Source organism: Streptomyces sp. NPDC048185 (assembly GCF_043202495.1).
Lineage (GTDB): Bacteria > Actinomycetota > Actinomycetes > Streptomycetales > Streptomycetaceae > Streptomyces.
Genome location: NZ_JBIDAN010000011.1, coordinates 170,493 through 225,603 on the forward strand (window position 1 = coordinate 170,493; position 55,111 = coordinate 225,603).

The following is a 55,111-nucleotide window of genomic DNA, read 5'->3' on the forward strand; positions in this document are numbered from 1 at the left end:
GGTCCTGGAAGTCGCGTCCCGGCCCGAGTACCTGGATGTGCCCGTGCGCGTGCTGCCGGGCGTGACCGCCGCCAACGCGGCCGCCGCGCGGGCCGGTGCCCCGCTCGGACACGACTACGCCGCCCTCTCGCTGTCCGACCGGCTCAAGCCGTGGGAGGTCATCGCCGAGCGGCTGCGGGCAGCAGCCTCGGCGGACCTGGTGCTGGCCCTGTACAACCCTGGCTCGCGCAGCCGTACCTGGCAGGTGAGCAAGGCGCTGGAGCTGCTGCTGGAGTACCGGGCGCCCCAGACGCCGGTGGTGGTCGCGCGGGATGTCGGCGGCCCGGGTGAACGGGTGCGGATCGTGCGGCTGCGCGAGCTGGATCCGGCCGAGGTCGACATGCGCACGATCCTGCTGGTCGGTTCCTCGCAGACCCAGGTGGTACGGCGGGCTGGAGGCGAGGAGATCGTCTGGACGCCGCGCCGGTATCCGCAGGCGTGAGATGGGCGGTGCCGCGCCGCGCGCGGCACCGCATCCTGCTCTACTCGCCGTGCTCCTGAGCCGTGGCCGGCTGGGCGAGTCCCGCCGTCCACTTCTCCTCGATGCGGCCGACCTTCCACACCAGCAGGGCGACGGCCCAGGTGGCGAAGAACAGGCCGACGATGACGTAGCCGATGATGTTGAGGTCGAGTCCGGCGATCCAGTCCCAGAACGCGCCGTGCAGGTCCGCCTTCTCGGCGACCAGACCGAGGAGCTCGACGGTGCCGATGATGAGGGCGACGGCGACGGACAGGCCGGTGATGGTGAGGTTGTAGTAGACCTTGCGGACCGGCTTGGAGAACGCCCAGCCGTAGGCGAAGTTCATGAACGAGCCGTCGATGGTGTCCAGCAGCGACATGCCGGCCGCGAACAGGATCGGCAGGCACAGGATCGCGTACCAGGGCAGGCCGGAGGCGGCGCCCGAGCCGGCGAGGACGAGGAGCGCGATCTCGGTGGCGGTGTCGAAGCCGAGGCCGAAGAGGACGCCCAGGGGGTACATCTGCCAGGGCTTGGTGATCGACTTCATGAGGCGGCCGAGGAGGCGGTTCATGAAGCCGCGGTTGTTGAGCTGTTCCTCCAGCGCGGCCTCGTCGAAGTGACCGGTGCGCATCTGCCGGAACACCTTCCAGATGCCCACCATGATCATCAGGTTGATGATCGCGATGACGTAGAGGAAGGTCCCGGAGACGGTGGTGCCGATCCAGCCGGTGATGCTGTGCAGCTCGGAGTTGTCGTTCTCGACGGGGCCGGCCAGCGCCTTCACGCCCAGGGAGAGCAGGAAGGCGAGGGCGAAGACGATGGTGGAGTGGCCGAGGGAGAACCAGAAGCCGACCGACAGCGGGCGCCGCCCCTCGTTCATCAGCTTGCGGGTGGTGTTGTCGATGGCAGCGATGTGGTCGGCGTCGAAGGCGTGACGCATGCCGAGGGTGTACGCGGTGACTCCGATGCCTATGCCGAAGGTCTTGGTGCCGAGGCTGTAGTGCTCAGGGGCGACGATCGCGACCAGCGTGAACCAGCCGATCACGTGCAGGGCCAGGATGAAGGCGGCCATGCCGCCGGCACTGGCCCATTCCTTCCGGGTCATCGAGGTACGGATGCGGTGCCACGAGATGCCGCGGCCGGTGGCCGGAGCGGTCGGCCCGGCGGACGCGGAATCAGGAGCGGTGGTCATGGGGCGTGACCCTTACTTCTCGGCGAGCGGCTGTTTTCAGCCGCGCCTACCAGGTTTCTGCGAATAAGTTGCAGCTACAAGATAGCCGCAGTAAAGCCCATGCCAGGTTTCAGTCAATGACCGGAAAAGATCCCTGTTCAAGGCGCTCGCGAACCCACTGGGCCGCTTTCTCGGAATCGGGGAGGACAGGCACCCCCTCAGGAACCGGTGGTCTCCGGACCACCACGACGGGCAGCCCCGCCTCGCGGGCAGCCGCCAGTTTCGGCGCCGTGGCCGCCCCGCCGCTGTCCTTCGTGACCACGACGTCGATGCGGTGCTGCCGCAGCAGCTCCCGCTCACCATCGAGGGTAAAGGGGCCGCGGTCGAGCAGTGCCTCCATGCGGGGCGGATGCGGTGGCTGGGGTGCGTCGACGGATCGCACGAGGAACCACAGAGCATCCAGGTCGGCGAAGGCGTCCAGACCCATGCGCCCCGTGGTGAGGAACACCCGCCGGCCGAGCGCGGGCAGCAACCGGGCCGCTTCCCCGAGCGCCCCCACCTCGTGCCACTGGTCGCCCTCTACAGGGACCCAGCCGGGCCGGCGCAGGGCGAGCAGGGGAACATGGCTGGCGGCAGCGGCCTGTGCCGCGTTGAAGCTGATCGTCCCAGCGAAGGGGTGCGTTGCGTCGACGACCGCGTCGACCGCGTGGTCACGCAGCCACGCGGCCAGTCTCTCGGCCCCTCCGAAGCCGCCGACGCGCGTTTCGCCCGGGGGCAGCCGAGGGCTGGCGACCCGCCCCGCGAGGGAGCTGGTCAGCTTCAGGCCGGGGGTGCCGTGAAGCAGTTCCGCAAGGCGGCGGGCCTCCGTGGTGCCGCCGAGGATCAGTACGCGCATGGGAGTCGGGTCCGTTCATGAGGAGTAGTGGGGGTCGAGGCGTGGGTGACAACGCAGGGGGCGGGCCGCGGGGTTCCGGTCAGGTGAAGGGCGGGCGTCGCGCCCAGCTGGAGCACACGGGGCTGCGGCACGGCTGGACCACGGGGGCCTGCGCGACGGCGGCCACGACGGCCGCGTACACCGCCCTGCTGACCGGTGAGTTTCCCGACCCGGTGACGATCACGCTGCCCAAGGGGCAGACGCCGTCCTTCGCCCTGGCCGCCGAGCAGCTGACCGACGGTTCCGCCATGGCGGGGATCGTGAAGGACGCGGGAGACGACCCTGACGTCACGCACGGCGCGTTGGTCCGTGCGACGGTCCGGCGGTTGCCCGCAGGCAGTGGCGTCGTCTTCAAGGCCGGCCCCGGCGTGGGCACGATCACCCGGCCCGGACTTCCGCTGCCCGTCGGTGAGGCGGCCGTCAATCCCGTGCCCCGGCGGATGATGACCGAGCACGTCGCCGAGGTGGCCGCGCGACACGGCGGCAGCGGCGACGTGGAGATCACCGTCTCCGTCGACCACGGCGAGGAGATCGCCCGCTCCACCTGGAACCCACGGCTCGGCATCCTCGGCGGCCTGTCCATCCTCGGCACCACGGGCATCGTCGTGCCGTACTCCTGCTCGGCCTGGATCGACTCCATCCGGCGGGGCGTCGATGTCGCCCGCGCGGCAGGACGAACACATGTCGCCGGGTGCACCGGGTCGACGTCCGAGAAAACGGTCGTCGCCGAGTACGGCCTGCCCGAGGACGCCCTTCTCGACATGGGGGACTTCGCGGGCGCCGTACTCAAGTACATCCGCCGGCACCCGGTGGACCGCCTCACGATCTGCGGCGGTTTCGCCAAGCTCTCCAAGCTCGCGGCGGGCCACCTGGACCTGCACTCCGGCCGCTCCCAGGTCGACAAGGGCTTCCTGGCCGAACTCGCCCGCAGCGGCGGCGCGGACGAGTCGCTGGCCGCCGAAGTGGGTGCCGCGAACACCGGCCTCGCCGCGCTGCAACTGTGCCAGGCAGCCGGAGTTCCACTGGGCGACCTGGTGGCGCAGGCCGCGCGGGACGAGGCCCTTGCCGTGCTGCGCGGAGCGCCGGTCGCCGTGGACGTCATCTGCATCGACCGGGCAGGCACGGTCGTGGGCCGCAGCACGGTCCGCTGAGCGCCCTGCGTCACCGACCGGCCGGGACGGTCCGCAGGCAGGCGCCGAGCCGGGCGATCGCCGACGGGTTGCGGGGGCTTTCGACCATGACGGGACGCCCACGCCTCTCTTTCAGCAGAGATGGCGCTCCCGCTCCGGCGAGTACAGGTGGCTGTCGCGGAACTGCTCCGCCCCCAGCGTCCGCCCCACCATGATCACGGCTGTGCGCAGGACGCCGGCCTCCTTCACCTTCTGGGCGATCTCGTCGAGGGTGCCCCGGATGATCAGCTCGTCGGGACGGGAGGCGTAGGCGACGACAGCGGCAGGGCAGTCGGCGCCGTAGTGCGGGAGGAGCTCCTCGACCACGCGGTCCGCGTACTTGGCGGCCAGGTGCAGCACGATCAGCGCACCGCTGCGGCCCAGGGTGGCCAGGTCCTCGCCTTCCGGCATGGCGGTGGCGCGGTTGGCGACGCGGGTGAGGATGACGGTCTGGCCGACGGTGGGCACGGTCAGCTCCCGCTTGAGGGAGGCGGCAGCGGCGGCGAAGGCGGGCACGCCGGGGACGACCTCGTAGGGCACGCCGGCCGCGTCCAGGCGCCGCATCTGCTCGGCGACCGCGCTGAACACGGAAGGGTCGCCCGAGTGCAGCCGTGCCACGTCGTGCCCCTCCTCGTGGGCGCGGATCAACTCGGCGGTGATCTCGTCCAGGGTGAGCTGGGCGGTGTCCACCAGACGTGACTCCGGCGGGCATTCCGCCAGCAGTTCGCGCGGGACCAGACTGCCCGCGTACAGGCAGACCTGGCAGGCGGCGAGCGTCCGGGCGCCGCGCACCGTGATCAGGTCGGCGGCGCCGGGGCCGGCGCCGATGAAGTACACGGTCATCTGTCAGCTCCTGGTGAGGGGTTGTCGGTCTTCTGTACGACCCACTGGGTGACCGGCATGGCCTGCCGCCAGCCGGTGAAGCCGCCCACGGGCACGGCGTGCGCCACCGCGAGCCGCACCAACTCGCCACCGTGCCGACGGTGGGCGTCGGCCAGCAGTGCCTCGGATTCCAGCGTGACGGTGTTAGCGACCAGCCTCCCGCCGCAGGGCAGAGCCGCCCAGCAGGCGTCGAGGAGGCCGGGGACGGTGAGCCCGCCGCCGATGAACACCGCGTCAGGCGTGGGCAGTTCGGCCAGCGCGGCGGGAGCGGCGCCGGTGACGACCCGCAGGCCGGGCACGCCGAGGCGTTCCGCGTTGCGGAGGATGCGTTCGGCTCGTACGTGGTCGCGTTCGACGGTGACGGCCCGGCACGACGGGTGGGTGCGCATCCACTCGATGGCGATCGAGCCCGACCCGCCGCCGATGTCCCACAGGAGTTCTCCCGGAGCGGGGGCGAGCGCGCCGAGGGTGGCGGCGCGGATGTGCCTCTTGGTGAGCTGCCCGTCGTGCTCGTACGCCTCGTCCGGCAGCCCCGGCACCGCACCCAGCCGCAGGGCGTCCGGTGCCCGGCGGCATTCGACGGCCACGATGTTGAGCGGGTCGCCGGACTGCTGTGTCCGCACCCATTCGTCGGCGATGGTCTCGGCGGTCGTACGCTCCCGGTCGCCGCCGAGCTGTTCCAGGACCCGCATCCGGCTGGGCCCGAAGCCACGGTCGTTCAGAAGCTCGGCGACTTCCCCCGGCGTGGCGGCGTCGGCGCTGAGGACGAGGAGTCGCCGACCGTCGTGGAGGGCGGCGGCGAGCCGGGAAGTGGGGCGGCCCACCAGCGTGACGACCTCGACGTCCTCCAGCGGCCAGCCCAGCCGGGCGGCGGCATGGGACACGGACGACGGGTGGGGAAGGACACGCACCGCGTCGGCCTCTTCGGCGAGCGCGCGACCGATGCCGTAGAACATCGGGTCACCGCTGGCCAGAACGGCGATGCGCCGGCCGGCATGAGCGGCGAGCAGACGGGGGACAGCAGGGCGCAGGGGTGACGGCCAGGCGACGCGTTCGCCGGCGCACTCGGCGGGCAGCAGGTCCAGCTGGCGCGGACCTCCGATGAGGACCTCGGCCCGGCGCAGTTCCACGCGCGAGGGTTCGGCCAGGCCCCGCCAGCCGTCGGCTCCGATCCCGACGACGGTGACGACGGAGGGCGGGCCTTGTCGGGCGGGGGTCACTGCTGGCTACCTCGGAGTTCAGGGGGCGACAGGGGCGCACTCTACTAAGCGATCACCCGTGCGACCGAGTCCGGGTTCACATCCGGAGGGATCCTATTGCACACTGTTCGCAATAACGATGATGTCGCAGGAAGGGGAGGGTATGAGCTCTCCGATCGTGCTCGGGATCGAGTCGTCGTGTGACGAGACCGGTGCGGGGCTCGTCCGGGACGGGCGCCTGCTCGGGCACGCCGTGGCGTCGAGCATGGACGAGCACGCCCGCTTCGGCGGAGTGGTGCCCGAGATCGCGTCCCGCGCCCACCTGCACGCCCTGCGCCCGGTGGTGCGGCAGGCACTGGACCAGGCGGGGCTGCGACTCTCCGACATCGGGGCGGTCGCCGTGACCACGGGCCCGGGCCTGTCCGGCGCGCTGCAAGTGGGCCTTGCCGGAGCGAAGGGTATCGCCTACGCGCTGGGCGTCCCGCTCTACGGCGTGCACCACCTGGCCGGTCATGTCGCCGCCGACACCCTGGAGCACGGCCCGCTGCCCGACCCGTGCATGGTGCTGATCGTCTCCGGCGGCCACACCTCGCTGCTCCTCGTGCGCGACCTGGCCCGCGACCCGATCGCCCACCTCGGCGACACCCTCGACGACGCCGCCGGCGAGTGCTTCGACAAGGTCGCGAGGGTCTTCGGCCTGCCGTATCCCGGCGGCCCGGCCATCGACCGTGCCGCCCGCGACGGCGGTCCACGCGCCGTCGCCTTCCCTCGCCCGCTCCCGGGCTCCTACGACTTCTCCTTCTCCGGGTTGAAGACGGCGGCAGCCCGCTGGGCCGAATCCCACGCCGGCCGCGAACTGCCCGTCCACGACGGGGCCGCGTCGCTGCAGGAGGCGGTCGCCGACGTCCTGACCCGCAAGGCGGTCGCCGCGTGCAGGGAGCACGGGGTCAGCACGCTGGTCATCGTCGGCGGGGTCGCCGCGAACTCGCGGGTGCGGTCACTGGCCGAGGAGCGCTGCCGGGCGGCCGGGATCACCTTGCGGGTGCCGCCGCTGCGGCTGTGCACGGACAACGGCGCGATGATCGCCGCCGTCGGCGACCTCCTCGTGCGGGCCGGGGCCGAGCCGGCGCCGTGGGACGTGTCGATCGACCCGTCGGCACCCTTGGAGTACGCGGCCCTGCACCCGGTGGCGGCCGCAGCGGTGGCGGCGTGATGGACATCCGTGTCGTCGCCTGCGACGCCCTCCTGGAGCACAGCACCGCCCTGCGCACCGTCTACGCCGACGCGTTCTGCGCGCCGCCCTGGAACGAGGACGAGGAGAGGGCGGACGCCTTCGTCGCGCGGCTCGGCTCGGACGTACGGCGTCCCGGGTTCACCGCCGCACTCGCCTTCGACGGACGGAACGTCGTGGGTTTCACCACCGCTTGGGCTACGCCCACCCCTTTCCCCGTCGACCGTTGCTATCCGCAGGCTGCCGCCGGTCTCGGCCCGAGCCGTACCGAGGAGTGGTTGTGCGGCGCCCGCGAGATCGACGAACTCGCCGTCCGCCCCACCGCCCGCGGCACCGGAATCGCAGCCGGCCTCCTGCGAGCGGTGACCGAGGACGCCCCGGACGGCCGCGCCTGGCTGCTCACCTCCCTCCGCTCGACCCGGGCCATGGCCTTCTACCGCCACGAGGGCTGGACCCAGGCCACCCACCCCTCCCCCGACGGCCACGGCATCGCGGTCTTCCTCGGCCCCCGCCACCCGGCCCGAACCCTGGCCGCCGAGCCCCTGTAGGTCCCGGAGCCCGCCGTGTCGAGTTTCCTGGAGTCGTGGTCACCGGAACACCCTGCGACGGCAAGGCGAGCCTGGTGGCGCCGTCACCGCTGCCGCCGATGCCGCGGGACCACCCGCCGCGCGACTGGTCAAGCGGCTCCTGAACGGCAAGGGCGGCGGATCGGCGCAACTGGCCCAAAGAGACGGCCTGTCCGCGACCCGGTATGCGGCACGTCCTGGAGTTGGAACCGACAACTCTCGCCTGATACTGGGGTCTTGCGGTTCGCCTCCGTTCGAGCGAATGCGTGGCCGAAAGCGACAACCCCACAGCAGTAAGGGGAGAAATAACTGCATGACTGTTACCGTTCAGGTCGACACGACCCGCCCTGGGGCCACCCTCATCAACGTGTTCACGGTCTCCCCCGACCGCCAGGAGGAGCTGATCGAGCTGCTCGCCCGCGCGACGGAGGAGACCATGAAGCACCAACCCGGCTTCGTCTGCGCCAACTTCCACGCCTCACTCGACGGCGAGCGGGTAATCAACTACGCCCAGTGGGAGACCGAGGAGCACTACAGGGCGATGCTCGACAACCCCGAGGCCCGCGTCCACATGGACCAGGCCGCCAAGATCGCGTCGGACGTGCAGCCGCGGCTCTTCTCGGTAGTGTCGGTCCACCCGGGATAGCAGCCCGTTCCTACGGCCTTACCAACGCAACGCGTTCAAGACCGCTCCGCGCCGGTTCACGTCGGCCGTGCGGCCAGAGCGCTGCCCGACGGCAGGTGAGATGCGACCGCATCACCGCATCAGAAGGGTGCTTCCGCGGGACCTGCGGATGGCATCGCACCTGGCCGTACACCTACGGGAAGCGGCAGGTTGGTCACCACGAACTGGTTCAGTATGTCGTCGCGATCCATGAACATGATCTGGCTCCGTTTCGCCGCGTCCAACGCGTTGCCCAGCCAGTTGCGTGCAGCCTTGGTGATCTCCCCGCCGGCCACGATGAAGGCATGGTCGACGAGGACGCGCCGGTTGGTCTCGGGGTCGAAGATTTCGTGCGCCAGCATCATCAGAGCCTGATTGTGGATCTCAGCGATGTTGGCATTGCCCGCCCTGGACTTACCGGTGGCGTCCAGTTTTCCGCGCTTCACCTGGATGCCGAAGTACAGGAAGTGCTGAGTCGGCAGGGTGTAACGCATCCAAATGTCCTTGCCGTACTCCAGCGCCTTGTCCCGGTGCCCGGCTGCAGTGATCCGGTGAAAACCCAGCTGCCGGAACAACGGCAGCAGCACTTGTTCAATGAGTGCATCCTCACTGCACGTGTCCAGGAACGCGGCAAGTGCTGTACGCCGCTGCATCTCGGCGGCGCTCAGAGGACGATGCGGGTTCTTGGCCAGCATCGAGACAGTGCTCGTTCCGATGTGCCGCAGGTAGCAGTGCTTGTCCTCCCCGTAGAAGGCTTCGAACCCTTCCCGGGCGAGCGCATTGTTCAGCAAGCGCAGGGCTTTGGGCCGGTCGAGCCCCTCGTTGAGGGCATCCGCCGGATTCATCAGGTGGTCGATCACCCTGCAGAAGGATTCCGGCGGGTGCGCAGGCCCCTCGTGGTGCTCCGCCAACAATTGTTCCAGTACCCCCGCGACCCAGCGGTGCCGCGTCGAACCGTCGTGCTCCCAGTCCATGTCGAGTTCCGCGAAGAACTCGGTGATGTACTTGCTCGAGCGATAGGGGAAGTACGCAGGCTCGGCACCAGCTTCGGGATCTACCGCACCGAGGTTCCCGCAAATGAGGTCGCCAAGCATTTCCAGCGTTCGCTTTCTGAACTTCACGACGCCCTCCCCAGAGCCGCTCCCCCAGCCACCGCGTGCGGACCATTGTGCCCTGTCACCGCAGAACGTCCGGCACGCACGACCAAGTCCGGTTCCGTCACGGGCGCAGTGTCAATGGTGGCCACGACGTCACACATCCGCCGACAGTCGGCATACCGCTGAGCCGGTCCCGAGCAGGCACACCACATCAACCCACAACACGACAAAACCTGCCCGGTTCCCGCGGGGCGCGTCTCCTCACGGATCCCCGTCTTGTTGGCTGCGATCGCAAATTGAGCGTCCCCGAGCGCATCGCAGGAACACGAACTGCATGCGGAGCCGAGGGCGTTACGCACGCGAGCACAGTCGATCTCGTGACGAAGCCCCACCGGACGTGCTCCGGTGGGGCTTCGTCGAGTGGCTCCGGCCAGAGGCCCCGCCAGCATGCTCCTGGGCGGCCTCGCCCTATCACCGGCGCTCTCACAGACGCCCCCATAACGCGGACGCTCTCACAGACGCCCCTATGCCGCGGAGGTGCGGGCAACCGGTCTGACCAGATTGAATCCTCCCGGGCGGCATGTCGCTTGAGGCAACGGATGATCTCACGCCGACTCTTGCCCTCCTGGGTGCAGTGTTCGTAGTACGCCTGGGTGCGCGGTCGTGGCGCAGGCGGGTGAAGACGACGCGGTGCAGGCCGGCGTTGGCCTGGCGGTCGCCGCCGTGGTTGAGCCGGTGCGTGCTCCGCCGGCCGGAGGAGTACTCGATGGGGCTGCTCGGGGTTGTCTCCCATGGTGATCAGGAGCGTGACGCCGCTGTCCGGACCGATCCCCACCAGTACGAGCAGCTGTGGAGCATGGCGTCGACGAGCTGGGTCAGGCGCTGGTTGAGCTCGTCGATCTGCGCGGCGAGCTGTCCGATGCGCTCGGCGAGCATGCGCAACGTGCGGAACAGCTCGGCGTTGCCGAGGCTGGACAGCTGTTCCCGCAGGACGGGGTCGGCTATGACCAGGACGGCCTTGAGCTGGTCTGATCTCCTGGGTACCGTGATTCAGAGACCTGTGGCTCCGCGCGATCGCCCTGGTAGGACTCCGTTAGTCGTGTCTTAGAACTCGCTGACCTGCCTGGTTGGCCGTCCGCGAGGTCGCGGGCGGCCATCGAGATGGTGAGGTCGCCGGCGATGTCGTTGATGCTGGTCGCCGTGGCGACCTCGTGCTCGTTGCGGGAGGTGTCACGGCGGACGATCTCGTAACCGCCTTCGTCCAGGACGGCCACGGAGGCGAACCAGACGGGGCCGTCCTCGTCGGGCTGGACGACCACGAACGTGTCGGAGTCGTTGAGGACGCTGATCCCTGGTCCGCTACGCGGCCGGCAGGTTCCGCAGCCGGGGGGCCGGAGGAGATGGAGGACAACGTCCAGGTCGGCATGATCGGGCTGATCAAGGCGATCGACCGGTTCGAAAGTTGCTGCTCGCTTGCCGCTTTGAACACGGCGGGCGGTTTCGTGGCCGTCGCAGGACGGCCGGGCCGGTGGCAGTCAGGAGAGGACGAAGTAGCGCAGCCACACGTAGGCCAAGGAGATCGCCACCGTCGCGGCCGTCACGATGAGCCCGTACTTGGTGAACTGCCAGAAGGAGATGGGCTGGCGGTTGCGCTCGGCGATGCCGAGGACGACGACATTGGCGGAGGCGCCGATCGCGGTGGCGTTGCCGCCGAGGTCGGCGCCGAGCGCGAGGGCCCACCACATGACCTGGTCGCCGGCGCCGCCTATGTCGTGTACGAGGCCGGCGGTGATGGGGGCCATGGTGGCTACGTAGGGGATGTTGTCGACGATGCCCGACAGGACCGCCGAACCACCGAGCAGAGTGAGTGAGCCGGCCAGTTCGTTTCCGCCGATCAGGTCGGCCAGTTGGTGGGAGATTTGGCCGACGACGCCGGTGTCGATGAGCCCGCCGATCATGATGAAGAGGCCGGCGAAGAAGGCGAGGGTGGGCCACTCGACCTCGGCGAGCACCTCGTGGGTCTCCACCGTGGAAACGGCGACGAGCAGCCCGGCCCCGAGCAGGGCGACGATGCTGGGGGCGTAGTGGAGCACCGGGTGGAGGACGAAGCCGGCGACGACCAGGGCCAGGACGATCAGACCCTGGACCAGCAGGCGGGGGTCCTGGATGGCTTCGCGTTCCTCCAGTGCCATGATCTCGGCGGCGCGGTCGTCGTCGTAGACGAAGGACTTCCGGAACATCACCCGGCACAGGACCAGCAGGACCGCCACCAGTACGACGGCGAGCGGGGCGAGGTGGACGACGAAGTCGTTGAAGGTCAGTCCGGCTCGGCTGGCGATGATGATGTTCGGCGGGTCACCGACCAGGGTCGCGGTGCCCCCGATGTTCGAGGCCATCACCTCCGCGATCAGGAACGGCGCGGCAGGCAGCGCCAGGCGCTCGCACACCAGCAGGGTGACCGGGACGACCAGCAGGACGGTCGTGACGTTGTCGAGCAGCGCCGAGGCCGCCGCTGTGATGACGACGAGCATGGCCATGATCCGGAACGGCTTGGCGCGGGCCCGCTTGACCGCCCAGATCGCCAGGTACTCGAACATGCCGGTCTTCTTCAGCACGCCGACGATCATCATCATGCCCATCAGCAGGAAGATGACGTTCCAGTCGATGCCGGATTCCTCGGAGTAGAACGCCGAGACGTCGTCGGTCGCCCCGATCGCCAGCATCAGGCCCGCACCGCCCAGCGCGACGGCGACACGGTGGATCTTCTCGCTGATGATCAGGGCGTACGCTCCGACGAAGACGACGATCGCCGCCCAGCTGTGCCAGTCCTTCACAGTGCTCCGATTCCTCCGGCGGTCGGCGTGGCTTTCATCAGGGCGGCTTCGGCGTCACCGTCTTCGGCGGGAACGCCCGCCAGGTGCTCGACGTCGAAGGCGCGGGCGATCGGGACGTCCGTGGAGCTGTGGGCGATGATCGAGAAGGCGATGCACACCGCGATCAGGGTGAACGCCTCCTTCGCCTGCGGGATGCCGGACTGCAGCACCAGCAGCCCGTACACGACCGAGGCGAAGCCCTTGGGGCCGAACCAGGCCGCCACCAGCTTTTCCCGCCGCGAGATGCGCGTTCCCAGCAGCGACAGCAGCAACGAGGCCGGGCGGATCAGGACGATCGCGAGGATCACCGCCGCGTACCCGCCGAGGGAGAGATCACCGAACAACCGCGGGGTCAGCAGGGCGCCGAAGACCAGCAGCGCCGCGAACTTCGCGAGCTCCGCCAGGGCCTCACCCAGCGGTTCGAAGAACGCCTTCGCCTCCGGCGACACATGCGCGAGGACCGCACCCGCGGAGAACGCGGCCAGGTACGGGTTGGCGTGCGTGAGGTGGCATGCCGCGTAGATGATGATCCCGGTGGCCAACGGCAGCAGGGGTTGCAGCTTGGGCTCCGCGCCCAGCAGCCGGAAACGCACCAGCCCGCTGACGATCAGCGGCAGGGCGACACCGAGAACCAGTCCCAGCAGCAGCTCGAACGCGATCGGACCCGACGCCGCGTCGACGATGCCGGCGGTCGGTCCGCAGACAGCGATGAGGACCAGGACCACGGGCAGGGCCAAGCCGTCGTTGATACCGCTCTCCACGTTGAGCAGTTGCCTGAGCCTGGCCGGGACTTCACTGCGGCCCACGATCGCCGACGCGAACACCGGGTCCGTGGGCGCAAGCACCGCGCCGACCAGGAAGGACGTCGTCCAGTCCAGGCCGGCCAGGAAGTGCGCGGCCACCCCCGCGAAGAGGAACGCGAGTGGCATGCCCAGACCGAGAGCGCGGGCCGGGTTCTTCCAGTTCGCCCGCAGCTCGGGCAGGGAGACATGCATACCGTCGGTGAAGAGCACCGAGAAGAGGGCCAGGTCGGCCGTCACGGACACGATCTCGCTGTCCGGTGTGACGTGGACCAGCCCGAGGAAGCCGTCACCGACGAGAGCGCCACCGGCGAGGAAGAGCAACGAGGTGGAGAGCACCGTCCGGGCCGCGAGCCCGGACAGCAGCACCGCCACCAGCAACGCGGCACCGAACACCGCAATCAGAACCATGGCCGACGCCCCGATCGGAAGAGAGAACTGTCCCTGCTCGCCGACCAGGCTTCCCGGCACACCAGGGGAACCTTACCTTTCCTTGATGCGTCTTTGACAGTTTGCTCACGTGCAGCCGGGGGCGATGGTCACTGCCGGATCCCGGCAGCGATCCGCCTCACCAGGCCCTGATGCCTCAGGAATCGGCGCTCAGGAGCCGCTCCAGCAAATGGCTGGCGGTGACCACACCCAGAAGTCGTTTTCCCGTCCTGCTCTCTTCCACGATCGCCACCAGCGGGCTGCGGACCTGCGCCATCAACGCCGCGACCTCCAGCGCGGTCGCGTCCGGATCCGCCACCGGAGGAGCGGGAACGCTCCCGGACAGGCAGTCGCGGACCGTGCGGCCCTCGAGCGCCCGGCACAGCCGGTCGGCGTGGCGTTCATCGACCACCGCGGCCAACGCCGGATCATCGATCACGTACGGCGGCACCAGGATTTTGATCATCTGCGACGCGGGCAGCACAGCCTTCGGCGCGCCCTCCTCGTCGACGACCAGCAGCGCCGGCAGCCGGTGCTCGGCCATCAACCGCGCCGCCGTCACGGCGTCCGTGTCGACACTCACGGTCTCGTACCCCACTGCCAGGTCACGTGCGCGCACGATCGGCTCCCCAATTCCGCTGCCTGTCCCGCTGTCCTGATGAGCAGTCGACCGACGGAGCAGTCCCCGCCACCACCGAGGGCTCTGCCGGAACAGCCTCACCATGGCGGATTCCGCCCACCCGGCCTCCATCTTCGTACGGGCACGGCACCGGTGGCCGCAGAGACACAACAGAGAAGCCGACGTTGCGCACCGTCGCCGCTACCGACGCCATGAATCGAGGTGTGGCGGTGGCCATGCGCGACGCCACCGCCGATGGACCAACTGCCCAAGCCGAGGACGTTCACGGCCTCCTCGTGCGGGGCGGAGGCGTCTCCGTCGTCCCGCCGCGCAAAGACGACTCCGCGCCAGCGGAACCGCCACGGGCCAAGCAGGCAGGCAGCGCCGCCCGGACACGCGTTGCTTCACGCGTTCCCGGTCAGTACACAGTGACATGCCGTCACGACCGTCGGGGCGAAGATCCAGCAGGGTGGTTACAGGGCGATTCCTGATGGGCGAGGGTAACGAAGCAGCGATGCTCCGCCGCCCACTGGCCGGTGACATCGAGGCCCAGGTCGGCGGCGATCCGGTGGAGCGCTGGTCGACCGAGCCGCGCCCAGGGAAAGAACGGACCGCCCTGGCCATGGAGGTCCTCGAACCGGGCGGTGCACCGCTCTTCGACGTCGTCGGGGTCGACCTCGACGACGAGAGACCCGGCGGGAGCGACAAGACCGCCGCAACGGCGCAGCAGGCCGTGAGGGTCTCCTCCGATGCCGATGTTGCCGTCGACGAGCAGCACCGTCTGCCAGCCTCGCTCGGCCGGCAGCCGGTCGAAGACCGATCGGCACAGTGCGAGGCCGCCCAGAGCGGTGGTCAGCGCGACCGCACGAGGTGTGATGTCGACCCCGAGAGCGAAGACTCCTCGGCTCAGAAGCGCTCTGCACATGCGACCCGGGCCGCAGCCGACATCGAGGACAGGGCCGGCGCAGCGTTCCAGTACGGTCGTGTCGGCCGCCGTGGGCTGCTCGTGCCAGCGGTGCACCGGCATCCGGATCCGGCGCCCGTCGGCCAGCCGTAGGTGAACCGGTTCACGGCCGGGTCGCAGGGCGAGCGCCCATGGATCTTCGTCGGCGTCGTACAGCGCGCCCTCGTCCGTTGTCACGGTGCTGCACCATGCCCTGCGGCGGGCCGGCTCTCGTCTCCGCGGCCGGCCCGGCGCACGCGGCGCAGTCTCAGCGCGAAGGCCACCGCGGAGGCCGCGAAGAGCACGCCGCTGATCGCCAGCCACCGGCCCAGGTAGACACTGTCGGACAGACCGGTGTCACCGGGGTAGGGGGCCGCCAGACGAAGGACGAGGGGAAACCAGACCAGCAGGAGCAGACCCGACAGGAAGACGGGGACGCGCAGGTAGTTGATCCACGGCACCGTCGGTCCGTCGGCGGCACGGTGACGCAGTACGGAGAGCGCCGACAGGTCTGCCAGCGAGTACAGGGGCAGCAGGATGAGGTCGTGGAGAACCGCCGCACCGACGAACCAGATCGCCACTTCCCAGGGCCGGACGGCGAACAGGCGCAGCATGGCGTAGCCGGTCAGGGCGAACGAGGCGATCAGGACGAGCAGGTGCAGAGGCCCGGAGCCGTACCAGCGGACGAATCGTGCCATGGTCACGCCCTGAAGGTGAGCCGGTGGACCCACTTGGTGTTGTTCACACCGGGGTTGGCCGGGACGATGATGCGGGCCGGGTAGCCGTGGTCGAGCGAGAGGTCCGCGCCGTTGACCCGGAGTGCGAGCAGCGCTCGGGGATCGTGGATCTGGTTGCCCCGCAGGACCACCCGGGTGAAGGGGCCGGGGGGTTGGATGGACTTGACGAGAACGCTTCCCGCGTCGGGCAGTCCGGCCAGCGCGGCGAGGTCGGCCAGCCGTAGACCGCTCCAGTGCTGGTCTTCGGTGGACCATCCCTCCACGCAGGCGATCGGCAGTGCGGCGGCGTGCTGGGGCATCGCCAGAAGCTGCTCGCGGGTCAAGACCCGTGGCGTTCCGCGTCCGTGGACCTCCAGCCGCCAGTCGGGGCCGACGAGCGCGGGGGTGACGCCGACCTTGGCCGCCGTCTTGTTGATCTGGAAGCTGTTCGGGCCGCTGCCCGGATCGCGGTTGTGCGGTGCGAGCAGCGCGGTGGCGCGCAGCCGACCGCCGATGCTCTGCCCGGCGGTCACGACGAGGAGGAGCAGCGATCCCGCTCCCACCATGCCCAGCGCGCCGCGGCGGGTCATGGTGGGTGGGGCGGGGGCAGCGGCCACCAGGCCGTCCGGGTCGGGGGGTTCGGGCTCGGTGCCGGTCAGACCGGTGCGCAGTTCGGCCGTCAAGCTGCGCGAGCGCAGGGCCCGGGTCATCCGGCCGAGTCGGAGGCAGACGTGGACCACGAAGGCGGCGATGAACACCCAGGCGCCGTAGAAGTGCAGGCGGTAGAACGAGCCCGGGAAGACGTAGTAGAGCTGGATGTTGAGGATGCCGGTGACGAATTCGAAGATGACGCCGCCGACGAGCAGGAGCAGGGACAGCCGCTCGAGTCCGTGGGCGACGGAGCGCACCGGCAGCCATGCGAAAAGCTTCGGGATCACCGACCACAACTTGGCCAGCAGAACGGGCACGAGAACGATGCCGAGCGTCACATGCACGCCCTGGAGCAGCCGGTAGAGCCAGTACGGGTGCGTGGGCCAGCTGAAGAGGTAGAAGCCCAGCACCCCCTTGTCGGGAGTCTCGTCGTTGAGCGGGCTCAGATCGGGGTTGTAGGAGGCGTAGGACAGCAGTCCCGTGACGAACAGGAGCGGAATGCCGACCAGCAGCACCAGGCCGAACACCGAGGTGAGCCAGGGCCCGCGGATCGGACTGCGCCAGAACCCGGGGCGGAACGGCCCCGGAGGCGGGGGCAGCTGCCCCATACGCCGCTTCGCCGTACGGGTGCGATCGGCGGCCGTCGACACCGCAGCCGCCCCGCTGGCCCGGAGACGCTCCAGCCGCTCCCGCACCTGCTTTCCGGCCGGTGTGCGACGCCGCGCTCCGCCGGGCGGCTCCGAACCCGACGGCCGACCACGACTTGGCTCCGGCATCCCGCTACCGGTGCTCTGGGTTCTCGGAGTCGCGGCGGCATCCGGCGTCCCAGGCGGTGCGCTGGTTGCCGTAGGCGGGGATGCCGCCGAGATCCTTCAAGGCCCGGGCCAGGTGCAGCAGGTTCCAGGTCATGAAGGTGGTGTTGCGGTTGGTGAAGTCGTTGTCCGGGCCGCCCGAGCCGGGGTCAAGGTAGGAGGGGCCGGGGCCCGCCTCGCCGATCCAGCCGGCGTCGGCCTGGGGCGGGATGGTGTAGCCCAGGTGCTGCAGGCTGTAGAGGACGTTCATGGCGCAGTGCTTGACGCCGTCCTCGTTGCCGGTGATCAGGCAGCCGCCGACGCGGCCGTAGTAGGCGTACTGGCCGGCCTCGTTGAGCAGGCTGGAGCATGCGTAGAGGCGTTCGATCACCTGCTTCGTCACGGAGCTGTTGTCGCCCAGCCAGATGGGGCCGGCCAGGACGAGGATGTCGGCCGCCATGACCTGCCGGTACAGGTCCGGCCAGGCGTCGGTCTCCCAGCCGTGCTCCCGCATGTCGGGCCATACTCCGGTGGCGATGTCGAGGTCCACTGCCCGCACGACATCGACGCGCACGCCCTGCGCGTCCATGATGGCGGTGCTGCGGTCGATCAGCCCCTGGGTGTTGCTCGTCTCCGGCGAGCGCTTGAGCGTGCAGTTGATCACCAGGGCACGCAGATCGTCGTACCGCGCCGGTGGTGTGTCGGTGTCGGGTGACGTAGCGGTCACACGGTCCTCCCAGAACTCTGCCGCCGCGCACCCGAGCACGGCGTCGTGGACACATCGGCCAGCGTGCGGGGCGACCGCGGCGGCCGCCACCACAGCGCCTCCGAACGGCCCCGGCGGCCCGCACCCCCGGTCGGCCCGGACGAGTGCGGCGGAGCAACTGCGTCGGCGCTGAGGAACCGCATCGAGGCCGCCCTGGCCCGGCGCCCGGGGATGCCCAAGCCGTCGGCACCAGCCCACCCGGTGATGACCGAGGAGACCAGGCGGTGCGACGGCTGGTGCCGGCTCGTAGGCTGCCGCTATGAGCGAGATCAAGACCCCTACGCCCCGCGACGCCTTCGAGCTGCTGCTGGCCGGTAACCAGCGCTTCGTCGCCGGCACGCCAGAGCACCCGAACCAGGACGCCACCCGCCGCGCCGAGATCGCACCGTCCCAGCAGCCCTTCGCCGTGCTGTTCGGGTGTTCCGACTCCCGGCTGGCCGCCGAGATCATCTTCGACCGAGGTCTGGGCGACCTGTTCGTGGTGCGCACCGCCGGTCACGTCATGGGCCCGGAGGTGCTGGGCAGCATCGAGTTCGGCGTGGAGGTGCTGGGCTGCCCGCTGGTCGTGGTCCTCGGGCACGACTCATGCGGCGCGGTCGGCGCGGCGTGCGCCGCGCTGGAGCACGGCGTGACGCCGGCCGGGTACGTGCGGGACGTCGTGGAGCGGGTGACCCCGAGCGTGCTGGCCGCCCGGGCCGCCGGCCGGGTGGAGCCGGAGGAGATCCTCGCCGAGCACATAAGCCACACCGCCGACCTGCTGCTGGACCGCTCCCGGGTGCTCGCCGACAAGGTCGCCGCCGGCCAGACCGCCGTGGTGGGCCTGCGCTACCGCCTGGCCGACGGCAGTGCCCAACTCGTCGCCGCACGCGGCCTCGACGCGGCTGTGCCCACAGCGTCCTGACCGCCGCGGCGCGGACCCTCATCTGCCGCGGTCGGCCGTCAGGAGACGGGAGGCACAGCGCGGGTCAGGCGTCCCAGGTCTCCGTACAGGGCGGCGTGAAATGCAGCCGCGAGTTCGCGGGCTCGGTCTTCGCCCCGCACCCCGTGCATGATGACGGAGACCGGTCCGGCGTAGGCGTCCAGGTCGACCTCACGGTTCTCGGCCCGGCAGGTGATCGCGGCCCGGACCGCACCGTTCACGGCATCGCCGACAGCGTGGCCCGAGCCGGCAGGGAGCGTGTCCGCCTGCACGGTCCACCGCTGCGCGTCCTTTGGAATGAGGTGGGCGGGCAAGGAATCGGCAGCACGGGGGCGTTGTGCTCAGGGGAGCAGAGCAATCGCGTCCGGTGACGGGCGAGGTCCATTGTCGGTGCTGTTCACGCGGTGAGCCGGGGCCCCGCTGCGCGGCGCAGCCGGTTGGCGATCGCCAGTCCCAGCCCCTCCTCCACCGGCAGGGAGGCGACGATGAGGTCGCACCCCCGCTGGTCGAGTTCGCGCAGGAACCCGTAAAGCTCGCGCGCGTAGTCGGCCAGGGAAGCGGGGACATCCACCACGGCGTGCGCCTTCACCGGGGTGTCGGCGAGGGACGGGGGAAGAAGGACGCCGACCTGGTGCCCCTGCTCCTGCGCGAGCCGCGCTTCGTCGACGACCTTCTCCGGCTCGACCAGGACGACCCGCGCGGACGGCGCGTAGTGCGACGGGTGCTGACCGGGCACCCGGACATGGCTCGTGGACGGGACCTCGATCGGATGTCCCAGCACCGCTTCGAGGTCCTCGCGGGTCACCCCGCCGGGTCGGAGGATGGCCGGTGTCTCACCCGTGACGTCGACGATGGTCGACTCGACGCCGACCCCGCAGGGACCGCCGTCCAGGACGAAGTCGACGGCGTCGCCGAGCTCCGCCCGCACGTGGGCGGCCGTGGTGGGGCTCACCGAGCCGAAGCGATTGGCGGACGGGGCCGTGACCCCGCCGCCGAAGGCCGACAGCAGCGCGAGGGCAACGGGGTGGTCGGGCACACGCACCGCCACCGTCTCCAGGCCACCCGTGGCTTCAAGGGGCACTCGCCGACCACGTCGCAGGACCAGCGTGAGCGGCCCCGGCCAGAAGTGCTCGGCCAGCAGGCGCGCCGTCGCGGGCACGTCCTGGACCCAGTCGTCCAGGTGCTGGGCGCCGCCGATGTGGACGATCAGTGGGTGGGAGGGCGGGCGCCCCTTGACCTGGAAGATTCGCGAGACGGCAGCGGGGTCCTCGGCGTCGGCGCCCAGACCGTAGACGGTTTCGGTCGGGAGGGCCACCAGGCCGCCGGCGCGCAGCACACCGGCCGCCTTCTCGATGTCACTGGTTCTTGCCATCACCCTCGGCATTCTCTCACCGTTCCTCTCTCCCACGTTCCGCGGTCTCGTCGGCGCACAACGACCAGAGCAGGGCTCTCAGCACGCCATGCGAGAAGCTCAGCAGACCGCTGCGGCCAGGATTGGGGGGCGACCCGCCATCGTGATCAATCTCGGAGCCGACCACGGTTGGCTGTCATTCCCATACGGGAGTCTGGGGCTTCAGCGATCGAACACAACGTCTTGCCAGAGAACGGGAAACGAATGTGGCAGCTGCGAAGCGGCCCTGCTGGTGCGATGGCGGTGTGGCCACGGCACAGTCGGACCGCCGGACGAAGCCTCCACCTTTCGCTCGCCCTGCACTCATGACCCACACGGCACTCACCGGTGCGCCTGGGATCGGGCCCGATGACCGCTCCAGGGCGCCCGGCCCCGCCTGGTCGAGGGCGGCACGGCCGACCATGAAGGCGCCGAGGCCAAGCGGGTACGTGCCCTTGCTGGAGGGTGAGGGCGTTTTCGATAGCAGCCGTGTATGCCTGTGTGCCGTGCACGGCGAGGGACGGCCGCAGCGGGAGCCCGTTGGCGCGCCGGACAGGTGGTAGGCGTGGTCGGCAGGATTGCACTCGGTGTTCGGGTTCCGGCGTCGAGGTGTGCCCGCTCAGGGGCTGCCCGGCGTCGGTCGGTCGGTCTGCGGGGCGGGACGGTCCGGGTGGTGGGGGATGACCTGGCCGACGCCGGTGATGTCGAGCATGCGCCGGACTCTCGCCCCCGGGGCGATCAAGGCGAGGTGACCGCCGGTCTGCCGGGCGGCTCGATAGAGGTGGAGCAGGCGGGTCAGCCCGCTGGAGTCGAGGAACGTCAGACCGGCGAGGTCGAGCCACACGGTGGGGGCCGTCGTCCCCAGGGCGGGTTGTACGGCGTCGGTGAGCCGGTCGACGGTGTGGTGGTCGAGTGCGCCGGTCAGACTGGCCAGGACGGTGCCGTCGGGCAGGGTCTCTACGTGCACCGTGAGGGTGTCCGTGGTGGTGGGCTGGTGTTCTGGACGGCCGGGCACCGCTGCTCCCTTCGACAGTGCACGCCCGGTGGGGCGCTCGGTTCAGGGGATCAGTTCGTCCTGGTCGGGGTCGCGCCATTCAGTGATCAGGACGGTGGCGTCGTCCTCAAGACGCCCCTGGTGGTAGTCGAGGATGGCGTGGACGAGGCGGCGCAGCGTCTCGTGGACGGTGAGGTTGCCGGCGTGGTGGCGGGTGACGAAGTCGATGAAGCGGTCCAGGCCGAACTCGCGCCGCTCCGAGTCGCGGTTCTCCACGACGCCGTCGGTATAGAAGACGACCCGGTCACCGGGTTGCAACTGCTCGCGGCAGACGGTGACCGGCAGGCCCAGCCCGGTTCCCATGGGAGCGGCCGGACGGCAGCGCAGTTCGTGGGACCACCGTCCGCCACGGATGAGGACGGGGAGGGGGTGGCCGCGGTTGATGAAAGTCAGCTGCCCGGTCCTCAGGTCGAGGTCGGCCATGACGCCGGTGACGTACCGGGTGAGACCGAACTGCTCGATCAGAGCGTCTTCGATCGCCTGACTGGCCTGCGCGAGGTCGGCGCCCTGACGGCGGGCGTTGCGACAGGTGGCGACCGCCATGTTCGCCGTCAGGCCGGCTCTGGCGTCGTGACCCATGGCGTCGAAGAGGGACAGGTGCAGCATGTCGCCCGACACGGCGTAGTCGAAGGCGTCCCCGCCCACGTCGTAGGCCGGCTCGGACACCGCGGCGACGGTCGTGGAGCGGCCGGCGAACGCCGAGGGCGGGGTGAGGTGCCACTGCATCTCGGCTGCCACGGTCATGGGCTCGGTCCTGACCAGGCGGGCGTAGGAGTCGCTGAACCCCCGCTTGCTCAGCAGCAGCAACGCCACCATGGACGCCAGAGAGCGCAGGGCGTCCCGGGTGGTCTCGTCATCGTCGTCGGTATCGGCGCGCAGCACACCAAGACGCTCCACACCGTCGGTGACGGGCACCCACCAGCGTAGGAGCCCCCGCTCGCTCGTCCGTCCGGGCTCGCTGACGAGATCCACTCGCTGGAAGGCCAGGCCCCCCACCGTCCCGTCGACGGCCAACGTCAGCCACCCTCGCCGGCGTCGAGACCGCGTCCGGTGACCTGGCGCAGCAGGACGCCCTGGAGATCGACGAGAAAGAACGCCACCTCGTGCAGGCCCACCGCCTCCGCGTGGTCGGCCACCATCTGCGGCAGTTCCTCGAGCGCGGCCACATGGCTGCGCATCATCAGGTCGACCAATGAGGTCGTCGCTTTCGCGGGGTCGGTCACGTCGGCGCGCCCTCCTCACCCTGTTCGGTCAGCCCGTCCCGACCGACCGACTACCCGCAGACGCCGAGCGAACCAGTCCCCAACGGAAAAGGCCGACTTTGTGACCCGGTACGAAGTGACGAGCCTGGTAGACGTACGGCGAGTACGGCGAGGCCGGTAACCGTGACGTCCTCAAGACGAGGGCGAACACGGCCCCTGCTCTGCGTAACACCTGATCATGGCTGGCCGCGCACCGTCGCAGTCAGCACAGGAGGCGACGGAGCGACGGTTCCCCGGACCCCGTGCCCGATGTGCTCATGCCGCGTCGTGCCAGGCGGCGATGCCAGTCATCGCGACGGTGGTCGGCTCCGTTACACCGTGGGTGGCGAGGTGGGCGATGACGGCGGAAGCCATCCCGGGCGTGGACGTTGCGGGCGATGTCCAGCGCCGCCGCCCTCGGTCAGGACGCAGCGCACCTCGATGTGCCGTCCCGAACCGCCCGGCGCCCGGTCGGCGGGAATGCCGGCCTCGGGCAGCGTGCGGTGGGGCTTGATATTCCCCCGAGTGGGCGCTGCGGCTACCGCGAGGCGGGGTTGCAGGCCGGCCACGCCAGGGATTGCGATGGCCGCCTCGGCCCGACGCCGAGGAGCTCGGTGGTGCCGGTGGCGGTCATCACACACCTCTACCGGTCGCGAGACGGGGGCCGAGGGACGGCCGCTTGCTCCAGTACGTCGACCACGCTGATGTCGATGGGCGTCAACCGCGAGCCCCAGGTTTGGCCCGGCCGAGTGGAGGACCGATCCGCGTACCTGGTGGACCCGGTCGGGCAGCGGGCAGTCAAGGGCGTCGGCCAGTGTCATGATCACCCGCACGCCGACGCACCGGTCGCCCACCAACGGGGCTGACACCATGCCGCCGTCGTATGACACTTCGAGTCGAAGTCCAAGGACGCGCTCCACCCCCAGGCACCGACTCGGCACATCGCACGGGGGCCGCGACCGGGGCCCGGCCGACGGCGGCATTGGCGTTCGGGCGTGTGGTCGATTTAGGCTGCGTCGATTCGTGCCGTTCACGGCGGCAGCCCATCGACGGAGAGGAAAGCCGATGATGCAGCATGCATCGGCCACCGACCCGGCTCCCGGGCGCCGCCCCGAGCTGGCGCCTGACCCCGATGTGGAGGCGGCCCGTATCGCGGCGGTGCGCCGCTACGACATCCTCGACACTCCGCCCGACGGGGCGTTCGACCGGGTGGCGGCGATGGCCGCCCGTCTCTTCGACGTGCCGGTGGCGACCGTCACGATCGTGGACACCGACCGCATCTGGTTCAAGGCCGCCCACGGCCTGGAGGGTGTCGCGGAGATCGGCCGTGATCCGGGCCTGTGCGGCTCGGCGATCCTGCGCGATGAGACGATGGTCATCCCCGACACTCTCAAGGACCCCGTCGCGGCGGACAATCCGCTGGTTGCCGGGGACATGGGCGTGCGTTTCTACGCCGCCGCGCCGATCATCACCGACGACGGGCACCGGTTGGGCACGGTCAACGTCCTCGACACCCGGCCGCGCTCGATCACCGAGCAGGACACCGCCACTCTCGCCGATCTCGCCGCGATCGTCCTGGACGAGATGGAGCTGCGGCTCTCGGCGCTGCGCGCCCTGCGCGACGAGCAAGCCCGCCGGGAGGCGGAGAGGCGGCATGCCGAGGCGGAACGGGCGCGGGCCGAGGCGGAGCGTGCGGCGCGGGAGAAGGCGGAGCAGGACAAGGCCGCCATCGCCGCGTTCGCCTCCACGCTCCAGCGCACCCTGCTCCCCCCGGCCCTGCCCGTGGTGCCGGGCCTGGAACTGGCCTGCCACTACCGCACCGCCTCCGCCCACGACGTCGGCGGCGACTTCTACGACGTCTTCCCCCTCGACGGCGGCAGGTGGGCGTTCGTCCTCGGTGACGTGTGCGGCAAAGGACCCGAAGCGGCGACCGTCACCGCCCTGGCCCGCCACACCCTGCGCGCCGCGGCCCAGATCAACGCCGACCCCGTCACCGTGCTGAGCTCGCTCAACACCATGCTGCTCACCGACGTCACCGCCGGCCGCCGCTTCTGCACCGTCGTCTTCGGCCTCCTGGAGCCCCGGGAGGACGGCGGCTTCACCGCCACCGTCGCCACCGGCGGCCACCCGCCGGCCTACCACGTGCGCCCCGACGACAGCGACGCCCTCTGGGTGCGCGCCGTACACCCCAAGGGCGGCATGCTCGTCGGCGCCTTCCCCCAGGCGCCCTTCGCCCAGACCACCTTCTCCCTGACGGCCGGGGAGAGCCTGTTCCTCTACACCGACGGGCTGACCGAAGCCCGCACCACCGAGGGCGCCATGCTCGGTGACGACGGCCTGACCGGCTTCCTCCACCAGCGCACCGGGCCCGTCACCGCCACCTCCCTGGTCGAGGACAGCATCACCCTGCTGGCCTCGCTGCCCGACGGAGCCGGTGACGACGTGGCCCTGCTGGCCCTGTCCGTCCCCCACCCCCACGCCACACCCGACGGCACCGTCACCGCCACCGCCCACACCGCCGCCGCGCCCGAACACTTCGGCCAGGAGTGATGACCGACGTGACCGACACGCTGCACCTGACCGTCCAGCACCCCCGGCCCCGCCTCGCCATCGCCACAGTCGCCGGCGACGTGGACACACGCACCGCGGACACCCTGCGCCACGAAGCCTCGGGAATCATCGAGCAAGGGTGTCCGCACCTGGTTCTGGACCTGTCACAGGTCGGCTTCTGCGACTCCGCCGGTCTGAGCGCGCTCATCGGCCTCTGGCACGCCGCCCAGGCGGCGGGCGGTGCACTCCGACTCGCCGACGTCCCCGACCGCCTGATGCGGATGCTCGTCCTCACCGGCGTCGACGCGGTCCTGCCGATCCATGCCACCGCCGCCGACGCAGTCGCAGCCATGACCGAAAGCCCATCTACCAGCACAGGCAAGCACGGCTGAATCGCCCACGCCTCCACAGGGCGCGGGACCGGTGAACCGACCGGGGTGGAGCCAACGGCCTGCGACAGGGCGCACAACCCCTTAGCCGGCCTGAGCTGATCGCGTCGACCCGCCAGAGGGCTTGTACCAGCGGTCGGGTTCAGCCTCCCGCCGGCGCATCGGGCCCGAGCTGATCCCTTGCCCAGGCGCCGCGGGGGAAGAGAGCCGCTTGCGCATCACTTCGATCTCCCGGGCACCGACAGGCGCAAACTGTCGGCCTCGCGTGCGAGGTCCTGACGGCCGGCGGGATGACCAGCTGACCGTGACCGGGCGGTGGTCAGGCCAACGAGGGGACTCCTCCCGGTTTTTTCCACCCCCAGCGGGCGTTAAGCGTTGGCCCCGGCTGCGGCCAGGCGCTGCCGGCGCGTCGACCGGTCCACCGATCAGTCCAACGCCAGGTGCATGCGAACGATCAGGCCCGACAGCGGGGTGCGCATCTCGACCAGGTCGCACAGCTGGTGCATCATCCAGACGCCCCGGCCGCCGGCCGGGGACAGCGGATCGGGACGGCGTCGGCCGACCAGCGCGTTGGTGAGCTGTCCGCGGTCGCTCACTTCGGCGATGAGGGTGTCGGCCGTGCTCCACAGCCGAAGAATGCCCTGTCCTCCGCCGTGCCGCACGGAATTGCCGGTGGCCTCGTTGACGGCCAGCAACCAGTCGGTGTGACGACGAGGGGACAGGCCGGCCGTCTGTGCCCAGTGCCCTGCGGTGTCACGGACATCGGCGAGGTCCCACTCCGTGAAATGCAGGACGAGTGGATCCGTCGGCTCCTGCAGGGGCGCGTCGCAGTCGCGGCACACTGTCTGCGGGTCCTCGTAGCGCGGGCTGTTCCGGTAGCCGTCCGGGTCTCCGACAACGGGGTGCGTGCGGTGTGCTTCCGCCAGCACTCGCTCCGGCAGGGCGGTGTCGTAGGGGCACAGGATCGTGACGGGCCGGCCGTTGAATGCCAGGTTGATCAGCGCCTCGTGGCGGGTCGCTTCCCGTGCCTCCGCCTCGGTGCGCCCGACCCAGATCGGTTCACCCACGATGGACGGGCGCCATTGCGGGTGCCGGTCGGCGAAGTCCTGGAGCATCGACAGGATGCGCCCGGGGTTGCGTCCGGCCTGCCGCATGTCGACGAAGGTGACGTTCTCGCCTTCGACGCCGACGGCTTCCCTGAGCAGCTGCAGTCGTGGACCGGGAACAGCGACCAGAACGGGGCGTCCGCCGGTCGCCTCCGCCCGGATGAACTCGCCCACGCCTCGCAGGTAATCCTTCTCCGTGGTGTAGAAGAGGGCAGGGTGGTGGAAGAACGGATGGGCCCGGCCCGCCGCCGACGTCGGTGTGTACGTCGTCACCGGCCGACCTCCTGCAGGCCGGCCCCGAGCTCGGAGAAGAGCACCAGCATGCGTCGAAGCGCAGGCGGCGCCCCGACGAGCCGCAGCGGTGTGCCGGAGGGGCGTTGCCGGGCGGCGTGGGCGATGTCGGCCAGTGCGGCGATGTCGAGGTGGTCGAGGCCGGACAGGTCCAGGGTGATGTCCTGCGCCGGCGAGGCCGCGAGAGCGGCTGACGCCGAGGCGGCCACGCGGCGGCTCTCGTAGCCCGCCGATCCGGACAGACGGAAGCCGGGCTCACCGGCCAGAGGCACGACCGAGAGCCCGTGCCGGGCGTGGGAGCGAGGCGCGGCGCCCGCCCGGGTCAGGTGGGCGCCCGTCAGCACGTCGAGGGCCTCGGGTGCCAGCAGGCGGCGGTCGTAGAAGCACCAGGCCGTCAGCGGCAACTGCTCGAAGACCTCGTGGTGGATGCGCAGCTCGTATTCCAGCAGGCGCTCCGCGCCGGTCATGTGCCGGGCGCCCCAGGACATCTCGCCGATCACCCGCAGGTTGCCGTACCCCTGACCGAGGGCGGCCTCGACGGCGCGGCCCCACAGACCGATCATGGCGTCCGGGTCGAAACGGGCCCCGCTCAGGTAGGTCTCGTCGGCGGTGGTCACCACGAGCTGTCCACGCCGGACCGCGGTGTCGGCGTCGACCCCACGCTCGGCGAGCGTACGCATCACGAGGCGGGGGTCGGTGGTGTCGGCGAAATACTGCACCTGCTCGCCCCTGTCGAAGCCCGCGCGGACGAAGGGCACAAGGTGAGCGGCCCACTCGTCGTCGGTGGAGTACTCCACCGCGACATGACGGTCCCCCGCGGCCTCGCCGTCGTAAGATCCGCATACGGCGTGCATCAGATCGCCCGCCCTTCCCGCGTGACCCCGTTACCCACCATGGGCGCCCATCACCCTAACGCAGGGCCCGGAAAACTCGGGAAACCCTCACTCCCACCGATGAACGTTGCATGAGCGTCACGGTGGAGCGGCCATGCCGTCACTCGGAGGTGCCGGCGCTGTCGCCGACCCCGTCCGCGGCAAGAGCGGGCGGCGCGTCGGCGACCGTGTCATGGATATGGCTGGGGATCAGCGAAGGTTCGGACGGGCGGGCGGTACGGCCCTGCGCAACGACCGCTGTCGGCTCTGGGGCACTGGCCCCGCCATGTGTCCTGGCGCATGAGCAGAGTCCGATCCACCGTTCGCTCAGGGAGCAGGCATGGGTGCAGGATGGCGGGGTAGACGGCGTGTCGTCAGCCGTTTCTTCGGCAGGCAGCAGCGGTGAGATCAATCGTGGGAGGGTATCAGCATGGCGCCCAGCACGCTGGCAACGCACATTCGGACGGCCGAGCTGCCGGAGGTCGTCGATCCTTCCCAGGTGGCGCCCAAGGACGCTCGTGAGCTGTCCAAGCTGTTCTTCCGGCAGTTGACGGTGCTTGAAGAGGGCACGCCGGAGTACAGCTATGCCCGTAACACGCTGATCGAGATGAACATGTCCCTGGTCCGCTACGCGGCCGGCCGGTTCCGCAGCCGCGGGCCGGAGGAGATGGAGGACATTGTCCAGGTCGGCATGATCGGCCTGATCAAGGCGATCGACCGGTTCGAACTGTCGCGGGAGGCGGAGTTCACCTCCTTCGCCATCCCCTACATCGTCGGCGAGATCAAGCGCTTCTTCCGCGACACCACCTGGGCCGTGCACGTCCCGCGCCGCCTGCAGGAGGCCCGCGTCCAGCTCGCCAAGGCAACCGAGGAACTGCGCAGCCGTCTCGACCGTGACCCGACGGTCAAGGAGTTGTCGGAGCTGATGAGCCTGTCCGAGGACGAGGTCCGCGAGGCCCGCTTGGCCTCCAACGGTTACAACTCCTCCTCCCTGGACGCCACGCTCAACGGCAGCGAGGACGGCGAGGCGGCCCTCCAGGACTTCATCGGAACCGAAGACACGGCCCTGGAGCTGGTGGAGGACTTCCACGCCCTCGCCCCCATGATCGCCGAACTCGACGAGCGCGACCGGCAGCTCCTTCACATGCGGTTCGTGGAGGAGCTCACCCAGGCCCAGATCGGCGAACGGCTGGGTGTTTCGCAGATGCACGTCTCGCGGCTGCTGTCCCGGTGCCTGGCCCGGCTGCGTGAAGGCATGCTCACGACCGGCTGAGTCTTTTCGCGGTACCCCTTCTTGATGCCCGCCATGGCTGTGGCGGGCATCAGCATGCTCAGTTCGTCCGACTGACGGATTCAGGCGGCAAGTGCGTCGCGCAGGGTCGGGTGGCAGGGGATGACCTCGGTGAGGCCGACGATCCCGAGGGTCTCGGAGACGGCGGGGCTCGGCGCAGCGAGTCGCAGCCGGCCGCCATGGCGCTGCGCGGCATTATTTGCGGCGATGAGAGCGTTGATACCGCTGGAGTCCATGAAGCTGACGCCGCTGAGATCCACCACCGTCACCTGAGCGGCAGCATCGTCGGCGGTCAGGGCATCAAGCAACTGCGGAGCGCTGTCGAGATCGATCTCGCCGCACGCCGTGACCACCCTGGCACCACTGGTACGGCTCAGGTTGATCGACAGACGCGCGCTTCCTGTCCAGTTGTCGTTGTCCGCCACAGTCCCTCAGCAAGTGTCGGCGACGCCGTACCCCGCACTTCCCCAATGTGGACCTGCCCGCGCATGGTACTGGTACTGCACCCGGATGACCCTGCCACCCACAGGTACATGTTGCGCGTGCGCGGTACCCGCCCGGGAGGAACGGCGTACGCGAGCGGGGCGGGAGTGACAGGACGGATGGGCGCGCACCCAGAACGTGAATATTGCCACGGACCGGACTCCACGGCGGTCGAGGAGACCATCGCGCTGTCGGGAGACGGCTCCTGCATCGCCGAGGCCCGTCACCGAACTGCCGCCTTCTTCACCGGGGACGCAGCCGACAACCGTCCAACAAAGGTGACGGGGCACCTCGTGGGCTTGGCTCAGCTCGTGGTCAGCGAACTGGTCACCAACGCCTGCAAGCACGCACCCGGCCCCATCCGGTTGCGGCTGCGTCTGGCGGACGAGGCGGTGGAGGTGGAGGTGTGGGACAGCCATCCAGAGATTCCGACGGCTCGGCAGGCGGACCCTTACAGGGTGGGCCAGCACGGTCTGGAAATCGTGAAGGCCGTTGCGGCCGACCTCACGGTTCTGCCCGAGGGGGCTGGGAAACGGGTCACCGCCCGCCTCCTCCTTGATCCCCACCCCTCGGCCTGATGCCTGCCCGGCAGGAGCGCCGGGCCGCTCCCGGTGCGCGACTCTCGCGAGGGTCAGCCGGCAGATGGCTCCAAGGACAGGTGCGCGACGACTCGTTTGCCGGTGTCCAGGGCGATGGTGCGTACCTGGTCGCAGAGCCGGGTGACCAAGTGCAGGCCGTGCCCGCCGATGCGACCGGCGTCGGGCACCTGGAGACGGGGCGGGAGCGCGGAGCTGTCACGGACGCTGATCCGCAACTGGGCGGCGTCCGGTGAGACTTCGAGTATGAGTTCACCCGGGCCGGGTGCGTGACGGACGGCGTTGGTGACCAGTTCGCTGACGACGAGCTGGGCGTCCTGGCTGGAACGCTCGCGCGGATGGTGTCCCGTCCGTACCAGCAGCGAGCGCACTGCGTGGCGGGCCTCGGCGATGTGCGCACCCCCGGTGCCCCAAGCGGCGCCGTAGCGCCAGGGCGCCCTCGACCGCTGCTCATCCGGTGTCTGTTTACTGAGCGTGGTAGTCATAGAGGATCCCTCGTCGGTTTCCGAGGCTTTTCTTCACGTGCAGTAGCAGTTGCCTGTATTCGCCTACCCGCTGTGACGCCATTACGCCTCTGCCGGCTGGTGACTGAGGTGGCTGTCAGGACGAGAGCGGCTTGGCCGTCGTCCTTGCCCGTGGTACCGGTACGCGCACGACTTGGGTGACAGCGGTGATCGCTTGGGATGGTGTGGCTCTGAGTGGCCAGGGCGTGCGTCAAGCGGTCTTCACCGAACTGCTCCCCATGGTGGTCGGGGCTTCGGTGAGGCCCTCGGTGTAGAGCAGCAGACTCTCGGTTGGCTGGAGGTGAAGCCGGTGCCTGAATCAGTGCTCATCCTCAGGCAGGTGGAAGTCAAAAGCCCCTGATCGCCAGGGACCGTGCTCGGTCAAGTCCGATTCGATCACCACGTCCTGGATCTCGACGAAGCCCAACGCTTCGATGGAAGCGGCCAGCCGCCGCAAGACGGCCGGGACGCTCTCGCAGCCGGGGTCGGCAGGGTTCGCCTGCGAGAAATGGCGCACGGTCCAATGCGCCGGCACGTGAGTCGTCCTTCGCACGGGTGATGCGCCGATGCAGGCGCGTGCCGACAAGCGGGCTGCGGCAAACACCACGCAGGCTCCGGCCCGCTGTCAGCGGTCCAGGCGCCGCCAGCAGGTCAGCCCTGATCCGACTCCCAGCTCCAGCGGCAGGAGTTGCCAGGCGACGTCCTGGTGCAGGACGTACAGGATGTCCTGCAGACAGAGCCGATCATCCACTGGCCTCGGCCCCGGCGACCGCGTCGGCCAGGGCGGCCGCAGCGGTTCGATCAGCGCCCACAAGTCATCGTCCACGACCCACGGCCGAGTCGTCACACCCGCCGAACGATCAGATCGTCACAACAGTCACGCTCGACCGGGATACCTCAGCAAGGTCTCGTTGCGGGCTTGAACAGCCATGCGTCGTGGCCCGATTTCCCACCCAGTCAGCTGGGCCACCGTGAGGCTACTGGCGTGAGGCGCGTGTGTCAGGCGTCCGCCGCATACCGCCAGAACTCCCTGATCACCGGTGCCGGCACGGGACCCATCGCTGCCACCTGAGTCAGCAGGATGGTGACCACACCCGTGGCCGGGATGACGTGCGCCGCTGTGCCCGTGCCGCCGACCCAGCCGTACCGGCCGGGGGCATTCCACGGGTTGGCCCGGTCGATGTCAACCGAGCCGCCGAAGCCCCAGCCCTGGCCCTCCAGGAACAGCCGGCCGATGTCGCGCTGGACCGGATCCGTATGGTCGGTGGTCATCATGCGTACGGAGTCGGCCGACAGCACCCGGCGGCCGTCGGCCGCCATCCCGCCGGCCAGCAGCATCCGGCAGAAGGCCAGCCAGTCGTCGGCGGTCGAGGCCAGCCCGCCATTGCCGAGCGGTAGCGCGGGCAGGCTGCTCCACTCGCCGTCCGGGCCGTCGGCGAGTTCCAGGCTGCCGTCGTCGCCTGGCCTGTAGAAGCTGGTGAACCGGTCCCGCTTGGCGGCCGGCACCTCGAAGCCGGTGTCCACCATGCCCAGCGGCCCGAAGATCCGCTCCGTCAGGAACTCCGGCAGCGGCCGTCCGGTGACCCGCGAGATCAGTACCCCCTGCAGGACGGAGCAGGTGTCGTACAGCCAGGCAGCGCCCGGTTGGTACAGGAGCGGGATGCGGCCGAGCGCCGCCATCCACTCGTCGGCCGGCGGGAAGTCGCTCGGTACCCGGCCGTCCTTTTGCACTGTGAACAACTCTTGCACCGCCGGCAGTGTGAAGTCGGAGGGGAATCCGTACCCGGCCTGGGAGGCCAGCACGTCGAATACGGTGATGGGCCGGTCGGCCGGCACCACGTCGTCCACCGGGCTCGCCGGCGTGCGTACGACCACCGGCTTGTACAGCTCCGGCAGCCACGTCCCGATCGGGTCGTCCAGTGCGAGCGTGCCCTCCTCCACGAGGATGAGCAGTGCGGCGGCGGTGACGGACTTGGTGATCGAGGCGACCCGGAAGATGGAGTCCCTCGCCATCGGGGCACCGCCGTCGGCGTCCTGCGCGCCGACGGCCGCCACCTCGACCTGGTCACCCCGGGCCACGAGGCCAACCGCTCCCGGCAGCGCACCGGCACCGACGTGGGCTGCGAGCAAGTCGTGCAGGGCCGTCATGAGGCCGCCTTCCAGAAGATCGCTGTCGAAAGACAGACTTCCGCACGGGCCGGGAATCATCGGCCTCGGCAGGTCTGGTGGCCGGAGCCTCGCCAGGTGGAGGACGTGGTGGTGCGCACCCTCGAAGAGGTGCCGGAGGGTGCCACGCACTGGTCGAAACGGGAGCTGGCCAATTGGGTGCTAATCTCGCCCACGAGCGTGCTGCGGATCTAGCGGGCGTCCGGGCTGCAGCCATGGCGCACGCAGGACTTCAAGATCTCTCCGGACCCGCTGCCGAACGACAAGATCCGCGACGTGGTCGGGCTGTATCTCGCCCCGCTGGCGAATGCGGTGGTCTTCGCGATGGACGAGAAGCCGCAGATCCAGGCGCTTGAGCGCACCACTCCGGTGCGGCCGATGGTGCCCGGCACCCCTGAGCGCCGCAGCTTCGAGACACCGTCGCCGGGCGTGTCCTCGGCGCGCGAGGCGCCGCCGGTGGCCCCGGTGAAGCCGCGGCCACCGGCGGCGCGGCCGAGTCCGACCCCGTTGCCGCGCGGGGAGTCGCCGTAGCGCTGCGAATCTGACTCAGAAGACGCAGGGCGCCCTGATGAGCCGGCTAATGGCCGCCGCGGCTACCAACGATACGGTCGCGGCCCAGCTCATCCGGGTCTTGGCCCTCCTGGACCAGATTGATGGGCAGCAGTCGATGCAGGCCCAGGCTTCGGGCCCCAGCTGATCTGAGGGCTTGGGCAGGGCCTCGCTCGTACCGAAGCAGTCACGAAAGACCCGCCGAGATCATCGGCGCGCGAGCGAGACGATTCCGGCGGAGACCTGCAAGCGACCTTCTCGGGCCAGCCGCAGACAGCCGGAGCAGGAAACCGACGGTGCCGGATCAACGCGTGGCCCCGCCGAACCGGAAAGAGGCCCCCCACAGGGGGCCTCTTTCCGGTTCGCGGAGGTCAGTGCTTGAAGGCGTCCTTGGCCTTTTCCTTGGCTTCGCGGGCGTCCCCGGTGCTCTTCTCCGCCTGGCCTTCGGCGGCCATACGGTCGTTTCCGACGGCGTCTCCCAGAGCCTCCTTGGCCTTACCCTTGGCCTGCTCGGTCTTCGCCTTCGCCTTCTCGTTGGCAGTCACAGAACAACGCCTCCTCGCAGCTTGGGGACCGCAGTCGCGGTAACCGGCTCGTGCCCCTGCTTCCCCTTGCTAAACAAGGTGCTGATCTCGAATATCGAAGAAAAGGCAGGGAAGGCGGGCGGGCAGGAGGTCGATAACTATGGTTCCCCTGCTTCTGGTCCTGCTTCTCGCGGTCATCCTTTTCGGTGCCGGTTTCGCTGTCAAGATCCTTTGGTGGGTGGCGCTCGCCGTCCTGGTCGTGTGGCTGCTCGGTTTCGTCATGCGCTCCACCAGTGCCGGTGGTGGTCGCGGCCGCTGGTATCGATGGTGACCTGACCACCCATCATCCCGCAGGGCCCGTACCGTCCCGGTACGGGCCCTGCGGGATGATGGGTGAGCGTCGGGCGCGGTTTGCAATATCGGACGAAGGTGCCCCAAAAACCGCGCACCATCACGTTCCAACAGGCGTCTGCGGAGGCCCCTCGCGGAATCGCACACTCCCCCCTCTGGAGCTTGGCGCCCCGTACACGACGTCCGTCGAGGAGGACATCAGCGCCATTCGGCTTCCTCTCTTCACCGACGAACTGACCGGCCGGATCGACTTTCAGGGAGACCGCTACTACGAGCACCACATGCCCCTGGTCGACAAGTTGCCAGACGCGTGAGGCAGCAGGCGGGCGGCAGCGATGCCGGCGGCGGACGCGCCCTCCTAGCAGGAGGTGCACCTTGCAGACGCTTTGCGTACGCGAAGGCTACGCCCGGTCAATCGCGAAGGGCTTTCGGCGGCATTTACCAAGATGTGTGTCATCACAGCACCGTCGCATCGAGTGCTCAGTCGAGGAGAACCCGAGGGGTACGGTGCCGCGGCTGGAGTTGCAGCGCACCCGCTCTGGATCCCCTGCCGACCGCTTCTGCAGGGGCTTGAAATCGAACGCCCCTCTCACGCGTCTGTCACCAACTACGCCGACTCCCCCGGACCACGGTGCCCTGACCTGCTACTACGCACCCGCCCCGGACTGACGTGGACGCCCGAAGACGGTCTCTACAACCTGTGCCATGTGGTACCCAGTGAGGGACCCAGGATCAGGACCGGAGCGTCTTCTGGCCCGTCAAAACGGTATTGCAGGGTGTTCGGCGGTGTCTCACTCACGCCCCGCACCCTCTCACGTCTCACATGCATCCCACGAGTCAGACCCCCGTCCGGGACGGCGCCGCGCAACGGTCCCATCGATCCCGGCACGGCGGCACGTCCCGACCACAGCCGGATGGCTTCGCACGAACCCACCCTCGACGTGGCCGGAGCAGTGCGGGAATGAGTTGACTCCCGCCCACTCGTGACCAGCAAAGGCATACAGCCGTCCGGCCTGCCCCGCGTCCGCGCCGAACGCGACGACCTCCGGGGCCCGACCCGACAACTCATCCGCGTCGTCCACGTCCCCAGAGGTGAGCCCTGCCGGCACAGCCGCTGCGCCCTCAGGCTTGGTAGGCCATCAGCGCTGGGGCAGGTGCGGCCTGTAGGTGCACCGGATGCCACATGGTGGGGCCTGCCGGCGATGGAACACGTCCGGATCCGCACCGCACTGAAAGGGGACCGCTTCCGGCTGACGCACGCGCCCGCGCCGTGCTGCCGGGGCCCGGCCTACGGCGGCATTGGCGTTCGGGCGTGAGGTCGATTTAGGCTGCGTCGGTTCGTGCCGCGCACGGTGGCAGCCCATCAACGGAGAGGAAAGCCGGTAATGCAGCAGGCATCGGCCGCCGACCCGGCTCCCGGGCGCCGCCCCGAGCTGGTCCCCGACCCGGATGCGGAGGCGGCCCGTATCGCGGCGGTGCGCCGCTACGACATCCTCGACACTCCGCCCGACGGGGCGTTCGACCGGGTGGCGGCGATGGCCGCCCGGCTCTTCGACGTGCCGGTGGCGACGGTCACGATCGTGGACACCGATCGCATCTGGTTCAAGGCCGCCCACGGCCTGGAGGGTGTCGCGGAGATCGGCCGGGATCCTGGCCTGTGCGGCTCGGCGATCCTGCGCGACGACACGATGGTCATCCCCGACACCCTCAAGGACCCCGTCGCGGTGGACAATCCGCTGGTCGCCGGCGAGATGGGGGTGCGCTTCTACGCTGCCGCACCGATCATCACCCCCGACGGGCACAAGCTGGGCACGGTCAACGTCCTCGACACCCGGCCGCGCTCGATCACCGAGGAGGACACCGCCACCCTTGCCGATCTCGCCGCGATCGTGCTGGACGAGATGGAGCTGCGGCTGTCGGCGCTGCGCGCCCTGCGTGACGAGCAGGCCCGCCGGGAGGCGGAGGAGCGGCATGCCGAGGCGGAACGGGCCCGGGCCGAGACGGAGCGGGCGGCGCGGGAGAAGGCGGAGCAGGACAGGGCCGCCATCGCCGCGTTCGCCTCCACCCTCCAGCGCACCCTGCTGCCCCCGGCCCTTCCCGTGGTGCCGGGCTTGGAGCTGGCCTGCCACTACCGCACCGCCTCCGCCCACGACGTGGGCGGCGACTTCTACGACGTCTTCCCCCTCGACGGCGACCGGTGGGCGTTCTTCCTCGGCGACGTGTGCGGCAAAGGCCCCGAGGCGGCGACCGTCACCGCTCTGGCCCGCCACACCCTGCGCGCTGCGGCCCAGATCGACGCCGACCCCGTCGCCGTACTGAGCGCGCTGAACACCATGCTGCTCACCGACGTCACCGCAGGCCGCCGCTTCTGCACCGTCGTCTTCGGCCTCTTGGAGCCCCGGGAGGACGGCGGCTTCACCGTCACCGTCGCCACCGGCGGCCACCCGTCGGCCTACCACGTGCGCCCCGACGACAGTGGCGCCGTCTGGGTGCGGGCCGTACGCCCCCATGGCGGCATGCTCGTCGGCGCCTTCCCGCAGGCGCCCTTCGCCCAGACCACGTTCCCGTTGACGGCCGGGGAAAGCCTGTTCCTCTACACCGACGGGCTGATCGAAGCCCGCACCACCGAGGGCGCCATGCTGGGTGACGACGGCCTGACCGGCTTCCTCCACCAGCGCACCGGGCTCGTCACCGCCACCTCCCTGGTCGAGGACAGCATCGCCCTGCTGGCCTCGCTGCCCGACCAAGCCGGCGACGACGTGGCCCTGCTGGCCCTGTCCGTCCCCCACCCTCACAGCACACCCGACGGCAGTGTCGCCGCCACCGCCCACACCGCCGCCGCGCCCGAACACCTCGGCCAGGAGTGATGACCGACGTGACCGACACGCTGCAGCTGATCGTCCAGCACCCCCGTCCCGGCCTCGCGATCGCCACCGTCGCCGGCGACGTGGACACGCGCACCGCGGACACCCTGCGTCACGAAGCCTCGGGAATCATCGAGCAGGGCTCTCCTAATCTGGTTCTGGACCTGTCACAGGTCGGCTTCTGCGACTCCGCCGGTCTGAGCGCGCTCATCGGCCTCTGGCACGCCGCCCGAGCGGCGGGCGGTGCACTCCGGCTCGCCAACGTCCCCGACCGCCTGATGCGAATGCTCGTCCTCACCGGTGTCGACGCAGTCCTGCCGGTCCATGCCACCGCCGCCGAAGCAGTCACCACCATGACTGGCAGCCCGTCCACCAGCGCCGGCGAGCACGGCTCGATCATCCGCGCTTCCGCGGGTGGTGGGACCGGTGAGCCGACCGGGGTGGAGCCCATCGCCTGCGACAGCGCGCACGACCCCTCTGTCGACCTGAGCTGATCGCACCGACCCGCCAGGGGGTTCGTACCAGCTGTCGGGCCCGGCCGTCGCGCCGGAGTATCGGGTCCGAGCTGATCCCTGCCCCGGGCACCGCGGCGCGAGCGAGCTGCTCGCGCATCACTTCGATCTCCCCGCTGCCTGCCTGACCTATTCGGCGTGACAGTGCTCGATGGCCAGGGCGGCCGTGTCGGGCGGGACGAGGCGTCCGGCACGGCGTACCGGTCAGTCCAGCGCCAGGTGCATACGAACGATCAGGCCCGACCGCGGGGTGCGCATCTCGACCAGGTCGCACAGCTGGTGCATCATCCAGACGCCCCGTCCGCCGGCCGGGGACAGCGGATCGGGACGGCGTCGGCCGACGAGCGCGTCGGTGAGCCGTCCGCGGTCCCTCACTTCTGCGACGAGGGTGTCGGCCGTACGCCACAGCCGCAGAACGCCCTGCCCTCCGCCGTGCCGCACCGAATTGCCGGTGGCCTCGTTGACGGCCAGCAACCAGTCGGTGTGTCGACGAGGGGACAGGCCGGCCGTCTGTGCCCAGTGCCCTGCGGTGTCACGGACATCGGCGAGGTCATGCTCCGTGAAATGCAGGACGAGTGGATCCGCCGGCTCCTCCAGGGGCCTGTCGCAGTCGCGGCACACTGTCTGCGGGTCCTCGTAGCGCGGGCTGTTCCGGTAGCCGTCCGGGTCTCCGACGACAGGGTGCGTGCGGTGTGCCTCCGCCAGCACTCCCTCCGGCAGGGCGGTGTCGTACGGGCACAGGATGGTGGCGGGCCGGCCGTCGAACGCCAGGTTGATCAGCGCCTCGTGGCGGGTCGCTTCCCGTGCCTCCGCCTCGGTGCGCCCGACCCAGACAGGTTCGCCCACGATGGACGGGCGCCTCTGCGGGTGCCGGTCGGCGAAGTCCTGGAGCATCGACAGGATGCGCCCGGGGTTGCGTCCGGCCTGCCGCATGTCGACGAAGGTGACGTTCTCGTCTTCTACACCGACGACTTCCCGGAGCAGCTGCAGTCGTGGACCGGGAACAGCGACCAGAACGGGGCGCCCGCTGGTCGTCTCCGCCCGGATGAACTCGCCCACGCCTTGCAGGTAGTCCTTCTCCGTGCTGTAGAAGAGGGCGGGGTGGTGGAAGAACGGATCGACCCGGCTCGCCGCCGACGTGAGGGGGTGCGTCGTCACCGGCCGACCTCCTGCAGGCCGGCGCCGAGCTCGGGGAAGAGCTCCAGAATGCGGCGAAGCGCGGGCGGCGCCCCGACGATCCGCAGCGGTGTCCCGGAGGGACGTCGCCGCGCGGCGTGGGCGAGGTCTGCCAGTGCGGCGACGTCGAGGTGGTCGAAGGAGGACAGGTCCAGGGTGATGTCCTGCGCCGGCGAGGCCGCGAGAGCGGCTGACGCCGAGGCGGCCACGCGGCGGCTCTCGTAGCCCGCCGATCCGGACAGACGGAAGCCGGGCCGACCGGTCAGAGGCACGACCGAGAGCCCGGGCCGGGCGTGGGAGCGAGGCGCGGCGCCCGCCCGCGTCAGGTGGGCGCCCGTCAGCACGTCGAGGGCCTCGGGTGCCAGCAGGCGGCGGTCGTAGAAACACCACGCCGTCAGCGGCAACCGCTCGAAGACCTCGTGGTGGATGCGCAGCTCGTATTCGAGCAGGCGCTCCGCGCCGGCTATGTGCCGGGCTCCCCAGGACATCTCGCCGATCACCCGCAGGTTCCCGTACCCCTGAGCGAGGGCGGCCTCGACGGCGCGGCCCCACAGACCGATCATGGCATCCGGGTCGAAACGGGCTCCGGCCAGGTAGGTCTCGTCGGCGGTGGTCACCACGAGCTGTCCGCGCCGGACCGCGGTGTCGGCGTCGACGCCACCCTCGGCGAGCGTACGCATCACGAGGCGAGGATCGGTGGCGTCCGCGAAGTACTGCACCTGCTCGCCCCGGTCGAAGCCCGCGCGGACGAAGGGCACAAGGTGAGCGGCCCACTCGTCGTCGGTGGAGTACTCCACCGCCACATGACGGTCCGCCGCGCTCTCGCCGTCATGAGATCCGCATACGGCGTGCATCAGATCGCCCGCCCTTCCCGCGTGACCCCGTCATCCACCATGGGCACCCGTCACCCTAACGCAGGACTCGACAGACTCGGGAATCCTCACTCCCACCGATGAACGTTCCATGAGCGTCACGGTGGAGCGGCCATGCCGTCGCCTGCACCTCGGCCGGCAGGATGATCGCGGTGACGGCGCGCTTCGCGTACCGGAGGAGATCCGCCCGCACCTCCGCCAAGCCGCTGCCGCATTCGAACGTGCTACCCGCTCACGCATCCGGGCCGAACACTCGCACGCCCGCGCCCTACGTGGCGCCGTCCGAGCCATGCGCACCGAGTCCGCACCGCCCGACGGCTTGTTGCAGGGTGCTCGGTGGTGTCTCACTCACGCCCCAGGCCTTCCCACGTCTCGGGGACGCCCCTGAAACGAGGGGCGCGGGAGGCGGGTCCGAGCAGGTTGGCCGGGCCACGAGGGCGCGGGCCTCGTCGGGGGCGGCCGGCCGAGCGTGGTCCCCGACCGCGGTGACTCCGCCGAGCCGGGCGCCGGCCGGCACTACGCTGTCGCTCATGCCCACTCACGAGCGGTCGTTCACCGTCGACGACGGTGTCGAGGTGCCGAGCCCCGGTGCGGACGAGGTCTGGACCGTCGGTGCGGTCGTCCTCGACCGGGAGGGTCGTGCCTTCGCCCAGAAGCGGAGCCGGGACCGTCGCCTGTTTCCCGGTGCCTGGGACATCGTGGGCGGTCATGTCGAGGAGGGGGAAACGCTCCTGGAGGCCCTCGCGCGTGAGGTCGAGGAGGAGACCGGCTGGCGCCTGACCCGCGTGCGGCGGTTCCTCGGCACCACGACCTGGACGGGCGACGACGGCCGTGGCCTGCGTCACGAGGCCGACTACCTGGTCGAGGTCGATGGCGACCTGGACAACCCGGAGCTGGAACGGTCCAAGCATTCCGCCTACGACTGGTTCGGTTCCGGCGATCTCGTCCGCCTCAAGGAGAACCGCGGACCGGGGGAGTTCATGATCCACGACCTCATCGCACGGGTCGTCCGAGCCCGCCCGGGCACGTCGCGGTGACCTGAGGCGCAGGTCCTCGGTCAGAGGTCGCCGGCGCCGCCGAGGCCCGTCAGGGCGCCGACCGGATCGAGGTCGGGGGTGCCGCGGGGCCACCAGTCGTCGCGGCCTGGCTCGGACTCGTAGGCGTACCACAGACCGGTGCGGCCGAGGCGGAGCTGGAGGTGCCCGGCCGGGTGGGTGAGGTGGTTCCGCCAGGGGCGGAAGGCGGGGAGGTCGGCCGCGAGCAGCAGGGGGCGAGCGCGGTCGAAGCGGCCGGCCGGCGGGTCCCAGGGTTCCTCCAGGACGGCGAGGCCGTCGAGGCCGCCCTGACGCCAGGCGGCGACCGCGCGCGCCAGCTCGGGCGTGCCGCGGCCGGCGGCCCGGGCGAGGGACGAGTACAGCGCGCGGGTGCCGGCGGTGAGGCCGGAGCCGGGGCGTGCGGCGGCGTGGCGGACCGCGTCCTGCCACAGCGTCAGCCCGCCGACCGGGTCGCGCCCGGTGGTGAGGAGGGCGTGGGCGCGGGCGGCGGCGTCGGTGGCCAGCTGGTCCAGCGCGAAGGGGTCCGGGCCGCCCGGTGCCGCCGGGTAGGCGGGGGGCTGTTCGGGGTGCGGGGGCGCGGGCAGCGGCGCCGGGAGGGGCGGGAGCGTCCGCGCGGCCAGTGCCTCGGTGGCCCGGACACCGGGGAGGGGCGCCGGGCCCTTGTCCTGGGCGGCGCGGGCCGCGCGGGCGGCGCTGAGCCTGGACAGGGCGTCGAGCAGCTCGCGTTCGCCCCTGCCGCGCAGCAGGAGCAGCACGAAGGGATCGGCGTCGAGCAGCCGTGCCGTCCGGTAGCAGAGGGCGGCGGCGTGCTTGCAGGGGTGGCCGGAGTCGGGGCAGCTGCACTGCGGGGCGAGGTCGCCGGGGCCGGGCAGCAGCGGGACGCCGCAGTCGGCCAGGGAAGGGGGAAGTTCCTTGTCGAGCAGGGCGGCGATGTGCCCCGGCCGCTCGGCGGCGGCGTCCAGGAACCGCTCCCAGTCGGCGTCGCCGAGCGTGCGCAGCCGTACCTGTACGCGGTACGGCCTCGGGCGGCTGCCCTGCACGTAGGCGAGGACGAGTCCGGGCGTCACGGTGATGGCGTCGACGTGTCCCTGCTCGGCGTAACCGCGGCCGCGTGCCAGCCGCTTGGGGTCCAGCGCGCCCTCCTCCAGCGCGGTCACCCAGGCGTTGCCCCACCAGGTCTCGGCGAGGCGGCCGTCCGGTGCCGTGGGGGACGGGACCGCGGGGAACGTGCGCCGGAGATCGCCGTCGCGGTCGGGGGCGGCCATGGAGCGGGGGGCGCGAGGTGCCGCCGGGGGTGGGGAGGAGTCCCGGCCGTGCGGCACCGCGTGCGGAGTCCGGCCGCGCGCTTCCCGGTGAGGCGCCGCCCGCCCTGGCGGGGGCGGTGGCCCGTGCGACGGCGTGCGGGCGGAACCGGGGGCCGAGGCGGGCTCCCCGAGCGGGGCCGCCTCGCTCCGGGGGCTCTCGGCGGCCGTCGCGTCCGTGGGCTCTTCGAGCGGCTGGGCCTCCTCGTCCGGGTCCGTTTCCGGGGGCAGGCGGAACGCGCCGGCGGCGAAGTCCCGTACTGCGCGGGCGCGGACCTCATGGGCGGTGGAACCGCCGGCCGGGCGCGGACGGCCGGCCGGGCGGGCGGCACGTCGCGCGGCCACCGCTCCCCCGACCGCGGCGTCCGTCCTCGCCTGCCGGCGGGCCGCCCGCAACGCCTCGCGCGCCGCGTCCCCCGGCCGGCCGCCCTCCCCGGGCAACGGGCCGGGGACGGCTGCGGGGGCCTCAGCGGCGGGATGCCGGGCCGCGGCGGAGGTGGCCGCCGTGCCGCCCGGAGCGGGTGCGGGGCCGGTGGCGGGGTCCGGCGCACCGTCGGGGCGGTCACCGGGACCGGAGGGCGTCGCTCCGTCGGGGCGGTCCCCGGGACCGGAGGGCGTCGCTCCGTCGGGAAGAGCCGGTCGAGCGGCCCCCGTTGCCTCGTCGGGCCGGTCCTCGTCCTCTGCCGCAGTGTCCCCTTCGGCCTCTTCATCCCCCGTCGCGTCGTCGGGGCCCGCGTGCCGGGCGATCCGCGCACCGCGCAACGCCGCGCGTGCGATGTCCCCCGGACGCGGGCCGACGTGCTCGCTCCGGTCCCCGCCATGGGTTTCGTCCCGGGACCGGGATCGGGACCGGGCTCCGGTCACGTCCTCGTCCCGGGCCCGGTCCTGCTCCCGCACCGCCTCACGGTCCGTGGCGCCCGCCCCGGCGAGGGCGTCGAGGTCCGCTCCGGCACGGGCACCGGGCTCCGTCCCGGGGTCGGCGCCCGCGCCGGCCGCGGGGGCCGCTGCCGCCTCGCCGCGCTCCCGTGCCGCCCGCAGGGCACGGCGGGCCTCGTCCGCGGGGCGGGGGGTCATGACGGCCTCCGCAGGGACACCAGGTCGGACAGCTCACGGTCCGTCAGCTCGGTGAGGGCCGACTCGCCTCCGCCGAGGACCGCGTCGGCCAGGGCCCGCTTGGACTCGAGCATCTCGGCGATGCGGTCCTCGACCGTGCCCTCGGTGATGAGCCGGTGGACCTGGACGGGCTGGGTCTGGCCGATGCGGTAGGCGCGGTCGGTGGCCTGCTCCTCGACGGCCGGGTTCCACCAGCGGTCGAAGTGCACGACGTGGCCCGCGCGGGTCAGGTTGAGGCCGGTGCCGGCGGCCTTCAGGGACAGGACGAGGACGGGAGCCGCCCCGCTCTGGAAGCGGTCCACCATCCGCTCCCGCTCGGGCACCGGCGTGCCGCCGTGCAGGAGTTCGACCGGGACCGCGTGGGCGGACAGGTGGGAGGCGATGAGGCGGGCCATGCCGACGTACTGGGTGAAGACGAGCACCGAGCCGTCCTCGGCGAGCACCGTGTCCAGCAGTTCGTCCAGCAGGGCGAGTTTGCCGGAGCGGGCGGTGAGCCGGTCGGTCCCGCCCGGCGGGTGGTCTTCCTTCAGGAACAGCGCCGGGTGGTCGCAGATCTGCTTGAGCGAGGTCAGCAGCTTGAGCACGAGACCCCGCCGGGCCATGCCGCCCGCGGTCTCGATGGCGGCCATCGATTCCCGCACCACCGCCTCGTACAGCGCGGCCTGTTCCCGGGTGAGCGGCACCGGGTGGTCCGTCTCGGTCTTCGGCGGCAGCTCGGGCACGATCCCGGGGTCCGACTTCCTGCGGCGCAGCAGGAAGGGGCGGACCAGGCGGGCCAGGCGGCGCACCGCCTCCTCGTCCTCGCCGTTCTCCACCGCGCGCGCGTGCCGGGCGCGGAAGGACTTGAGCGGGCCGAGGAGCCCGGGGGTCGTCCAGTCGAGCAGCGCCCACAGTTCGGACAGGTTGTTCTCGACCGGTGTGCCGGTGAGCGCCACGCGTGCCGGGGACGGGATCGTGCGCAGCGCCTTCGCGGTCGCCGAGTACGGGTTCTTGACGTGCTGTGCCTCGTCGGCGACGACCATGCCCCAGGGCTGCTCGGCCAGGGTCGTCGCGGCCGACCGCATCGTGCCGTACGTGGTGAGGACGAAGCCGTCCTTCAGTCCGTCCAGGGTGCGGTCGGGGCCGTGGAAGCGGCGGACGGGCACGCCGGGCGCGAACCGGGTGATCTCCCGCTGCCAGTTGCCCAGCAGGGAGGCCGGGCAGACCACCAGGGTCGGCTCGGTGCGCGCCCTTTTCAGGTGCAGGGCGATGACGGTGACGGTCTTGCCGAGGCCCATGTCGTCGGCGAGGCAGCCGCCGAGACCGAGCGAGGTCATGAGGTCCAGCCAGGCCAGGCCGCGGAGCTGGTAGTCGCGGAGGGTGGCGTGCAGGCCGGGCGGCGGTTCGGCGGGACGGACGCCCGCCGTCAGGCGGTCGCGCAGGGCGGCCAGCGCGCCGGCCGGCACCACCTCCACCGTCTCGCCGTCGGCCTCGGCGGTGCCGGTGAGGGCGACGGACAGGGCGTCGACCGGGTCGAGCAGGCCGAGGTCGCGTGCGCGGGCCCGGCGGGCGAGGGCGGGATCGACCAGCACCCACCGGTCGCGCAGCCGGACGACCGGGCGGTGGGCCTCGGCCAGGGTGTCCATCTCGGCCTCGGTGAGCGGATCGCCGCCGATCGCCAGCTGCCAGCGGAACTGGAGGAGGTCCTCGCTCTCGAAGAAGCCCGTGCCGTCGGTCGCCGAACCGGGCGCGGGCCGGACCACCGCGGTCGCGGTGAGGTCGTGGGCGAGGTCGCGGGGCCAGTGCACGGCGACCCCGGCGGCGGCGAGCCGGCCGGCCGCCACGCCGAGCAGGTCGGTGACCTCCTCCTCGGACAGGCTCAGCACATCGGGCACGTCCTGCTCGGTGAGGCGGTCGAGCGGTGCCCAGACCCGTGCCGCGCGCCGCACCGCGAGGGCGGCGTCCACGCGCGCGCGGGGGCCGAACGCCGCGTCGGCCGCGCCCGACCACAGGTCCGCCGCGTCGGCCACGAGGGTGGGGTCGGCGAGGCTGTGCACCTGGACGACGGCCGCGCCCGCGCCCCGCGCACCGCCGCCCGCGTCGCCGTCGAACAGGTCGTACGCCGAGAGGTCCAGGCGCAGGGAGATCCGTACGCCCGCGTCCATGCCGGCGGCGACCTCCGCGGCCCAGTCGTGGGCGTCGGGCAGGCGCTGGGCCGCGCGTGCGGCGAAGGGGCGGCCCGAGGCGTGGGGTGCGGCGGGAGTGCGGGGCAGGGTGTCGGCCACCGCGTCCAGGAAGGAGCGCATCAGGGCTTCCGGTGCCGGCAGCCGGATCGGGCCGGGCCCGTCCAGCGGGACGGCGTGACCCTCGGGGGGCAGCGCGGCGGCCACCGCACGCAGGTGCGCGACGTCGTCGGGGTCGAGCGGGCCGGCCCGCCAGGCGTCGTGCCCGGTCGGCGTCAGGCCGGGCAGCAGGCGTCCGCGCGCCGTGAGCCGCAGGGCGTGCAGGGCGGCGGCGCCCCAGCAGGCGGTGGCCGGGTGGGCGGCCGGGTCGTGCCGGGCGCGCACCAGCAGGGGCAGGGCCTCGGCGAGCGGGAGCGACAGTGCGGGCGTGGTGCCGCGGCGTGCGGCGGTGCCGTGCCGGCGTACGACGGTGAGCTCCGTGGGTTCGGGCACACCCTCTGGCGCACCGTCGCCCCCGTCGCCCGGAGGCCCGGCAGGCTGGGCCCCGTGCTCGGACGCCGGGGCGGTGACGGGGCCGCCCTCGGGGTCCCAGAACGCGATCCGTCCGTCGCGCGGAAGGGGTGCGGGCAGGAAGACGGCGGCGAGCCGGGCGGGCACGGCGGGGACGGTCCGGCCCTGCTCCGCCCGCTCGCGCGCGCGCAGTGCCGTGCGCTCGGCCGTGGCGACCCCTCCGGTCGTGTCGCTCATACGTTCTGTCACCTCCCGCCCGCGTCTGGGGTCGACTGTCTTCGACTCTACGGGCGGGGTCTGACAATCGGTCCCGGCGGCCTGTGGGAAAGGGACTCACGGCCCCGGGCCCCCGGGTTCAGGGACCCGGCTGCGAACGTGCGCGGACAGTCGCGGAGGACGGCGGTCGGCTGCGGTCGGTCGCCGTCAGCCGCCCTCGGTTTCGGTCGGTCGCCGTCAGCCGCCCGCGGTCGCGGTCGGTCGCCGTCGATCAGCGTCAGCCGCCGTCGGTCCCGGTCGGTCGCCGTCAGCCGCCCCCGGTCCTGGTCGGTCGCTGTCCTGTCCCCGGTCCTGGTCGGTCGCTGTCCTGTCGCCGTCCCTGCCCGTCGGTCGCCGTCGGCCGGCGGGGCTCCGGTCAGGGGACCGTCTGCGAGACGACGTACACCATCGGACGGTCAGGGTCGGACAGGTTGACGAGGACGTCCTGGGTGGGCGCCGGGGCCGTCTGCCGGTGGACGAGGCCCCACCAGGGGCCGGGCCGTTCGAAGTTCCAGCCGGTGATGTGCTGGTCGCGGTCGCCGATGGCCGGCTCGTCGCGCTTCAGGTCCTCCCTGGTGACACCCAGGCCCGCCAGGAAGGCGTCCAGGCCGGCCGCGTTGGTCTCGAACTGGACGTAGAGGCGGCTGGTCTTCCAGTTGTTCGTCTCGTAATAGGCCACCTCGTCGGAGGGCATCGGGACGGGGACCTCGTAGAGGCGGCGCTGGAGCTTGGACGGCCAGCCCTCGGTCAGGCCGGTCGCCGAGTACTTGGCCTCCTTGACCTTGCCGCTGTCGCGGCTCTGGTTCGCGGAGATCACCAGGTAGCCGGCCGGCACACCGATGAGCAGCACGATGGTGAGCAGGGTGAGCGCCCGCCGGCGGATCATGTGCCGTCGGTCCTCGGCCGGGCGCGCGGGTTCCTCCGGGGAGCCGGCCTCCGGGCGGGGGCCCGTCACGACGGCTCCCCGGACGTGCGGCGGGCTTCCGCGTACCGTTCGTAGCGCTCGTGGCGCTCGACCCGGCGCCGCTTGGCGCGCCGGAACCGGCGGGCGACCAGGCGGGCCAGGTCGGCGGCGCCCACCATGCCGGCCTCGGGACCGAGCTGGGCGCGGACGATCCGGGCCTCGGGACGGTAGCCGCGGCCGGTGAGCTGGCGCTTGAACGCGTCGCGCGCGGGGCCGATCAGCAGGTCGTCGGCGGCGCTCACGCCACCGCCGATCACGAAGCAGGACGGGTCGAGGGCGGCGGCGAGGTTGGCGATGCCGACGCCGAGCCACTGGCCGATGTCCTGGAGCAGCTCGACGCACATGGCGTCGCCCTCGCGGGCCAGTTCGGTGATCATCGGGCCGGTGATGTCGCCGATGCTTCCCTTGACGTGCTCGATGATCCCGTACGCCACCGGCGAGTCGGCGGCCGCCAGCTCGCGGGCCTCCCTGACCAGGGCGTTGCCGGAGCTGTACTGCTCCCAGCAGCCGCGGTTGCCGCACGGGCAGCGGTGGCCGCCGGGCACGACCTGCATGTGGCCGAACTCCCCCGCGACGCCGTACTTGCCCCGCTTGACCTGGCCGTCCTCCAGGATCGCGCCGCCGATGCCGGTGCCGAGCGTGATCATGACGAGGTGGTCCTCACCCCGGCCGGCGCCGAAGCGCCACTCGGCCCAGGCGGCGGTGTTGGCGTCGTTGTCCACGAGGACGGGGACCGCGAGGCGGCCGGCGATGCGGTCGCGCAGCGGTTCGTTGCGCCAGGAAAGGTGCGGGGCGAACAGCACCCGGTTGCGGTCGGCGTCGACCCAGCCGGCCGCGCCGATGCCCACGGCGTGCACGTCGTGCCGGTCGGAGAGGTCCAGGACGAGTTCGACGATGGTGTCCTCGACGACCTTGGGGCTCTTGGACTTGTCCGGGGTCTCCGTGCGGAGCTTCTCCAGGATGTTGCCGTCCGCGTCGACGACGCCCGCCATGACTTTCGTGCCGCCGATGTCGATGCCGACCGTGGGCACGCGGGGGGCCGTGAGGTGCGAGCGGCGTTCCCTCGTGCCCACGGTGCGCAGGACCGGGGCGCGGCGGGAACCGATGGGGGCGGTGAGGTCGCGGTAGGTGCTCATCGGGTGCGATTCTGCCGCACGCCCACGCCGGGTGCCGAATGCGACGGGGGGTGGGTGGAGCGGGACGTCGCCCGGTGCGGGTGCGTCGTGGTTGCTCGCGCCCACGCGGCGGAGCCGCACATCACACGGTCCCGCGCCCCTGGGTGCGCTGCAGCTCATGGCGTAGATCGTCCAGCTCGTTCCCGCCTGCCATCTGCGTCGTCAGCTCGTCCAGGGTGATGTCGTCGCGTTCGTGGTTGCCGACCATCGCGCCGCGCTTGAGGAGGACGAAACGGTCGCCCACCAGGTACGCGTGGTGCGGGTTGTGGGTGATGAGAACGACACCGAGGCCCTGGTCGCGGGCCGCCGCCACGTACTTCAGGACCACGCCCGACTGCTTCACGCCCAGGGCCGCCGTCGGCTCGTCGAGCACCAGGACCTTCGCACCGAAGTACACCGCGCGGGCGATGGCCACGCACTGGCGTTCGCCGCCGGAGAGGGTGCCGATGGGCTGGTCGACGTCGCGCAGGTCGATGCCCATGCGCAGGAGTTCCGCGCGGGTGGTGCGGCGCATGTGGTCGACGTCCATGCGCTTGAAGGGGCCGGCGCCCTTGCGCGGCTCGGAGCCGAGGAAGAAGTTCCGCCAGACCGGCATGAGCGGGACGACGGCCAGGTCCTGGTAGACGGTGGCGATGCCGCGGTCCAGGGCCTCGCGCGGGGAGGAGAGGCGGGTCTCCTCGCCGTCGAGGGCGAGCGTGCCGCCGTCGTGCTGGTGCAGGCCGGCGATGATCTTGATCAGGGTCGACTTGCCGGCTCCGTTGTCGCCCAGCACACAGGTGATCTCACCGGCGTGCACGGCCAGCGACACCCCTTCGAGGGCGCGGACGTTGCCGTAGTGCTTGCTGACGCCGGACAGTTCGACGAGCGGCGCCCGGTTTCCGGTCTCGGTCACTTGGTGGCCTCCGCGCGCTTGCGGACCCAGGCGTTGAGCAGGGTCGCGAGGAGCAGCATCGCTCCGAGGAAGAACTTGAACCAGTCGGGGTTCCACTCGGCGAAGACGATGCCCTTGCTGGTCATGCCGAAGATCAGGGCGCCGACCGCCGAGCCGACGGCGCTGCCGTAGCCGCCGGTGATCAGGCAGCCGCCGATCACGGCCGCGATGATGTAGATCAGTTCGTTGCCGACGCCCTCGCCGGACTGGACGACGTCGTACGAGAAGAGCAGGTGCTGGCCGGAGATCCAGGCGCCGAACGCCACGCCCATGTAGAGGCCGATCCTGGTCCTGGTGACCGGGACGCCGACCGCGCGGGCGGCGTCCTTGTTGCCGCCGACGGCGAAGATCCAGTTGCCGGCGCGGGTGCGCAGCAGGATCCAGCTGGCGACGGCGACCAGGGCGAGCCACCACAGGATGGTGATCTTGAAGCCGACGCCGCCGACGGTGATCGTGGACGCGAAGACGTCGCGGGCGGAGGGGAAGCCCTCCATGTCGTCGATCGACTTGGTGGAGACGGTGCCGTCGATCAGCTTGGTGAAGCCCAGGTTCATGCCGGTCAGCATGAGGAAGGTGCCCAGGGTGATGATGAAGCTGGGCAGTTTGGTGCGGGTGAGCATGAAGCCGTTGAAGGCGCCGATCGCCAGGGTGACCAGCAGGGAGACGCCGACGCCGACCCAGACGTCGGCGGTCATCTGGTAGCTGAACATCGACGACACCAGGGCCGACGAGGTGACCATGACGCCCGCGGACAGGTCGAACTCGCCGCCGATCATCAGCAGCGCCACGGGCACGGCCATGATGCCGATCGTGGACGCGGCGTAGAGCACCGTGCTGAGGCTGGAGGCGCGCAGGAAGCTGTCGGCGAAGAACGCGAAGAAGACGAAGACGGCGGCCGCGCCGACGACGGACCCGAGCTCGGGGCGGCCCAGCAGCTTCCGCAGCGGGGACGTCCGCACGATCCTCTCGTCGGCGCCGTCGGCCTGCGTGGCGCTCATCGGGTGCCCCGCTCGGTGTAGTCGGCCAGCGCCGCGGCGTCGTCCTCCGTGATGATCTGCGGCCCGGTGAGCACCGGCCGGCCGCCGCCGAGGACGTCGGCGTTGTACTTGTACAGCCACAGCAGGTCGACCGCCTGGTAACCCTGGAGGTAGGGCTGCTGGTCGACGGCGAAGCCGAGCGTGCCGTCCTCGAGGCCCGCGGCCACCTTGGCGTTGAGGTCGAAGGTGTCGATCTCGGCCTTGCTGCCCGCGCCCTCCTTGGCCTGTACGGCCGTGGCGGCGTACGGGGCGCCCAGCGTGACCACGGCGTCGACGGCCTTGTCGGTCTGGAGCTTGGCCTCCAGGGCGGACTGCACGTCCGGCATGCTCGTGCCGTTGACGTAGAGCCGCTCGACCTTGCCGTCGAAGGTCTTCTCGACGCCGTCGCAGCGCTGCTCGTGTCCGACGTTGCCCTGTTCGTGCAGGACGCAGAGGGCCCGCTTGCGGCCCCGCTCGTTCAGCTCCTCGCCGACGGCCTCGCCGGCGATCGTCTCGTCCTGCCCGACGTGGGTGAGCGCGCCGAACTCCTTCGACTCCTGCGAGCCGGAGTTCACGGTGATCACCGGGATGCCGGCCTTCTCGGCGCGGGCGACGGCGGCCTTCATGGCGTCGGGCTTGGCGAGCGTGACGATGATGCCGTCGACCTTCTTGTCGATCGCGGCGTCCACGAGCTGCGCCTGCTGCTGTGCCTCGTCGTCGTGCGAGTACACGAAGTTGATGTTGTCCTTCTTGGCGGCCTGGTCGGCGCCGCTCTGGACGATGTCCCAGAAGGTGTCGCCATCACCCGAGTGGGTGATCATCGCGAAGGTCCAGCGGGGGGTGTTCACCGCCGCCTTCCCCTGCGCCGCGGCGGCCTTGCGGGCGTCCTCGGCGCGCTTGCCGCCGGTGCTGCTGCAGCCGGCCAGGGACACCGACAGTGCCCCCGCCAGTGCGATGCCTACCCAGGTCCGAAACCGTGCCACGAGGCCGTGCCCTTCTTGCTGTGCCGTGCTGTGCTGCCGGGCTCCGGAAAGCCCAAACGCCCCATTGTCCGACACGGGCGTCGGGCACGCGGTGCCGGGGAGCGGCGGTCGGTCACCTTGTCCGGACATGAGGACGGGTCCGCACCGCGGACCGGGCCCTCGGGCCGGTGCAGGTCAGGACCGTACGAGCAGCTGGAACTCGAAGGAGTAGCGGGACGGCCGGTAGGTGTGCGTGCCCAGTTCGACCGCGCGGCCCGTGTCGTCGAAGGTCGTGCGCCGCATGGTGAGCAGCGGTGCGCCCTCCTCCTCGCCGAGTCGCTCGGCCTCGGCGGCGGTGGCGGCGCGGGCGCCGATGGACTGGCGGGCGCTGTGCAGGGTGATCCCGGCGGCGCGCATGAGCCGGTAGAGGCCGGTGGCCTCCAGCTGCCCGGTGTCCAGATCGAGGAGGCCCGGCGGCAGGTGGTTGCACAGGTACGCCATCGGCTCCCCGTGGGCGAGGCGCAGCCGTTCCACCCGGTGCACGTCGCTGCCCTCGGCCACGCCGAGTGCGGCGGCGACCTCGGCCGTGGCCGGGACGACCGTGTTGACCAGGAGCTTCGTGGCCGGGCGCTGCCCCGCCGCCTCCAGGTCGTCGTAGAGGCTGCTGAGTTCCAGCGGGCGCTTGACCTGGCTGTGCACCACCTGGGTGCCGACTCCCCTGCGGCGCACGAGCAGGCCCTTGTCGACCAGGGACTGGATGGCCTGGCGGACGGTGGGACGGGACAGGCCGAGCCGCGCGGCGAGCTCGATCTCGTTGCCCAGCAGGCTCCCCGGGGTCAGCGCTCCGCGCTCGATCGCCGTCTCGAGCTGCTGCGACAGCTGGAAGTACAGCGGCACGGGGCTGCTGCGATCCACGCTGAGGCCCAGCGCCACGGTGGGGTCCACTTCTGGTTTCGGCACGGGCCGAGCGTAGCTCCGTGCGCTGTTGACGGGAAGTCGTGTAGTTCGGTTGTCCGGACATACACATTGACAGCGCCCGGGCGGTGAGCCCACTTTGTTTCCATGCGCATCGGGGTCATCGGTACGGGCCGTATCGGCACGGTCCACGCCAACACGCTCAGCCGCCATCGCGACGTCGGCTCCCTGATCCTCACGGACGCGGACCTGGGGCGGGCGCAGGCCCTGGCCCAGCGGCTGGGCGAGACGGCCGCGCCCGGGGTGGACGAGATCTTCCGGTGGGGGGTGGACGCCGTGGTCATTACGACGGCGACGTCGGCCCACGCCGAACTGATCGGTCGGGCAGCGCGCTCGGGGCTCCCGGTGTTCTGCGAGAAGCCCATCGCGCTGGACATGGCCGGCACGCTGCAGGCGATCGCCGAGGTGGAGACCGCGGGGACGGTGCTGCAGATGGGGTTCCAGCGCCGGTTCGACGCGGGGTACACGGGGGCGCGGGATGCCGTGCGCTCCGGGCGGCTCGGCCGGCTGCACACCGTCCGGGCGGTGACGAGCGACCAGGCGCCGCCGCCCGCCGCGTACCTGGCGCAGTCCGGCGGGCTCTTCCGCGACACGCTGATCCACGACGCCGACGTCCTGCGCTGGGTGACCGGCCGGGAGGTCGTCGACGTGTACGCCGCCGGGTCCGACGCCGGGCCGCCGGTGTTCCGCGGGGCGGGCGACGTGGACACGGGGGTGGCGCTGCTGACGCTGGACGACGGCACGCTGGCCACGGTGACCGCGACGCGGCTGAACGGCGCGGGGTACGACGTGCGCATGGAGCTGGCCGGGGAGCTCGACCAGATCGTCGTCGGGCTGGACGACCGTACGCCCATCGCGTCCACCGAGCCGACGGGGCCGCCGGCCGCGGACAAGCCCTGGACGGGCTTCGTGGAGCGTTTCGGGCCCGCCTACGAGGCGGAGCTGGCCGCGTTCGTGGAGGTGGTCCGCGGTGAGCGGCCCAACCCGTGCGACGGTCGCGAGGCGCTGCGGGCCCTGACGATCGCCGAGGCGTGCGAGATCTCCCGGCGGGAGCGCAGGGCGGTGCGGCCGGCGGAGGTGCCGGGCGCCGCGGATCGGGCGGCGGGCTGACGCTCCGGCCGGGTGTTCGCCGCGCGTGCCGGGGCCGGCGGCGCGGCGACGGCCGTACGCGCCCGGGCCCCGGCCCCGGCCGTGGAGCCCGCTAAGCGAGCGGACGGATGATCATTCCGCTGCGCGGGCGGGTGGGGATGCGGTTCAGGGGAATCGTCAGGTCCTGCGGAGGGACCTCGTAGTCCAGGCCGGCCAGGCGCCGGGAGAGCGTCTCCAGGATGCCCACGGTCATGGCCTCGCCGGGGCAGCGGTGTCCCGTGCAGGGGTCGGCTCCGCCCTGGGGGATCAGTTCGTCCCGGCCGGGCGGCTGGTCGAGGAAGCGTTCCGGGCGGAAGGCGTACGGGTCCTTCCACAGGCGTTCGTCGTGGTTCTGGCCGTAGACGTCCAGCAGCACGAGGCCGCCGGCCGGGACATGGCGGCCCTGCCACGTCAGATCGGTGACGGCCTCGCCGCCCAGGAAGGGGGCGAAGGGGTAGAACCGGCGGACCTCGTGGGCGAAGGCCGTGGCGAACGCCGTCCCGTCCGAGCGGAGCCGTTCCCGGAGTTCGGGGCGGCGGTGCAGGGCGTGCGCGGCGAAGGCGACGAACCAGCTCAGCGCCGTGGCGGGGCGGACGACGTTCAGCAGCTCCACCGCCGCGGTCCCGGGCGTCAGCTCGGCGCCGGAGGCGTCGCGGTGGCGGCAGACCCGGTCCAGTACGGAGTCCGCCGGGGCGTGGACGGCTCCGGACCGGACGGAGGTGACGAGGTCGGCGAACCGCCGTTCCTGGCGGGCGCGGGCCTGCCTGGCCCGCCAGTGCCGGGGTCCGGCGGTGGCGAATCCGTCCACCATGGCCACCAGGTCCCGCGCCGTCGGCTCCTGCTCGTCCTCCGTGAGCGGCACGCCGGCCCACCGGCAGACCCCGCGCGTGATCACCCGGCTGACGGCGTCGAAGAGCACCACGTCCGGTCGCGCCCGCCACCGCGGTACGGCCTCGTCCCAGGCGGTGACGATGTGCTCGGCCGAGCCCTTCACGGCGTCGGTCTCCAGCAGGGGCAGGAAGAACGACTTGCGGTGCCGGTGTTCCTCACCGTCGAGGGTGTGGACCGCCCCGTGGCCGAAGAGCGTGCTCAGGACCGGGCCGGGGAGCGCCCCGTGCCGCCGCACGTGGTCCTCGTCGTAGAAGAAACGGACCGCGTCCGGGCCCCGCACGGCGAGCGCCGGCCGGCCGAGGACACGGAGGTTCAGCGCGGTGTCGCCCTCGGCGCGCATCAGGTCGGGCAGCCAGGCGTAGCCCTCGGCCGGCAGGGCCAGGGACTCGGGAACCAGTCGTCGGGAAGCCATGCCCGTGGGGTGCCCGCACCGGCGGCCGCGACACCCGGACCGCCCGCGGCGCCCTTCCGGTTCGGCCGTCCGCGCGCGGCGTCCCGGGAGTGGGGCTCCGGCACCTCAGGGGTGCCGGTCCCGGTGTCGAGGCTGCGCGGGGGGTGGTGAGCCGGGCCGACGACTGCGGCGGCGCCGGCTCGGGGATCCGCCGGCCGGCGAAGGCGCCCGTCCGGCGGGTGCGGCCGAGGACGATGTGCGGTGCTCGACCGTGCGCACCGCCGCCGCAGCCCGTCGGCGTGGGGGCCGGCGGCTCTCAGCCTCCGCCGCACGGGTCGTCGCCCGCCGGCACCGGCTCGGTGTCGGCCGCCAGGCAGGAGGAGTACACCCGCTGCGGCGTGGGGTGCGGTTCCGGTTCCGGTTCCGCGACGGTGCCGAGGGCCACGGCCGCCACGACACCGGCGGAGATCAGACCCGCCGTCGCGGCGAGCCAGGTGCCGCGGCTCACCGGTCGGCCCCGAAGTGATCGCGGAGCTCGTCGCTGCAGTCCTCCGCGCCGGCACTGGTCCGCGAGAAGGCCAGC

Annotated in this window: 54 protein-coding genes and 4 pseudogenes (2 of these 58 only partly in view); 19 read left to right on the top strand and 39 right to left on the bottom strand. The window is 71.3% G+C overall.

Translation table 11 applies throughout. From position 1 onward, the window contains the following. A protein-coding gene (locus tag ACGF3H_RS28350; RefSeq protein WP_362491268.1) for a precorrin-2 C(20)-methyltransferase crosses the window boundary here: on the top strand, positions 1–481 show its end. It extends 1,007 nt beyond the left edge of the window; the window shows 481 of its 1,488 coding nt (coding positions 1,008–1,488); its start codon lies off the left edge, out of view; it ends in the stop codon at positions 479–481. A 40-nt stretch (positions 482–521) separates the two neighbouring features. On the opposite strand, the gene ACGF3H_RS28355 is transcribed toward ACGF3H_RS28350, so the two are convergent. After that, complete coding sequence (locus ACGF3H_RS28355; RefSeq protein WP_362491269.1) at positions 522–1,691, bottom strand: HoxN/HupN/NixA family nickel/cobalt transporter; 1,170 nt, start codon at positions 1,689–1,691, stop codon at positions 522–524. 109 nt (positions 1,692–1,800) lie between these two features. Then, positions 1,801–2,565: a cobalt-precorrin-6A reductase gene (locus tag ACGF3H_RS28360; RefSeq protein WP_362491272.1), complete on the bottom strand. Its 765-nt coding sequence runs from the start codon at positions 2,563–2,565 to the stop codon at positions 1,801–1,803. Positions 2,566–2,582: 17 nt separating this feature from the next. Between ACGF3H_RS28360 and ACGF3H_RS28365 the strand changes: the two genes are divergently transcribed. Then, a complete protein-coding gene (locus ACGF3H_RS28365; protein ID WP_393816546.1) occupies positions 2,583–3,755 on the top strand; it encodes a cobalt-precorrin-5B (C(1))-methyltransferase in 1,173 nt (390 codons plus the stop codon). Positions 3,756–3,866: 111 nt separating this feature from the next. Here the strand turns inward: ACGF3H_RS28365 and cobM are convergent, their stop codons facing one another. Together cobM and cbiE are read right to left on the bottom strand one after the other, a co-directional pair. Beyond that, positions 3,867–4,616, bottom strand: a complete 750-nt coding sequence (cobM, locus tag ACGF3H_RS28370) for a precorrin-4 C(11)-methyltransferase (protein WP_362491276.1) — start codon at positions 4,614–4,616, stop codon at positions 3,867–3,869. Then, positions 4,613–5,875 carry a precorrin-6y C5,15-methyltransferase (decarboxylating) subunit CbiE gene (cbiE, locus tag ACGF3H_RS28375; RefSeq protein ID WP_362491278.1) on the bottom strand — a complete coding sequence of 421 codons (1,263 nt, stop codon included), beginning with the start codon at positions 5,873–5,875 and terminating at the stop codon, positions 4,613–4,615. Before cbiE ends, cobM begins: the two co-directional genes overlap by 4 nt. Before the next feature lie 142 nt (positions 5,876–6,017). Between cbiE and tsaD the strand changes: the two genes are divergently transcribed. The 3 genes from tsaD (at position 6,018) to ACGF3H_RS28390 (ending at position 8,297) form a co-directional block, all read left to right on the top strand. Beyond that, the gene (tsaD, locus tag ACGF3H_RS28380; protein WP_362491280.1) at positions 6,018–7,067 is read left to right on the top strand and encodes a tRNA (adenosine(37)-N6)-threonylcarbamoyltransferase complex transferase subunit TsaD; all 1,050 of its coding nucleotides are present in this window, start codon (positions 6,018–6,020) and stop codon (positions 7,065–7,067) included. Beyond that, positions 7,067–7,633: a GNAT family N-acetyltransferase gene (locus ACGF3H_RS28385; RefSeq protein ID WP_362491362.1), complete on the top strand. Its 567-nt coding sequence runs from the start codon at positions 7,067–7,069 to the stop codon at positions 7,631–7,633. The genes tsaD and ACGF3H_RS28385 overlap by 1 nt, the downstream gene beginning before the upstream one ends. 331 nt (positions 7,634–7,964) lie before the next feature. Further along, complete coding sequence (locus tag ACGF3H_RS28390; protein WP_362491283.1) at positions 7,965–8,297, top strand: antibiotic biosynthesis monooxygenase family protein; 333 nt, start codon at positions 7,965–7,967, stop codon at positions 8,295–8,297. 119 nt (positions 8,298–8,416) lie between these two features. Here ACGF3H_RS28390 and ACGF3H_RS28395 read toward each other — a convergent pair whose 3' ends face one another. Continuing rightward, positions 8,417–9,436, bottom strand: a complete 1,020-nt coding sequence (locus tag ACGF3H_RS28395) for a hypothetical protein (RefSeq protein ID WP_362491285.1) — start codon at positions 9,434–9,436, stop codon at positions 8,417–8,419. Between the two features lie 825 nt (positions 9,437–10,261). Here ACGF3H_RS28395 and ACGF3H_RS28400 point away from each other — a divergent pair. Further along, on the top strand, positions 10,262–10,444 hold the full coding sequence (locus ACGF3H_RS28400; protein ID WP_362491287.1) for a hypothetical protein: 183 nt from the start codon (positions 10,262–10,264) through the stop codon (positions 10,442–10,444). 72 nt (positions 10,445–10,516) lie between these two features. Here the strand turns inward: ACGF3H_RS28400 and ACGF3H_RS28405 are convergent. Next, a pseudogene (locus ACGF3H_RS28405) lies at positions 10,517–10,761 on the bottom strand (hypothetical protein); the annotation flags it as partial. Between ACGF3H_RS28405 and ACGF3H_RS28410 the strand changes: the two are divergent. Beyond that, positions 10,761–10,872: pseudogene (locus ACGF3H_RS28410) on the top strand (sigma factor); the annotation flags it as partial. The pseudogenes ACGF3H_RS28405 and ACGF3H_RS28410 sit on opposite strands and share 1 nt — an antisense overlap. Positions 10,873–10,947: 75 nt before the next feature. Here the strand turns inward: ACGF3H_RS28410 and ACGF3H_RS28415 are convergent. The 7 genes from ACGF3H_RS28415 to ACGF3H_RS28445 all read right to left on the bottom strand — a co-directional run bounded on the left by ACGF3H_RS28415 (position 10,948) and on the right by ACGF3H_RS28445 (position 17,961). Next, positions 10,948–12,246: an ArsB/NhaD family transporter gene (locus tag ACGF3H_RS28415; RefSeq protein WP_362491290.1), complete on the bottom strand. Its 1,299-nt coding sequence runs from the start codon at positions 12,244–12,246 to the stop codon at positions 10,948–10,950. Further along, entirely contained in the window at positions 12,243–13,496 is a 1,254-nt protein-coding gene (locus tag ACGF3H_RS28420; protein ID WP_362491296.1) for a cation:proton antiporter, read from the bottom strand. The genes ACGF3H_RS28415 and ACGF3H_RS28420 overlap by 4 nt, the downstream gene beginning before the upstream one ends. A gap of 175 nt (positions 13,497–13,671) precedes the next feature. Next, entirely contained in the window at positions 13,672–14,133 is a 462-nt protein-coding gene (locus ACGF3H_RS28425; protein ID WP_362491299.1) for a CBS domain-containing protein, read from the bottom strand. 439 nt (positions 14,134–14,572) lie between these two features. Next, a complete protein-coding gene (locus ACGF3H_RS28430; protein WP_362491302.1) occupies positions 14,573–15,274 on the bottom strand; it encodes a class I SAM-dependent methyltransferase in 702 nt (233 codons plus the stop codon). Beyond that, positions 15,271–15,774, bottom strand: a complete 504-nt coding sequence (locus tag ACGF3H_RS28435; RefSeq protein WP_362491364.1) for a hypothetical protein — start codon at positions 15,772–15,774, stop codon at positions 15,271–15,273. The genes ACGF3H_RS28430 and ACGF3H_RS28435 overlap by 4 nt, the downstream gene beginning before the upstream one ends. Positions 15,775–15,776: 2 nt before the next feature. After that, a complete protein-coding gene (locus tag ACGF3H_RS28440) occupies positions 15,777–17,051 on the bottom strand; it encodes a molybdopterin-dependent oxidoreductase (RefSeq protein WP_362491304.1) in 1,275 nt (424 codons plus the stop codon). A 172-nt stretch (positions 17,052–17,223) separates the two neighbouring features. Beyond that, on the bottom strand, positions 17,224–17,961 hold the full coding sequence (locus ACGF3H_RS28445) for a flavodoxin family protein (RefSeq protein WP_362491307.1): 738 nt from the start codon (positions 17,959–17,961) through the stop codon (positions 17,224–17,226). Positions 17,962–18,259: 298 nt separating this feature from the next. Here ACGF3H_RS28445 and ACGF3H_RS28450 point away from each other — a divergent pair, with 298 nt between their 5' ends. Then, positions 18,260–18,901 (top strand): carbonic anhydrase, encoded by a 642-nt coding sequence (locus tag ACGF3H_RS28450; RefSeq protein ID WP_362491309.1) that lies wholly within the window; start codon positions 18,260–18,262, stop codon positions 18,899–18,901. 38 nt (positions 18,902–18,939) lie between these two features. Here ACGF3H_RS28450 and ACGF3H_RS28455 read toward each other — a convergent pair whose 3' ends face one another. The 5 genes from ACGF3H_RS28455 to ACGF3H_RS28475 all read right to left on the bottom strand — a co-directional run bounded on the left by ACGF3H_RS28455 (position 18,940) and on the right by ACGF3H_RS28475 (position 22,586). Beyond that, positions 18,940–19,140, bottom strand: a complete 201-nt coding sequence (locus ACGF3H_RS28455) for a hypothetical protein (protein ID WP_362491312.1) — start codon at positions 19,138–19,140, stop codon at positions 18,940–18,942. 176 nt (positions 19,141–19,316) lie between these two features. Then, on the bottom strand, positions 19,317–20,291 hold the full coding sequence (locus tag ACGF3H_RS28460) for an L-threonylcarbamoyladenylate synthase (protein WP_362491314.1): 975 nt from the start codon (positions 20,289–20,291) through the stop codon (positions 19,317–19,319). A gap of 637 nt (positions 20,292–20,928) precedes the next feature. After that, entirely contained in the window at positions 20,929–21,324 is a 396-nt protein-coding gene (locus ACGF3H_RS28465) for an STAS domain-containing protein (RefSeq protein ID WP_362491317.1), read from the bottom strand. Between the two features lie 42 nt (positions 21,325–21,366). Next, positions 21,367–22,377: a PP2C family protein-serine/threonine phosphatase gene (locus tag ACGF3H_RS28470; protein ID WP_362491320.1), complete on the bottom strand. Its 1,011-nt coding sequence runs from the start codon at positions 22,375–22,377 to the stop codon at positions 21,367–21,369. Between the two features lie 2 nt (positions 22,378–22,379). Beyond that, positions 22,380–22,586: a hypothetical protein gene (locus ACGF3H_RS28475; RefSeq protein WP_362491322.1), complete on the bottom strand. Its 207-nt coding sequence runs from the start codon at positions 22,584–22,586 to the stop codon at positions 22,380–22,382. Positions 22,587–23,669: 1,083 nt separating this feature from the next. Between ACGF3H_RS28475 and ACGF3H_RS28480 the strand changes: the two genes are divergently transcribed. Both ACGF3H_RS28480 and ACGF3H_RS28485 read left to right on the top strand, forming a co-directional pair. Next, positions 23,670–25,154: a GAF domain-containing SpoIIE family protein phosphatase gene (locus ACGF3H_RS28480; RefSeq protein WP_362491323.1), complete on the top strand. Its 1,485-nt coding sequence runs from the start codon at positions 23,670–23,672 to the stop codon at positions 25,152–25,154. Continuing rightward, a complete protein-coding gene (locus tag ACGF3H_RS28485; RefSeq protein WP_362491325.1) occupies positions 25,154–25,546 on the top strand; it encodes an STAS domain-containing protein in 393 nt (130 codons plus the stop codon). Before ACGF3H_RS28480 ends, ACGF3H_RS28485 begins: the two co-directional genes overlap by 1 nt. Positions 25,547–25,968: 422 nt before the next feature. On the opposite strand, the gene ACGF3H_RS28490 is transcribed toward ACGF3H_RS28485, so the two are convergent. Both ACGF3H_RS28490 and ACGF3H_RS28495 read right to left on the bottom strand, forming a co-directional pair. After that, a complete protein-coding gene (locus tag ACGF3H_RS28490) occupies positions 25,969–26,922 on the bottom strand; it encodes a sensor histidine kinase (protein ID WP_362491328.1) in 954 nt (317 codons plus the stop codon). Further along, on the bottom strand, positions 26,919–27,794 hold the full coding sequence (locus tag ACGF3H_RS28495; RefSeq protein ID WP_362491330.1) for an MEDS domain-containing protein: 876 nt from the start codon (positions 27,792–27,794) through the stop codon (positions 26,919–26,921). Before ACGF3H_RS28495 ends, ACGF3H_RS28490 begins: the two co-directional genes overlap by 4 nt. Before the next feature lie 448 nt (positions 27,795–28,242). Between ACGF3H_RS28495 and ACGF3H_RS28500 the strand changes: the two genes are divergently transcribed. Beyond that, positions 28,243–29,085, top strand: coding sequence for an RNA polymerase sigma factor SigF (locus ACGF3H_RS28500; RefSeq protein WP_362491332.1), 843 nt, complete (start codon positions 28,243–28,245; stop codon positions 29,083–29,085). An 80-nt stretch (positions 29,086–29,165) separates the two neighbouring features. Here ACGF3H_RS28500 and ACGF3H_RS28505 read toward each other — a convergent pair whose 3' ends face one another. Next, positions 29,166–29,528, bottom strand: coding sequence for an STAS domain-containing protein (locus ACGF3H_RS28505; RefSeq protein WP_362491334.1), 363 nt, complete (start codon positions 29,526–29,528; stop codon positions 29,166–29,168). Positions 29,529–29,705: 177 nt separating this feature from the next. Between ACGF3H_RS28505 and ACGF3H_RS28510 the strand changes: the two genes are divergently transcribed. Beyond that, entirely contained in the window at positions 29,706–30,164 is a 459-nt protein-coding gene (locus ACGF3H_RS28510) for an ATP-binding protein (RefSeq protein ID WP_362491335.1), read from the top strand. A 53-nt stretch (positions 30,165–30,217) separates the two neighbouring features. On the opposite strand, the gene ACGF3H_RS28515 is transcribed toward ACGF3H_RS28510, so the two are convergent. The 4 genes from ACGF3H_RS28515 to ACGF3H_RS28530 all read right to left on the bottom strand — a co-directional run bounded on the left by ACGF3H_RS28515 (position 30,218) and on the right by ACGF3H_RS28530 (position 32,833). Beyond that, entirely contained in the window at positions 30,218–30,667 is a 450-nt protein-coding gene (locus ACGF3H_RS28515) for an ATP-binding protein (protein WP_362491338.1), read from the bottom strand. A 337-nt stretch (positions 30,668–31,004) separates the two neighbouring features. Further along, complete coding sequence (locus tag ACGF3H_RS28520) at positions 31,005–31,292, bottom strand: hypothetical protein (RefSeq protein ID WP_393816547.1); 288 nt, start codon at positions 31,290–31,292, stop codon at positions 31,005–31,007. Between the two features lie 18 nt (positions 31,293–31,310). Continuing rightward, a complete protein-coding gene (locus ACGF3H_RS28525) occupies positions 31,311–31,532 on the bottom strand; it encodes a transposase (RefSeq protein ID WP_393816548.1) in 222 nt (73 codons plus the stop codon). A gap of 152 nt (positions 31,533–31,684) precedes the next feature. Next, the gene (locus ACGF3H_RS28530) at positions 31,685–32,833 is read right to left on the bottom strand and encodes a serine hydrolase domain-containing protein (protein ID WP_362491344.1); all 1,149 of its coding nucleotides are present in this window, start codon (positions 32,831–32,833) and stop codon (positions 31,685–31,687) included. A 93-nt stretch (positions 32,834–32,926) separates the two neighbouring features. On the opposite strand from ACGF3H_RS28530, the pseudogene ACGF3H_RS28535 reads away from it, so the two are divergent. Beyond that, positions 32,927–33,259: pseudogene (locus ACGF3H_RS28535) on the top strand (IS630 family transposase); the annotation flags it as partial. 512 nt (positions 33,260–33,771) lie between these two features. Here ACGF3H_RS28535 and ACGF3H_RS28540 read toward each other — a convergent pair. Further along, a complete protein-coding gene (locus ACGF3H_RS28540) occupies positions 33,772–33,945 on the bottom strand; it encodes a CsbD family protein (RefSeq protein ID WP_362491345.1) in 174 nt (57 codons plus the stop codon). Positions 33,946–34,084: 139 nt separating this feature from the next. On the opposite strand from ACGF3H_RS28540, the gene ACGF3H_RS28545 reads away from it, so the two are divergent. From ACGF3H_RS28545 to ACGF3H_RS28555, 3 genes are all read left to right on the top strand, one after another. Continuing rightward, a complete protein-coding gene (locus tag ACGF3H_RS28545; protein ID WP_055495969.1) occupies positions 34,085–34,255 on the top strand; it encodes a hypothetical protein in 171 nt (56 codons plus the stop codon). Positions 34,256–35,660: 1,405 nt separating this feature from the next. Then, positions 35,661–37,142 carry a GAF domain-containing SpoIIE family protein phosphatase gene (locus tag ACGF3H_RS28550; RefSeq protein WP_362500440.1) on the top strand — a complete coding sequence of 494 codons (1,482 nt, stop codon included), beginning with the start codon at positions 35,661–35,663 and terminating at the stop codon, positions 37,140–37,142. Then, positions 37,142–37,633 carry an STAS domain-containing protein gene (locus ACGF3H_RS28555; protein WP_362500441.1) on the top strand — a complete coding sequence of 164 codons (492 nt, stop codon included), beginning with the start codon at positions 37,142–37,144 and terminating at the stop codon, positions 37,631–37,633. Before ACGF3H_RS28550 ends, ACGF3H_RS28555 begins: the two co-directional genes overlap by 1 nt. Positions 37,634–37,855: 222 nt before the next feature. Here the strand turns inward: ACGF3H_RS28555 and ACGF3H_RS28560 are convergent, their stop codons facing one another. After that, positions 37,856–38,809, bottom strand: a complete 954-nt coding sequence (locus ACGF3H_RS28560; protein WP_362500442.1) for a sensor histidine kinase — start codon at positions 38,807–38,809, stop codon at positions 37,856–37,858. Continuing rightward, the gene (locus ACGF3H_RS28565) at positions 38,806–39,681 is read right to left on the bottom strand and encodes an MEDS domain-containing protein (protein ID WP_393816549.1); all 876 of its coding nucleotides are present in this window, start codon (positions 39,679–39,681) and stop codon (positions 38,806–38,808) included. Before ACGF3H_RS28565 ends, ACGF3H_RS28560 begins: the two co-directional genes overlap by 4 nt. 190 nt (positions 39,682–39,871) lie before the next feature. Here ACGF3H_RS28565 and ACGF3H_RS28570 point away from each other — a divergent pair. After that, a pseudogene (locus ACGF3H_RS28570) lies at positions 39,872–40,018 on the top strand (mobilization protein); the annotation flags it as partial. A 211-nt stretch (positions 40,019–40,229) separates the two neighbouring features. Continuing rightward, the gene (locus ACGF3H_RS28575) at positions 40,230–40,736 is read left to right on the top strand and encodes an NUDIX domain-containing protein (protein ID WP_362500444.1); all 507 of its coding nucleotides are present in this window, start codon (positions 40,230–40,232) and stop codon (positions 40,734–40,736) included. 20 nt (positions 40,737–40,756) lie between these two features. Here ACGF3H_RS28575 and ACGF3H_RS28580 read toward each other — a convergent pair whose 3' ends face one another. The 8 genes from ACGF3H_RS28580 to ACGF3H_RS28615 form a co-directional block, all read right to left on the bottom strand. Further along, positions 40,757–43,129, bottom strand: a complete 2,373-nt coding sequence (locus tag ACGF3H_RS28580; RefSeq protein ID WP_362500445.1) for an SWIM zinc finger family protein — start codon at positions 43,127–43,129, stop codon at positions 40,757–40,759. Then, the gene (locus tag ACGF3H_RS28585; protein ID WP_362500446.1) at positions 43,126–46,077 is read right to left on the bottom strand and encodes a DEAD/DEAH box helicase; all 2,952 of its coding nucleotides are present in this window, start codon (positions 46,075–46,077) and stop codon (positions 43,126–43,128) included. Before ACGF3H_RS28585 ends, ACGF3H_RS28580 begins: the two co-directional genes overlap by 4 nt. Before the next feature lie 394 nt (positions 46,078–46,471). Further along, a complete protein-coding gene (locus tag ACGF3H_RS28590) occupies positions 46,472–47,050 on the bottom strand; it encodes a sugar kinase (RefSeq protein ID WP_362500447.1) in 579 nt (192 codons plus the stop codon). Continuing rightward, positions 47,047–48,195, bottom strand: coding sequence for an ROK family glucokinase (locus ACGF3H_RS28595; protein WP_362500448.1), 1,149 nt, complete (start codon positions 48,193–48,195; stop codon positions 47,047–47,049). The genes ACGF3H_RS28590 and ACGF3H_RS28595 overlap by 4 nt, the downstream gene beginning before the upstream one ends. 121 nt (positions 48,196–48,316) lie before the next feature. Further along, complete coding sequence (locus ACGF3H_RS28600; protein ID WP_362500449.1) at positions 48,317–49,126, bottom strand: ATP-binding cassette domain-containing protein; 810 nt, start codon at positions 49,124–49,126, stop codon at positions 48,317–48,319. Continuing rightward, positions 49,123–50,163: an ABC transporter permease gene (locus ACGF3H_RS28605; protein WP_362500450.1), complete on the bottom strand. Its 1,041-nt coding sequence runs from the start codon at positions 50,161–50,163 to the stop codon at positions 49,123–49,125. The genes ACGF3H_RS28600 and ACGF3H_RS28605 overlap by 4 nt, the downstream gene beginning before the upstream one ends. Then, a complete protein-coding gene (locus ACGF3H_RS28610) occupies positions 50,160–51,164 on the bottom strand; it encodes a sugar ABC transporter substrate-binding protein (RefSeq protein ID WP_362500451.1) in 1,005 nt (334 codons plus the stop codon). Before ACGF3H_RS28610 ends, ACGF3H_RS28605 begins: the two co-directional genes overlap by 4 nt. A 174-nt stretch (positions 51,165–51,338) precedes the next feature. After that, complete coding sequence (locus ACGF3H_RS28615) at positions 51,339–52,076, bottom strand: GntR family transcriptional regulator (protein WP_362500462.1); 738 nt, start codon at positions 52,074–52,076, stop codon at positions 51,339–51,341. A gap of 129 nt (positions 52,077–52,205) precedes the next feature. Between ACGF3H_RS28615 and ACGF3H_RS28620 the strand changes: the two genes are divergently transcribed. Continuing rightward, positions 52,206–53,228, top strand: a complete 1,023-nt coding sequence (locus ACGF3H_RS28620) for a Gfo/Idh/MocA family oxidoreductase (RefSeq protein WP_362500452.1) — start codon at positions 52,206–52,208, stop codon at positions 53,226–53,228. Between the two features lie 91 nt (positions 53,229–53,319). Here the strand turns inward: ACGF3H_RS28620 and ACGF3H_RS28625 are convergent, their stop codons facing one another. From ACGF3H_RS28625 to ACGF3H_RS28635, 3 genes are all read right to left on the bottom strand, one after another. Further along, entirely contained in the window at positions 53,320–54,549 is a 1,230-nt protein-coding gene (locus ACGF3H_RS28625; protein WP_362500453.1) for a cytochrome P450, read from the bottom strand. 295 nt (positions 54,550–54,844) lie between these two features. Continuing rightward, positions 54,845–55,036, bottom strand: a complete 192-nt coding sequence (locus ACGF3H_RS28630) for a hypothetical protein (RefSeq protein WP_362500454.1) — start codon at positions 55,034–55,036, stop codon at positions 54,845–54,847. Beyond that, a protein-coding gene (locus ACGF3H_RS28635) for a hypothetical protein (RefSeq protein WP_362500455.1) crosses the window boundary here: on the bottom strand, positions 55,033–55,111 show its 3' portion. The gene runs 227 nt beyond the window's last position; 79 of the gene's 306 nt are visible here — the last part of the coding sequence; its start codon lies off the right edge, out of view; the stop codon is at positions 55,033–55,035. The genes ACGF3H_RS28630 and ACGF3H_RS28635 overlap by 4 nt, the downstream gene beginning before the upstream one ends.

Bases quoted from the DNA above. Each gene is read 5' to 3' on its own strand.
- ACGF3H_RS28620 (WP_362500452.1), top strand. From the start codon at position 52,206: ATGCGCATCGGGGTCATCGGTACGGGCCGTATCGGCACGGTCCACGCC.
- ACGF3H_RS28580 (WP_362500445.1), bottom strand. From the start codon at position 43,129: ATGACCCCCCGCCCCGCGGACGAGGCCCGCCGTGCCCTGCGGGCGGCA.
- ACGF3H_RS28530 (WP_362491344.1), bottom strand. From the start codon at position 32,833: ATGACGGCCCTGCACGACTTGCTCGCAGCCCACGTCGGTGCCGGTGCG.
- ACGF3H_RS28565 (WP_393816549.1), bottom strand. From the start codon at position 39,681: ATGCACGCCGTATGCGGATCTCATGACGGCGAGAGCGCGGCGGACCGT.
- ACGF3H_RS28625 (WP_362500453.1), bottom strand. From the start codon at position 54,549: ATGGCTTCCCGACGACTGGTTCCCGAGTCCCTGGCCCTGCCGGCCGAG.
- tsaD (WP_362491280.1), top strand. From the start codon at position 6,018: ATGAGCTCTCCGATCGTGCTCGGGATCGAGTCGTCGTGTGACGAGACC.
- ACGF3H_RS28480 (WP_362491323.1), top strand. From the start codon at position 23,670: ATGATGCAGCATGCATCGGCCACCGACCCGGCTCCCGGGCGCCGCCCC.
- ACGF3H_RS28515 (WP_362491338.1), bottom strand. From the start codon at position 30,667: ATGACTACCACGCTCAGTAAACAGACACCGGATGAGCAGCGGTCGAGG.
- ACGF3H_RS28510 (WP_362491335.1), top strand. From the start codon at position 29,706: ATGGGCGCGCACCCAGAACGTGAATATTGCCACGGACCGGACTCCACG.
- ACGF3H_RS28550 (WP_362500440.1), top strand. From the start codon at position 35,661: ATGCAGCAGGCATCGGCCGCCGACCCGGCTCCCGGGCGCCGCCCCGAG.
- ACGF3H_RS28435 (WP_362491364.1), bottom strand. From the start codon at position 15,774: ATGGCACGATTCGTCCGCTGGTACGGCTCCGGGCCTCTGCACCTGCTC.
- ACGF3H_RS28485 (WP_362491325.1), top strand. From the start codon at position 25,154: ATGACCGACGTGACCGACACGCTGCACCTGACCGTCCAGCACCCCCGG.
- ACGF3H_RS28440 (WP_362491304.1), bottom strand. From the start codon at position 17,051: ATGGGGCAGCTGCCCCCGCCTCCGGGGCCGTTCCGCCCCGGGTTCTGG.
- ACGF3H_RS28555 (WP_362500441.1), top strand. From the start codon at position 37,142: ATGACCGACGTGACCGACACGCTGCAGCTGATCGTCCAGCACCCCCGT.
- ACGF3H_RS28545 (WP_055495969.1), top strand. From the start codon at position 34,085: ATGGTTCCCCTGCTTCTGGTCCTGCTTCTCGCGGTCATCCTTTTCGGT.
- ACGF3H_RS28450 (WP_362491309.1), top strand. From the start codon at position 18,260: ATGAGCGAGATCAAGACCCCTACGCCCCGCGACGCCTTCGAGCTGCTG.
- ACGF3H_RS28495 (WP_362491330.1), bottom strand. From the start codon at position 27,794: ATGCACGCCGTATGCGGATCTTACGACGGCGAGGCCGCGGGGGACCGT.
- ACGF3H_RS28355 (WP_362491269.1), bottom strand. From the start codon at position 1,691: ATGACCACCGCTCCTGATTCCGCGTCCGCCGGGCCGACCGCTCCGGCC.
- ACGF3H_RS28460 (WP_362491314.1), bottom strand. From the start codon at position 20,291: ATGGCAAGAACCAGTGACATCGAGAAGGCGGCCGGTGTGCTGCGCGCC.
- ACGF3H_RS28420 (WP_362491296.1), bottom strand. From the start codon at position 13,496: ATGGTTCTGATTGCGGTGTTCGGTGCCGCGTTGCTGGTGGCGGTGCTG.
- ACGF3H_RS28390 (WP_362491283.1), top strand. From the start codon at position 7,965: ATGACTGTTACCGTTCAGGTCGACACGACCCGCCCTGGGGCCACCCTC.
- ACGF3H_RS28595 (WP_362500448.1), bottom strand. From the start codon at position 48,195: ATGAGCACCTACCGCGACCTCACCGCCCCCATCGGTTCCCGCCGCGCC.
- ACGF3H_RS28385 (WP_362491362.1), top strand. From the start codon at position 7,067: ATGGACATCCGTGTCGTCGCCTGCGACGCCCTCCTGGAGCACAGCACC.
- ACGF3H_RS28575 (WP_362500444.1), top strand. From the start codon at position 40,230: ATGCCCACTCACGAGCGGTCGTTCACCGTCGACGACGGTGTCGAGGTG.
- ACGF3H_RS28500 (WP_362491332.1), top strand. From the start codon at position 28,243: ATGGCGCCCAGCACGCTGGCAACGCACATTCGGACGGCCGAGCTGCCG.
- ACGF3H_RS28365 (WP_393816546.1), top strand. From the start codon at position 2,583: ATGAGGAGTAGTGGGGGTCGAGGCGTGGGTGACAACGCAGGGGGCGGG.
- cobM (WP_362491276.1), bottom strand. From the start codon at position 4,616: ATGACCGTGTACTTCATCGGCGCCGGCCCCGGCGCCGCCGACCTGATC.
- ACGF3H_RS28585 (WP_362500446.1), bottom strand. From the start codon at position 46,077: ATGAGCGACACGACCGGAGGGGTCGCCACGGCCGAGCGCACGGCACTG.
- ACGF3H_RS28360 (WP_362491272.1), bottom strand. From the start codon at position 2,565: ATGCGCGTACTGATCCTCGGCGGCACCACGGAGGCCCGCCGCCTTGCG.
- ACGF3H_RS28605 (WP_362500450.1), bottom strand. From the start codon at position 50,163: ATGAGCGCCACGCAGGCCGACGGCGCCGACGAGAGGATCGTGCGGACG.